This window comes from Vibrio sp. 10N.261.54.A5, assembly GCF_041471145.1.
GTDB lineage: Bacteria > Pseudomonadota > Gammaproteobacteria > Enterobacterales > Vibrionaceae > Vibrio > Vibrio crassostreae_C.
In genome coordinates this window covers 1-57,671 of sequence record NZ_JBFRNU010000032.1, presented here as the reverse complement: position 1 = coordinate 57,671, position 57,671 = coordinate 1, and the positions used below count along the sequence as shown (strand labels likewise).

The window sequence follows — 57,671 nt, the reverse complement described above, 5'->3', positions numbered from 1 at the left end:
CGCCATGTGGTTATCCAACAAGCCTAAGAATTTCACGATCATGAAGTAAGGGATCAGGCTAAGCACTGGCGGAATCGCCATTGAGCCAACCAACATGCCAAACAACACGTTCTTACCGCGAAACTTAAACACAGCAAACGCGTAACCACCCATGCTACAAAACAGCAGCGAGATGGTTGTGCCCAAGAAAGCCACGTAAATCGAGTTAAACATCGCTTTCCAAAACGGCATGATTTCTAGCAGTTTTGCGTAGTTCACCATTAGGCTGTCGCCAATCGCAAAGCTGATGCCCGAGCCGAAGATCTCCGAGCGGTCACGTGTTGAAAGCAGTGCTGACCACACAAACGGGAACACCGTAATGATTGCGGAAACAATCAGTAATATGCCGAGCATGACCATCAAGATCTTAGTCATGATGTACATGGTGCGTTCGCTTGGCATTAGGCCACTTAATGGTGAGGTATTTGTCTTAATTGATGTCGACATCTTAATGTTCCCCTAAGCCTTTCTTACCGAAGAATAAAAATTGAACCAAAGTACAAGACGCGATCAGTGCAAACAGAAGCCATGAAATTGCTGACGCTGTGCCCATTTCTAACCATTCCCAACCCACTTTGTAGAGGTACATAGAGATAGTTAAACCAGATTGACCCGTACCACCTGTACCACGCGTTAGAACGAACGGTTCTTCAAACATTTGCAGGTTACCGATGATGGTCATGGTGATTGCAAAGAAGATGAATGGACGAATCATTGGTAGTGAGATGTTCCAGAAGCGGCGGAAGGCATTCGCACCATCCATACGTGCAGCTTCTAAAATGTCTTTAGGAATCGTCATTAAACCAGTGGTGTAAAGGACGATATTAAAACCGGTGTATTTCCAGAAAACCATGATCGCAATAGACGGCTTCACCATAGTGGCATCGTCTAACCAGCGGATTGGTTGAAAATCGTTAACCCAAGCAAATGCCCAACCAAACAGCGTGCTATCGGCCAATGCCATTAACGTTTGGTTGATAATTCCTGAGTTAGGAGAGTACATGTTGAAGAAAATCAGTGATGCTGCGACCGTTGATGTGATGAACGGTAGGAAGTACGCCGATGTTAGCCAGTGACGCATACGGTCACCCATTGAAACCAACATGTAAGCCACTGGAATAGCGACTAAGTGCTGAGCCACGCCTGAAGTGATCGCTAGCCAAAGCGTGTTCTTCAATGAACGCCATAGCCATGGGTCCGTTAAAGCAATGTGATAGTTCTCAAAACCAACGAACTCCATCGCATCCATGCCTCTTACCGGGTTCCACTCGTGGAACGACAGGTAAACAGAGAACAACAGCGGGAAGATCCCAAATACAGAAAAAATGATCAGAAACGGCAGAAGAAATCCATACGGTGTAAGCGCTTTCAAATTTAGACGAGAAAAAAGGCTTTTGTCCGCAGGTTCTATCGTTGTGCTCGCTGTATGATTCATAGTAACGACCTCTTAAAAAGGAAGCGCGTTATCCACGCTTCCTCACTTACTTAAAGTAAAAACAAATTAAAGATTACGCGTGCGACGCTTGATTAGACGCTCTGCCTCTTTAAGCGCAGTCTTGATGTCTTTACCTTCATCAAGTACTTCCATCAATGCGTTCTCTAAGATAATAGAACGTGCAACGTGGTCGCCTTGTGCTGGAGAGACGGGTTTGATGTTTTGCGCCACTTCAGCAAAAAGAAGACGGGCTTTTTGTCCACCTAGGAACTCCATCTCTTCTTGGAAAAGCTCATCGTCATACGTTGTGATGTTCGCAGGGAAAGCGGCAATCGTTTCGAAGTGCTTAAGCTGTACTTCACGGTCAGTCGTCATGTATTCAATAAGCGCCCAAGCTTCATCTGGATTGTCTGATTGAGTTGGAATTGAAAGGAATGAACCACCCCAGCTGCCGTAGATACCATCAGGTAGGTTTTCTACTGCCCACTTACCTTTAGTTTCAGGAGCAATCCAGTTGTTTAGGTGACCAAGAAGCCAAGCGCCAGAAAGTTGAGTTGCAAATGTGCCGTTGCGGAAGCCTTCGTACCATTCGTTAGACCAAGCCAGAATGCGGCCGTCTAAGCCTTTGTCGCGAATTTCTTTTGCTACTTCAAAAGCGTGAACAAAACGCTCTGATGTAACCACTGGGTTGCCATCTTTATCGAAGTACAGACCTTCACCTTCAGGAACGGTCGTGAAGATAATCGCTTGTGCCACGTCGGCTGCCGAAGCGATAAGTTGTACGTTTTGCTCTTTCAGTTTTTCACCAGCAGCAATGTATGAATCCCAATCTTTGATTGCTTCTTCTACATCAATGCCCGCTTTTTCGAACACGTCGGTACGGTAGTACATAACACCTGGACCTAGGTCGACAGGGATACCATACATATCGCCGTCAGCGCCTTTGCCTTGTGCCCATGCGTAAGGTGCGAATCGTTCTTCGTATTTATCTGCACCGTAGTTTTCAGACAGGTTAACTAGGCCGCCAGAGCCAACAAATGGACCAATTTTCTCAACGTCGACAACAATCACATCACCGGCACCAGAACCCGTTGCAAGGTTCGTTGTGAGTTTCGTGTGGTGGTCACCGTGGTTGTTCATAAGGTAATCAACTTTGATACCCGTTTCCTTTTCGAAATCAGGCAGTAATACCTTCAGGCTGCTATCGAAATCAGGGAAACCGTCGAAACGAATTTCTTTGTCTGCTGCATTTGCAGCTGTTGTACCTAATCCTAAAGCAACCGCGCATGAAAGCGCTAAGGTCTTAAATTTCATGTTCTATCCTTAATATTTTTATAGGGTAACTGGTAAATCCGATACCGAGTTTCTAGTGACCAACGTCGGCAGCAATTTAAAGTTCACGTCATGTTTTATTTTTTTTAGCTTCTGTAGAGTGAGCTGTACTGCTTCAACGCTCATCTCTTCAATAGGGAAATTAATGGTGGTCAAACTAGGGGTCAGATAGCGCGCGAAGATGGTGTTATCGAAGCCCACCAGTGATACATCTTTAGGAACAGACAGTCCCTCTTGATGCAACACCTCGAAGGCGCCAAATGCCATGTGGTCATTCGAAGCAAATACTGCTGTGAAATGACACTTACGATTAATCAGCTTCTTCATAGCACTGATGCCCGTCTCTTCAGTAAAGCCCGCTTCCGAGACTAATGCTTCATCGTATGGCACACCCGCTTCTTCCAAGGCCTTTCGATACCCCTGCAAACGCCCCCTAGCATCTGCTTTATCTAAAGGCCCGGTAATACACGCGATATCTGTATGTCCCTTTTGCAAAAGATATTGAGTAGCGAGTAGCCCCCCGACTTCGTTATCAATATCAATGCAACTCATCGCCATTTCTGGGATGAAGCGGTTAATTAAAACCACAGGGGTCCCCTGTTCTTCCAATTCAATTAAATAATCATCACTGAGCAGTTGAGTATGAAGAATCAAAGCATCAACACGACGCCCCAACAGAAACTCCACAGACTCACGTTGCCCTTGCTCAGTATTCGAACCCGCTGTAACCACAGCGTGGTAACCAAAGCGGCGTAGGTTCTCTTCTATGCAATGCAAAATGCCTGAATAGAAAGAGCCGCCAAGTTCTGGAACAACAACACCCACACTACCAGTACGACTTGAAGCCAAGGCTTGGGCGATAGAATTCGGGCGATAACCCAGCTCCTTGATCGCTTTTTCAACCTTTAATTTCTTGTCATGACTCACTCTACTGGTGCCGTTGATCACTCTAGACACTGTCGCTTGAGACACACCTGCATGTTCTGATACGTGTTTAATTGTCGCCACTCGAACCTCGATACTTCATTAGCTTGTAACCGCTTACAAAACGATTATTAAGAAATTACGTTTTAGTTGAAGTGAGTGTCATCACACTAAAGTTGGAGGTAAAAAGGCCAGTTGTGGAAATCATGAAAGCGCTTACAGATTCACTTCACGCCATGAAACTGTTTCATGAAATTATTGTTCATATTATCAAGATGGCGCTCGGTTACTTGTTCGTCAGATCAAACAAGCCCGCCTAAATCCATTTTTTGAAAACGTCATTTGATGATGAATCCGCAGCTGACGGCAATATACACGGGGAAAGTGACCTTGTTATTTCAATGGCCTTTCGAAATTGTATGAGAACATTTCACGGTAATTTTAGCTCAAAGCCTTTTCATCAGAAAAACCAGATACGAAAACGCCCAGCGGAAGGCTGGGCGTGAAATCATAGAAGAAATTAGCTGGCTCTAATCTTTGTGATTAGATGATTCCGCTAACTTAAACTCTTGAGTTAATGAGAATTGCTGTTGCGACATAGTTTCAAGCTGTTGACCGTGGGAAAAAAGCACTTGAGAACGTTGCGAGTTATCTTCAGCCAAGGTGTGTATCTGACTGATATTTTGAGTGACTTGAGAGGCAACGACTTGATGCTCTGTCGTCGCGGTCGCAATTTGATGGCTTCTTTGCTCTACTTCGTTCAGAAGATCAGACACCGTCGATATCGAGTGATTCACTTCGCCCGTTTGCTCAACACATTGAACCATACCCACCATGCACTGATTGATCTGTTCAACCGCCAGTTTAGAGCTAGTTTGCAACTGCTCGATCTTGTTGTGTATCTCTTGCGTAGAAGCATTGGTTTTGGCCGCTAACACGCGAACTTCATCCGCAACCACAGAGAAACCGCGCCCTTGTTCTCCTGCTCGCGCCGCTTCAATGGCGGCATTCAATGCCAACAAATTGGTTTGTTCAGAGATACCAGATATTACATCCAAAATAGAGCCAATACTGGCGCTTTCGCTTTCAAGCTGACCAATGGTCGCTGTTGATTCTGCTAACTTACGCTCTAAACTGCCCATCAACTCGACGCTTTTGTCCATCGTCTGTTGGCCATGATTGGAACTCGACACCGCTTCGGTCACCAAGGTTAACGTTTGATTAGCGGCTTGAGTTATTTCGGTCACTGAGCACTCGATTTGCTCCATGGCCGTTGCCACCATCACGGTCTGATTGGTTTGGTCTTGCATCGCCTCGCTCAATGAACGGCTAGTGCTTTGGTTCTCTAAAGATGCTTCTTTTAGGCGCGTTGACGATTGGCGCATGTTCTCAATCATTTGAGTCAGGTGACTGATCACTAAGTTGACCTTGTCGCTCACTGAGCCGAACTCATTATTGGCTTGATACTGCACCATCGCGCTCAAGTCTTTATTGGCAACTTGGTCGAGTGCACTTTGTAGCAGCTTGCTTGGTTTACGGATACCTTTGGCAATATTCAACCCGATCAACAGAGCAATAAGCACGGAAGCAAGTGCAATAAAACCCTGCATCACAAGGGCTTGCTGTGAAGAGTCCATCGATTCGTGATACAGGCGTGTCGCGGTGTCTTCAGCGTACATTGAAAGCTCATCAAAGTGACTTAACTGTTGATCGATTAGCTGTTCAATTTCCTGCTTTTGAAGGGAGATAGACTCATCGAGTTTGACGGTTTCTTTATGGGTAGCGACTGAGCCACTGGCTGAAAACGCGTGTGAAGCGAGCAACGATAAAGACTGTTTACTGCGGCGCAGCAAAGATGAATCCAGATTATCTAAACCTGCGACCGCTTGTTCGAATCGCTCTTTGCGACTTTGTAGGCGACGCTCTACCCCACGAACCTCCGAAGATGTTTGCAGTGAAAACGCTTCGTTGGCTTCCGCGGCAATCAAACTCAATTGCACCAACAAAGCTTCGACTGCCTTTTGTGTCTGCTCTGAATCTGCACTCGCGAGTTGATTCACCAAAGTATTATTGAGCTGTCCAACCACAGATTGAAATTGCGCTTGTCCCATCGAACCGAGATCTTTGCTATCCAAATACTCAACATAAAGCTCTAATACCTGCTCTATCTTATCGATAGTCAACAAACCTGTTTGAGTGATGTTGTTAAGCATGGCTTCCATTTGTGAACCAGCTACGCCCTTACCTTCGAACCAGTTCAATTGCTGCTGATATAGCTCGATGTTGTTTAAGACGGTTTGTTTCAGTGGCTCAAGTTCATCAATATAGTTAGCGGATAAGTAGGGTGTGGTGCTGCGATTAATGTCCAGAAATCGGATGGTTAACGTTGAAGATTGAAGTATTAATGGCGTAGCTTGCTGGGTGATGTTTTCGATTCGAGTGGTGATGTCTTTATTGCTACTGATGCTTAACCATGCAGAACCCAGCATGATCACAATCAGTACGAAGAAACCTAAATAAACTCGAGACACGATGGAAGAAAGTCTCATAGTAAATCCCTGATCTAGTGGCGAAAAAAAGGGCACAAAAATGTGCCCAAGAATGGAGTTAATTGAAACGTGCCCTAATCAATCTGCCTTTAGGGCTAAAATGGACAGTATTTACGTACTATTGAAAAGCATGGATATTCGAAAGCATGGCTCTTTGAAAATATGCCGAATTCAAAGAGCCGCTCTTTCTATATCGGTGATTACCACCAAGCTTCAAACATTGCGCCGAACGACAATGTGTCAACATTCGTTGTCTTCACTGTGTTGCCTTTGGTTTCTACATCACCCACGGTTGTGTAGAAACGAAGCATTGGACGGCTCCAAGGTAAGCCACCTAAAGATACGTTTTGAGACAAAGTGACTTTCCACGCGTTCTCTTCACCGTCATCATCGTAATCAACCATGCCGTAGCCAGCTTCTAACCATGTAGAGTGAACATCATCCCATTGGTACTGTGGACGAACGATACCCGCGTATTCAGTATTCTCACGATCTAAGTCTGAGCCAGAGTTGTCTTTGTAAGACACTAAGTAATCAATGATGAACTGTTCAGATGCAGCGTAGCTACCCTCAACACTTGCATAAAAAGTCTGGTAATCACCTTTAAGGTCATATACCGATGAATCGGCACCGTCACCGTACTTAACAACCAACTTGTTAGACTCACCCAAGCCTAATGTTGCACCTACTAGGTAGGCCGTTTCATCACTGACTTTTTGTCCTTGAGTCACGACAGGCTGCATTGAATCTGTCACTGGATCGTATACGTACTCAGTCGTCGTAGACGTATCCGCTTCGCTCGATGCAAAACCGTAGTTCGCGTAAAAATCCAGATTACCAATACCTGCGTCAATACTGTGTAGCTTCGCTGTCACGGCGTATCGGCCATTGTCATTTACGAGGCCGCCTTTCACTTGGCCAACAAAGCCCATATCTAGCTTAGCGCCGCCGAAATCTAGGTTGTTAAAGCCAGCGCCTTGACCATCGTGTGTCATCCAGAAGTAATCGTTCAAACCTTGTTGCGGACGTTGATGGAAGTCGCGACCAGCCCACATATAAAGTTCTGGTTGGCTTTCAAATACGTTAGTTACACCTGCGTACATTTTTTTCATACTCAGGCCGCCGTCGTCAGCCCAAGCGTCTGCTTCCCAGTGGTCAGCCATGAATACGATGTCCCAAATCGCACCATTGTCAGCTTGGAAAAGCTTAGCTAGCTGAACCTCACCACCATTAGCTTCGTTACCCAAACGACCGACAGAACGACCTGTTGTACCGATGTCTACGTAACGCTCATCACCGCTCTTGTAGTGAGCGCCGTAACGAGCATAACCAGAGAAGACGATGCCATCTGGCACCTTAGTTTCTGCTGTTAAAACTGCGGGTTGTTGATCATTAACATAATCAATATCCACAACCTTAGATTCTAACTCTTGAATTCGTTTTTCTAATGCTTCGATATTAGTATCAGCAGCAAAAGAAGAGAGTGAAGCAAGCGATGCCGCCACTGCGACTGTTATTGGCAAAAGCTTAAATTTTTGCATTGTATTTCCCTATTATTTTTTTGAGTTTTCATCGAACAGGGAAATATTAAGCAATGAAAGAGTTGAAAAGTTGGTCGCTGTTCACACTGATAAATCAGCTTAAATGCCATGAAACTTTTAGAAAATCCATGACTAAAACTACTGACTTTAGATCAACAGGTTATAGTGAAAAATGCGTAAAATATCAGCTTGAAATCGCTTTCATTTCATCAGTAATGGTGGCGGCTATCACGGAAAAGGGTGTCGAAAAGCAAAGAGAACGAGGTGTGAACTTGATTGATTTTCATATATATGAAAAGCCTCAAAATCTAAGGCAGATTTTGAGGCTTTTTGGTCTGAGTTAAATACCCAGTTATCTAAAATCAAGTATTCGCTAAAGTGAATCTAGGGACTCAATCCCCATATTGAACAAGGTAAATGCGTAGATATCTGCAGTGAGATCGATCGCTTTACTCAATGGCATTCCAGCACCATGCCCTGCATTTACGTCAATACGAATCATCACGGGCGCACTACCTTCATGCTTATCTTGCAGCTCTGAGATGAACTTATAAGAGTGAGCCGGTACTACGCGGTCATCGTGATCAGCGGTCGTCACCAATGTTGCTGGATAATCCGTGCCACGCACCACATTATGAACCGGAGAATAGCCAAGCAGATATTCGAACATCTCTCTGTTCTGCGCGGATGTGCCATAGTCGTACGCCCACCCTTCGCCAGACGTGAATGTGTGGTAACGCAACATGTCCAACACCCCAACAGCAGGCAGAGCCACTTGGAACAGCTCAGGCTTTTGTGTCATACAAGCTCCTACCAGCAAGCCTCCGTTAGAACCGCCGCGAATCGCCAACTTATCGCTACTGGTGTAGTTTTCTTCAATTAAGAACTCGGCAGCAGCAATGAAGTCGTCAAAGACATTCTGCTTTTTCTGCTGAGTTCCCGCTTTGTGCCACGCCTTACCATACTCACCACCGCCACGCAGGTTCGGCACCGCATATACGCCACCCAGTTCTAGCCAACTGCCAACCGTGCCCGAGAAAGAAGGCGTTAGGCTAACGTTAAAGCCACCATAGGCGTACAACATGGTAGGATTATTGCCATCTAACACTAATCCCTTCTTATAAGAGATAAGCATCGGAACCTTGGTGCCATCCTTCGAGGTATAGAAGACTTGTTTAGACTCAAATTGATCCGACTCAAACGGAGACTCAGAGCGTTGGTAGATTTCAGAATTGCCTGATTCGACATCGAAAGAGAAAATCGTTGGCGGCGTTACATAGTTGGTAAAGGTGTAATAAAGCTGAGTTTGCTCGTTTTTTCCACCTAAGCCACTGGCCGTTCCCAGCCCAGGCAAATGAATTTCACGAACTAGGTTACCTTGGTAATCCAACTGCTCAATCTTAGACACCACATCCACCATGTAGTGAGCAAACAAGTGGCCACCACCCGTGCTGATATCCAATGGCTGTGGCTTTTCAGGGATGATTTCGAGCCATTTCCCATCGCGAGTACCAAAGCTCACCACCTTGCCATTAGGCGCATCAAGATTCGTATATAGAATGAAGGTCTCATCTTGGTTATCGATGAGATAAATGTCGCTATCCACATGATCAATCAGCGTGTTCAGCTGTTGTTCTGGTGAGTTTAAATCGATATAGAACAGTCTATTACCCGATGTCGACTCTCGCCCTAGAATGATCAAGTAACGGTCGTCTTCGGTGGTATAGCCTGATACATAGCGGTGCTGCTCAGCGTTGTTCTCACCAAAGATAACTTTGTCGCTAGCTTGCTCTGTACCCAACTCATGGAAGTACAGCTTGTGTTGCTCAGTACGAGCAGAGAGTTCACTGCCGTCTGGCTTGTCGTAACTAGAGTAATAAAAGCCGCGATTACCCAACCAAGAAATACCAGTAAATTTGGCGTCAGTGATTTCGGCTTCAAGCTGCTGTTTAGTCTCGGTATCAATCACGAAGATCTTGCGCCAGTCGCTACCACCTTCAGAAATGCTGTACGCCACTAAGCTGTAGTCTTTAGAAAACGACACCGAGCCTAGAGATGTGGTGCCGTCTTCCGAGAAGGTATTCGGATCTAGGAATACTTCAATCGACTGACCTTCTTTCTGACGATAAAGAATACTGTGATTCTGCAGTCCATCATTCTTATAGAAATAGGTGTAATCACCTCGCACAAACGGCTGTGAGCTCTTTTTGTAGTCTTGCGCTTTCGCTAATCGCTCTCGCAGTTCTGCGCGATACGGGATTTGAGCGAGGTAATCAAACGTGATTGCGTTTTGACTCGCCACCCACTTCGCGGTCTCGTCACTTCTGTCGTCTTCTAGCCAACGATATGGGTCTTCGATTATCTGACCAAAGTAGTCATCGCTGACGATCTGTTTATTGGTGATTGGATATGGATACTCTTTTAAATAGCTCATCGTGATCCTTATTAAAAATAGTGAGAAATCGTCAAGTAGCGCGTTCTGATATGTTCAATCAATAACTTAATCTTGTTTGGTGGCTGGCGAGTAAAAGGGTACACCGCATAAATTCCCAACTTTTTGCCTACCAAATCAGGGAAGATATCCACCAGCTGACCATTGCGAATGTCGTGATAAACCAGACAACGTGGTACGTACGCCACACCATGCCCACCCAGCGCCGCTTTTCTTAACGCGGTCGCATTGTCAGTCGAAAAAGAGCCCGCAACACGCACGATATATTTGTCATTGTCGGTACAGCCATCTTTACTATGCAGAAACTGCCATTCGCTAGCACCCGTTGTTTGATAGGCGTATTGCAAGCAATTGTGCTGCACTAAATCTTTAGGCAGCATCGGCTTACCGTTCTTAGCAATATAAGACGGCGAAGCGCACACCACCCATTGTGAATCCAATATATGACGAGCAATGAGGCTTGAATCTTCCAAGTAGCCGGTTCGAATCACCAAATCGAGACCATCCTCAACCAAGTCGACAAAGCGATTATTCAGAGACATATCGACCGTTAAACCTGGGTGCATATTACAAAACTCGGCCACAGCGTCTGCGAGAATCAAATCTCCGGAGATAGTAGGCACTGACATTTTGATATGACCACTGACATTTTCACCATAGCCTGAAACTGCGTCCATAGCCTCTTGAGCTGCCTGCTTCACATTTTTGGCCCCGTGTAACATTGCCTTGCCCGCCTCAGTCAAGGTCAATTTACGCGTGGTTCGATATAATAATTGCACGCCAATCTCTTCCTCTAAACGCGCAATTCTTTTACTAACTACCGAATTTGTAAGGTTATTTTGCTCTGCCACCTTACTGAAGCTGCCTAGTTCTACCACCTGTGAAAACAGGATCAAATCGTCTGCTCGCATCTGATTATGCCAATTTTGGAATTAATTATTTTCATTATTTCCCTATATCAATAAAAAATAAAGGGGTAAATTCACGCCAAATTAACAAAACAATTACAAAAACAGTCATTCCAATTACAAGATTCGCCTAAAGAAGGTTCCCGTTTAGAGGCCAAAGCGATTCAAATAATGACAAACCATAACGTGATCTTTACTTCAAACATGAACGTTTGAAAACAGTACGAGGAAGTACCCATGAGTGAAACTCTACTAGCCCTATTGGCATTTTCACCAATAGTTGTTGCAGCGATTCTGCTGGTTGGCCTTAACTGGCCTGCAAAAAAAGCGATGCCTGTGGCATTTGCCTTAACCGTTGCTATCGCCCTACTTGCTTGGGACATGTCTGGCACTCGCGTGCTGGCTTCTGTATTCCAAGGCTTCGGCATTACAGTGTCGGTTCTCTGGATTGTGTTCGGCGCCATCTTCTTATTAAACACTTTGAAACACACCGGAGCTATCACCACCATCCGCAACGGATTCACTGATATATCCGCTGACCGTCGTGTTCAAGCAATCATCATTGCTTGGTGTTTCGGTTCATTCATTGAGGGCGCATCTGGCTTCGGCACACCCGCTGCAATCGCCGCTCCCTTACTCGTTGCAATCGGCTTCCCAGCATTAGCTGCGGTACTGATGGGCATGATGATTCAATCTACGCCGGTATCGTTTGGCGCGGTTGGTACACCTATCATTGTTGGCGTAAACAAAGGTTTGGATACGCACAACATCGGTGAAAGCCTGATTGCCAATGGTTCAACATGGGATGCTTACCTACAACAGATCACATCAAGTGTTGCGATCATCCACGCCTGCGTTGGTGTGATGATTCCTGTATTGATGGCGATGATGCTGACTCGCTTCTTCGGTAAGAACAAAAGCTGGACTGAAGGTCTTGATATCCTGCCATTCGCACTGTTCGCAGGTGCCGCTTTCACCATTCCTTACGCACTAACGGGTGTTTTCCTAGGTGCTGAGTTCCCATCACTGATTGGTGGTTTGGTTGGCCTTGCGATTGTTGTAACAGCAGCAAAACGCGGCTTCCTAGTACCTAAATCAAAATGGGATTTTGAGAGCGAAGACAAGTGGCCTGCAGAATGGCTAGGTTCTCTGAAAATCGACCTTGACGACAACAATCAAGGCCATAAGAAGATGAGCATGGCGATGGCATGGGCACCATACGTGCTGCTAGCGGTGACCTTGGTTGCGAGCCGCGTGAGCCCTGAATTCAAAGGCCTACTGAAGAGCGTTAGCCTATCGTTCAGCAACATCCTTGGTGAAACCGGTGTGAGCACTGCGATTCAGCCTCTGTATCTACCGGGCGGTATCTTGGTCTTCGTCGCGCTGGTTGCTGTTCTCATGCAATCTCGCAGCGCAACGCCACTGGCTAAAGCCTTCGGTGAATCGAGCAAGACTCTGATTGGCGCAGGCTTTGTGTTGGTGTTCACCATCCCAATGGTTCGTATCTTCATTAACTCTGGTGTGAACGGCGCAGATTTAGCAAGTATGCCCGTAACCACGGCAAACTTCGCAGCTGACCTCGTTGGTAGCGCATTCCCAGCATTGAGTGCAACGGTTGGTGCGTTAGGTGCCTTCATTGCAGGTTCGAACACAGTTTCAAACATGATGTTCAGCCAGTTCCAATTCGAAGTAGCGCAGACTCTGACTATCTCTAGTGCGGTGGTTGTTGCTCTACAAGCCGTTGGTGCAGCAGCAGGTAACATGATTGCGATTCACAACGTGGTAGCGGCATCAGCAACTGTTGGCTTGCTAGGACGCGAAGGTGCAACCCTACGTAAGACAATCATTCCAACGTTCTACTACTTGGTGATGACAGGCATCATCGGCCTAGTGGTTATCTACGGATTCAAAATGACCGACGCACTTATGTAAACCATAAGTCGTTCAAAAGCACTTGGCGTTAATACTCAATTCCCCGACAGCGACACCGTCTAATAAGACAGTTGATGAGTTCCGGGATGGATACTAGAGCACATCAACACCCATGGGTATTAACGCCATTTTCCCGAATTAAAGCAGCCCAAACCAAGCTCTCAAAGAAGAGCAACATCCCAAGAATTTAGGACTGAAATTATGATCATATCCGCATCGACTGATTACCGCGCCGCAGCAAAAGCGAAATTACCACCGTTTCTTTTCCACTACATTGATGGTGGCTCTTACGGAGAACATACCCTACGTCGCAACACGGCTGACCTAGCTGAGATTGCGCTAAAACAACGCGTACTCAACGACATGTCGGACCTAAATTTGGAAACCGAACTATTTGGCGAGAAGCTAGCGATGCCAATCGCACTGGCGCCTGTTGGTTTAACGGGTATGTACGCAAGACGCGGTGAAGTACAAGCAGCAAAAGCCGCCGACAACAAAGGCATCCCTTTTACCATGTCGACCGTGTCGGTATGTCCGATTGAAGAAGTTGCACCTAAGATTGAACGCCCAATGTGGTTCCAACTTTACGTGTTAAAAGACCGTGGCTTCATGAAGAACGTTCTTGAACGCGCTAAAGCCGCTGGCGTCACAACACTGGTCTTCACCGTGGATATGCCCGTACCCGGCGCTCGCTACCGTGACATGCACTCAGGAATGAGTGGTCCAAATGCAGCAGTACGCCGCGTATTCCAATCTATGCGTCATCCTAGCTGGGCAGTTGATGTCGGCTTACTGGGTAAACCACACGACCTAGGCAACATCTCTACTTACCGCGGCTCTCCAACCAAACTGGAAGACTACATCGGTTGGTTAGGTGATAACTTCGACCCGTCTATTTCATGGAAAGACCTAGAGTGGATCCGTGACTTCTGGGATGGCCCAATGGTTATCAAAGGCATTCTTGATGAAGAAGATGCAAAAGACGCCGTGAGATTTGGCGCAGACGGTATCGTAGTTTCAAACCACGGCGGTCGTCAGCTAGATGGTGTTCTATCAAGTGCTAAAGCACTGCCTGCGATTGCAGATGCGGTAAAAGGCGACACCAAGATTCTGGTCGACTCTGGTATTCGTACTGGCTTAGATGTAGTTCGCATGATGGCGATGGGCGCAGACTGCACCTTGCTTGGCCGCTCTTTCGTTTACGCGTTAGCAGCGCAAGGACAAGCAGGTGTTGAGAACCTGCTCGATCTTTACGATAAAGAGATGCGCGTTGCCATGACATTAACAGGCGCGAAGACAATCAAAGACTTAACTCGTGAATCTTTGGTGGGGCTAGATTAAGCGGCCACGATTCTGATTTAGGTTCAGACTAATGCTTTGGTCTACTTAGACTGAAGTTCAATCGGTGTCACAGCAATTCCACTGCCGTTGTGACACCGTTTAAGCACTGGAAAATAATATAAAAACAAATCAGTGCCAAATAAGAAGCACAAGGAAGCAATGATGGAGACAAACACATCCCATGAGCGAGTAATAGACGCACAAGCTTATCAGCAGCTTGAAGCGATACTGGCTCAAAAAATAGAAACGGAACGCATTGTCACGCAAGAGGCAAAGCGATTGGCCTACGGCACCGATGCGAGTTTTTATCGCTTGGTGCCGAAAATGGTTCTAAGGCTTAAAAACTTAGACGAAGTGATATTCACCATTCAAAGCTGTCGCGAACTCGGCATTCACTTTACCTTCCGCGCTGCAGGCACCAGCCTGTCAGGACAAGCGGTTTCAGACTCGGTACTCATCACACTGACCGACGACTGGCGTGGCCATGAAATTGTCGACAACGGCAATCAAATCATTCTTCAGCCCGGTGTAATTGGCGCAGATGCCAACAAATACCTCGCCCCTTTCCAACGTAAAATCGGCCCAGACCCAGCCTCTATCAACACCTGTAAAATTGGCGGTATTGCCGCGAACAACGCCAGCGGTATGTGTTGTGGTACTGCGCAAAACTCCTATCGCACCGTCGAGAGCATGAAAATCGTATTGAGTGATGGTTCCCTGCTTGATACGGCAGATAACGCCAGCGTTGAAGCTTTCAAGCAATCACACAAAACGTTGTTTGAAGGCATTATTGATTTACACAGACAGACTAGCTCAAATCAAGAACTGGCAGACAGAATCCGCCACAAGTACCGTCTTAAAAACACCACCGGCTACGCTCTGAATGCATTGGTCGATTACCACGACCCAATTGAGATCATAAAACACCTGATGATTGGCTCAGAAGGCACACTAGGTTTCATTGCTGAGATTACCTATAACACGGTTATCGAACATCCAAACAAAGCCTCGACTCTGTTGGTGTTTGCTGACATAGAACAAGCCAGTAAAGCTGTGACTACGCTATCTAAAACTCCGGTTGCTGCTGTTGAGTTAATGGATGGCAGGGCGCTACGTTCTGTCGCGGATAAACCGGGTATGCCTGCGTTTATGCCAAACCTAGATTTAGAAGCGGCGGCTATTTTGGTGGAATCACACGCCAGCTCTCAGCAGGACTTAGATTTACAATGTAAGTCAATTTTGGATGCATTGGCTGATTACACGATTGTTGAATCGGTCCCTTTTACGTCCGATCCAAAGACTGTTGCAACCCTGTGGGGCATTCGAAAAGGCATGTTCCCTGCGGTTGGGGCCGTTCGTGAAGTTGGCACAACCGTTATCATCGAAGACGTGGCTTTCCCTGTTGAAAACCTGGCTAACGGTATTCGAGAGCTGCAAGAGTTGTTCGATAAATACGACTACAGCGAAGCGATCATTTTCGGCCATGCACTCGAAGGCAACCTTCATTTTGTGTTTACCCAAGGCTTCGACAGCCAAGAAGAGATCGACCGTTACGGCGGTTTCATGGATGACGTTGCCGAGCTAGTTGCAGTGAAGTATCAAGGTTCACTGAAAGCGGAACACGGCACGGGCCGAAACATGGCACCTTATGTGGAATTGGAATGGGGCAAAGATGGCTATGCCTTGATGCAACAGATCAAAGCGCTGTTTGACCCAGAAAGGCTGCTCAACCCCGGCGTTATCATCAACGACAATCCAAACTCCCATATCACAGACTTAAAACCAATGCCCGCTGCCGACGACCTTGTCGATCGCTGTATTGAGTGTGGATTCTGTGAGCCTGTCTGCCCATCTCGCACACTGACCTTATCACCACGCCAACGTATTGTGTTGTACCGAGAGCTGCAACGCCGCCGAGCTGCAGGTGAAGAGATAGAAGCCAGTGAACTAGAGAAAACCTTCGAATACCAAGGCATTGATACCTGCGCGGCAACAGGCCTGTGTGCTGAGCGCTGTCCGGTAGGCATTAATACGGGTGACTTAGTGAAGAAGCTTCGTGTTGCCAAGTATGAGAAGTTCACACCAATCGCTAAGTGGACAGCGGATCATTTCTCGACCACCACTAAGCTGACCAAGGCTGGCCTCAAAACCAACCAAGTGGCGAGTAAGGTTCTGGGCGCCAACACGGTCGGCAAGCTTACCAATGGCCTACGCTCAGTGACCAAAGGCGCGACACCGATTTGGATGCCAGAGATGCCGCAATCCAACAATCACTCCCTCACGGCTTCACCAATGACAGCCGAAACATCGAACAACGCGAAGAAAGTGGTTTACCTCCCTTCGTGTGCCAGTCGAACCATGGGGCAACAAAGTGATGCGGGCGACCAACGTCCTCTTACTGAAGTGACCATGTCTTTGCTCAACAAGGCAGGATTCGAGGTAATTCTACCGAAGAAGCTAGATGACCAATGCTGTGGTATGCCTTACGACAGCAAAGGAATGACCGACTTAGCACAGTCGAAGGCTCAGCAGTTGGAAGAAGTGCTATGGCAAGCCAGTCGTCAGGGTGAATACCCGGTACTGATGGACACCAGTCCGTGCGCCAAACGCAGTATTGAGCAGTTCACCAAGCCATTAGAGGTGCTAGAGCCGACAGGGTTTGTGAATCAATACTTGCTAGAGCACCTGACGCTTGAGCCACTGAAAGAAACCGTAATGCTGCATGTCACTTGTAGCTCTCGCCGAATGGGCTTAGAAAGTGCGATGCTAAACCTCGCTAAAGCCTGTACCGAAGAAGTGATTGTTCCAGAGCATATTCAATGTTGTGGCTGGGCGGGTGACAAAGGCTTCACTACGCCAGAACTAAATGAAGCGGCAGTCCACCCACTTAAAGAACAAGTACCGAGCAACTGTACTCGTGGTTTCAGTAACAGCCGAACCTGTGAGATCGGTTTGTCGCACTACAGTGGCATTCCGTATCAATCAATCTTGTACTTGGTGGACGAAGTGGCGCAGTAGCTTCACTCATACTGCGAGCAATGTGCTCTAGTTTAAAACGAAAAATGGCAGCCCAATCAGGCTGCCATTTCTTTATTCGGCTGAAATATATTATTGAAATAAATGCTATTAAGCGAGAGCTACAGAGCCTTATGTTATTGAGCTAAGCGCATCAACTCTTCTGGCGAGTAGTGTTCTGCCTCTGCACCTTTGGCGATTAGGTCAATCACTTGGAACTCGCTCATATCCCCAAACTCTTTGGTTAAGTAATCACGGAACGCTTTCTCGTTCGGCCATTTGCCTCGCACGATATAGCCATCTTCCTTATCGAAATCTTCCGTCTCAAAGAAAGAAAAGTCGGTCATACCAATATTGTGGCAATACAAAACGAGATACATGTTGAATCCTTTACACTTAACTAGGGCCTGTTTAACTTTCGAGCCGATCAAAAAGCGTCTCTAAAAAGCAGGGCTAAGGTTACAACATAAATGCTAAATCGAATACCCAATCGGATCGTCAATTTAGAAACCTCAGCGACCGGATCTTTACGTTAGTCATCAAACATCAAGTTAATGGCTGCACCCAACAAGATCAGCCCAACAATTGGCCCCATGACTGCTAATGGCGCGCGCTCAATGTATGGAAGGTTCTCTGCGATCATCAAACCCCATTCAGGTGTTGGTGGCTTTGCCCCTAATCCGATGAAGCTCAGCGAGGTCAGACTTAGAGTGATAACCGGTAGCCTCAACATCGCGTGTCTTAACAACGGTGGCAACACATACGGAAGCAAGTAGAAACGGAAGATTCTAAGCTTACTGGTGCCCCATAGTGGCGCGAGGTGTGTATAAGGTTGAGCCTTGGCTTCTACGATCAAGCTTGAGCAGTGTGCAGCTAGCGGCGCCCACGACACCAATACAATCGCGATTAATGCGCTGTTCGGATTCATCCCCGTTAAGCCTGCAACAAGCAAGCCTGCAATGATGTATGGGATACCCTTAGTGATCTCGATAAGGCCTTGGCTAAAGCGGGTGTTGAAACCCATGATGATGCCCGTCACCAAGCTCAAGAACGTTGCCAATATGCCGGCTTGGAAGGTCGCAATCATACCAGAACCAATTCTCGCCAGTAGGTCTCGACCAATGCCATCTGCGCCCAAAGGTGCTTGCCAACTCGGTGATGCCAAGCGTGCGAATTGGCTAGTGTATGGGTCTCGGAATGCAGCCCATACAACGATAGCAATTAGGAAAGAGAAGATCGCAAAAGCAGTGACACGCTTTGCGCGGTTCTGGGTAAAACGAAACGAAGAGTGGCTACTGATGAGCTTGCCGCTTTTCAGGCTGTGGCCAAGAATCAATTGCTGAACAAACAAGCTCATGCTGCTCACGGCAATTGAAAATAGCAGCAACACCAATAAGCCGCCTTGCAGCGTTGGTAAGTCTTGCGCCTTGGCTGCACCAAGAATCATGCGCCCGATACCAGGGATCGAGAAGATAAGCTCAACCGCGACTGCGCCACCAGTTAAGCCAATCACGATCATCGCGATTTGCGGGATCAGACTGCTCAGCGCTCTTTTCAGCGCAAAGCGAATAATTTGATTGGAATGAACGTTGGCACTGAGCCAAGTGATCACCCAAGGTTCATTGAGAACGCGTTGTAAACTGTCTCTGAGTAGGCGACTAAACAAGCCACTTGCAGGCAGTGCGAGCGCTAAACTCGGTAGCCAGACATCTTGCCAACCTTGCCAACCATACGGTGGTAGCCAACCTAACCAGATAGAGAACACCAATATTAATACCGAGGCCACTACGTACTCTGGCAACGATATTAATACCGTACTTAAACTGCTGTAGCTCTGCCCCAGCTTGCCCTTCTTCCAACTGCGTAAGGTGGCAAGCAGGCCTGCACCACACAGTACGAAAGTCATCACCAATGCGCTAGACATCAAAAACAGAGACGTAGATGCTGTTTTTTGAATGCTTAATGCAACCGAGGAACCATCAATCCATGATTCACCTAGATCACCTGAAAAAGCACTTCCTACCCAGTCGAGCAGGCGCTCAATAGCTGAACGGTCAAGCTGAAGATCAGCGCGTACCGCCGCTAAAGCTTCAGGCGTAAGCAGGTGTTGTTGCCCCGCCCTAGCCCGCAGAATAGATTGGCTTGGATCGATGCCTGCAATGTCAGGCATCAAACCAACAAGAGTCACCACCACAATCAGTGAGGCGATTCTTGATAGCCAAGGCGTCAAGATAAATAGAGTTCGACGCAGAGTCTCAGCAGATAACATTTATTTAGTTAGCCTGTGTTGCCGGGTTAACTTGTGTCGTTTGATCAACCAAGCGACGTTCACTTGGGTCACGAACGACATTGCTTACACGCTCACTTTCACCTTGAATCACACGTTCGTGAAGCAGCGGGATAGCCGCGAAATCGTTAAGGATTTTTTGTTCAGCTTCGATGATCGCTTGGTGACGCAGCGCACCTAGCGGTTGTAGGTCAGCGTGATTCAGTGCTTTATCTACCTCTTGAGAACAGAACTGGCCAAGGTTGAATGAACCCTTACAACCAAAGTCGCTCATCATGTAAGCCACTGGGTCACCCGAATCTAGAACCGTTGCACGAGAAAGGATAAACGCGTCAAACTTACCAGATAGCGCATCGTTCTCGATCTGAGCATATTCACGAATATCCAGCTCAACCTTGAAACCAGCCGCTTCAAGTTGTTGCTTCAGTAGCGCTGCCACTTCTGGAAGCTCTGCACGGTCGGTAAAGGTACCAATAACAATGCTTTCGCCGTTCGCTTTTAGCGTTTTGTCAACTGCCTGACCTTCAGGTCGAATTGGTTCAGCCCAAGCAAGTGCAGGACCTAATAGGCCTTGCGCGATATCCGCGTGGTTTTCATAAACAGTATTCACGATCTGCTCACGGTCTACTGCAGCTGCCGCTACCTTACGCAGTTCAATATCGCTAAATACGCCTGACTTGTTGTTCAGGTAAAGCGTATTAGTACGAGGCATTACCACTTCGTAAAGTAGGTTCGGATCAATGGTCGCGATTTGTGAAACGGGTACTGCTTCAACGATGTCTGCTGTACCTGTTCTTAGAGCTGCAGCGCGAGCAAAACCGTTAGGGACGTATTCTGCAATCACAGATTCAACTTGCGCTTTTTCACCCCAGTAGCCATCGAAACGTTTTAGCTTCGCGCTGGTTGTACCGTTAATTTCAGTCAACTCAAACGGGCCCGTACCAGCACCCATTGGGCTAACACGGCCATCTTCTTGGTAAGCACTTGCTGCAAGAATCGCTAATTGAGGGCTTGATAAACGGCTTGGTAAAAGAGGGTCATCAAAGCTGGTCTTGATCTCTACGCGGTAGTTGTCCATCGCTTTCACTTCGAGATCGACACCATCTAGAATGCGTGGCTTAGGTGCAGCCTCAAGCGCTTTCTGCAAAGAGTTCACTACGGATTCTGCTGTTAATGTAGAGCCATCGTGGAATTTAACGCCTTGGCGAATCGTGAACTGCCAAGTCAGAGGATCAAGATGTTTCCAATCAGTCGCTAGCATTGGTTCTGCTTCTGAGGTTGGGCTCAAGTTCACTAACGTTTCAGCCGTGCTCCAACGTGATAGTTTGAACGCGTCATCAGAAAGTGGCGATAGGCCCGTTCTTGGTGGTTGCATCATCGCAACTCGAATTTCAGATTTTACTGCGGCATCGCTAGACCCTGGTTGAGAGTCAAAACAGCCCGTCAAAGGCAGAGCCAACGCAAGCGTGCAAGCCAGTTTGATTGAATTAAAACGCATAATTATTTTTTCTCTGTCGCTGTATTTTTTTAATAAATAAGGTTGTGTTTAACAAGTAGATTTCGAAAGAGGCTGAGACTCGATCAGCATCTGAGTCGCAGGATGAGCAGGTGTGCTCATCACTTGAGGTGTCGGTCCATGCTCCACCATCTCGCCATGGTCAAGAACCAGAATTTCTTCACAAAGCGCCTTTGCCGCACCGAGATCATGCGTCACCAAAACGATTCGCATGTCGCGCTTATTTTTCAGTGAGTTAAGTAAATCCAGCAACCTTTGACGGTTCACAGGATCAAGGCTGGCAGTCGGCTCATCGGCCACCAACACTGCGGGTCTAACGACAAGAGCCCGAGCGATAGCCACACGTTGAGCTTGGCCTGTAGAAAGTTGATTCGGTTTCAGTGATAACAAAGTGGCAGGTAAGCCCACGTCCAATAGCGTCTCTTCAATAATGCTTTCATGATTACCAGAAACGTCTAAGTTGCTTAGCGGTTCGGCTAAGATCTGTCGAACGGTATAGTAAGGGTTGAGACTGGTATGAGGCTCTTGTGGTACCAACTGGATCAAGCGACACACCCTTGCCTGCGTTTTGCTATTGCGAATCGGCAGCGAATGGCCAAATAGGCTGATTCGGCCAACAGTCGGTGATTTTAGGCCAAATAACAGCTCAATCAGTGTCGATTTTCCGGCACCAGAACGGCCAACAATGGCTAAGCTTTTGTCTTCAACATTGAGGTCGATGTTCTGTAGCGCTTTGAACGCCTTACCACCCAGCCAACTTGGCACTGAGTAATAATGAACTCCGACATTCTCGAACTTAATCTCGATCGGTGTTTGTGTTTCTGAATCTATCACTGGCATTAACGGCGAGACTTCTGAATTTAGTGGTAAGGTCGGGCTCATTCGATTAAGTCCCTCAATGAACAACAGAAAGCGTGAGAGCTTGATTCAAGCGCGTGTTTTGGTGCGCCGTAAGCCACCACTCCACCATCATCGATGACCAACAACTTGTCACACGCCAATGCGCTGTGCAGGTCATGAGTAATCAACAAGCCACCGATTTGTCGCTGTTTAACATTGTCTCGAATCAGCTTAAGTATCTCTTGCTCTGTCACCGGATCTAATGCGCTGGTTGGTTCATCGGCGATGATGAGATCGGCGTTACTCAGCAAGCCAATCGCAATACAAATCCGTTGACGTTGCCCTCCCGAAATTTGGCTCGGATATAACGGCAAGATGGTTTCAGGGTTAGGAAAACCAAGTTGATTCAGCAACTCGGTAATTTGAATTTTTTCTTTTGATTTAAGCTTAGTGCGAGTTCCCGTCAAGGCAAGGCAGAGTTGACCTTCTATTGAAACCAGAGGGTTCAAAGCTTGAAGCGCATCTTGGAAGATAACCGCAGGTCGTTGTGCTGCGGTTCTTTGCAACATAGGCAAACCACATACCGCTTCACCAGACAGAGAAATATGACCTTCAACCTCGACCGTTTCTGGCAGAAAACCCGCAATCGCACGTGAAAGCATCGACTTACCAATGCCTGACGGTCCCATGATCGCCAACAGCTCACCTCCATAAACATCGAAGTGGATATCTTGGAAAAGGGTTCTCGAAGAGGTTTTGATCGTTAGGTGGTCAACAGACAAAAGTGGGGTGTTCACGCAGATACTCACATATAGATGTTATAACATAACAACTCTATCATTTAGCCGACATGATGAAAAGAGAACATTGAACTGCATCGCACTTTATTTGCTGTTTGATTGACCAATTTTCATTAGGGCGTGTTGACCCTTCGAGGTGATTTTTACCGATACAAAAAAGCACTCACTAAATTTATCGTGTAAAAATAGTAAAGCGCTTTCATAAAATATTACAGGTGGTGATTAGGTTACTTAGTTAATGGCACCATGAGCGGTATCTTCGACTGGGTAACACTTCTGCTTAACTTGTGCGATGAACGGATACAGGAACGCAATACGCCCAAGATAGAACAGAGTAAACGCCAACCACAAACCATGATTACCCCAAATATCGACGGTGAATGCCTGTACCGCTAAGAATACCAACAAAGTCACGATGCTTGAGTCTCTAACCGGACGCGTGGTTCCCGTTCCGGTAAAGATGCCGTAAACCGTTAAGCCAAAGCCAGCCACTAGCGGGAACACAATCAGCCACGGGGCCATCTCTTGGTACAGCGTGACCAGCGCTGGAATATCGGTAAACAAGAAAACAATCATGTCTTTGAATATCAGGGTTAAAAGCGTCAGCGCAGCAATGAAACCTGCCGTCCATTGGAAGTTAAGCCTTAAAACACGATCAAGCATTGAAGGGTTCTTCTGTCCTACCGCCTTACCTGCAAACACACTCGATGCGTTGGCAATACCATCAAACATATAGCTGACAATGAAGGTCACCTGCATCAAGATCGCGTTAGCCGCTAGAACATCGGTACCCAGTTTAGAGCCAGTACGCGCCATCATGTTGAAGAACACCAAGATACAAATGGTGCGAAGCAATAGATCGGTATTCGAAGAGATGATTGTCGATAGGTCTTTCTTGGTCATCTTCGAGCCTTGCAAGAACTCAGAGATCGAAATATTGCTGGTCTTCATCACCAAGGTCACACCAATCGCAAAGGTGGTAACTTGTGCAATCAAACTTGCGTAAGCCACACCTGCGACACCCAAATCGAAATAAAGTACAAACACCGCATCCAAGACAATGTTCAACACATTACCAAACACTTGTGTATAAAGAACGTCTTTGGCTTTCGCCTGTCCCATTAACCAACCAATAATGGTGTAGTTAAGCAACACGAAAGGCGCGCCATAAATCAAAATACTGAAGTAGATATGCGCGTGCTCGGCTACATTGGCTTCAGGCTCTATCACCCACATTGCGCCTTGCCAGATGAGTGGTTGTATCAAGATAAAGATCAAACCCACTAAACCAGACAGCACAAACGGACGCATCAAGCTACCCGCCAAATCAGTGCGGTTTCCCTTACCCAGTGCCATCGCACTTTGGCCCGTGGTACTGACACGGAAAAAACCAAACAACCAATACATGGTGTTCATAATGATGGTGCCGATCGCTACGCCACCAATCAATTCAGCAATACCAAGTTGGCCAATAACAGCGGTATCCACAGCACCTAACAGAGGTTGTGTCACCGTTGAGATGATGAAAGGGAAAGCGATTTTCAGATAATCTTTGTGGGTAATGGTCATATTCTATCGGGTGATATTAAGAACTATTTGCAATTAGAACGAAATGCTATCGTTTAATCCGTACGTTGTCATCATTTACTTAGAGTAGATTATCAACAAAGCATCTTTATCTTAGGCCAACTGCATAAAATCGTTAGCTGCTATTGGTTGTGCTAATTTGTCTCAACAAAAGATCAAAGTCTGGTTCAACAAAACAGCACAACCATCGATTAGTAAAAGCTCACGGGAAGGTAGAAATCGAGTTCGAACACTTCATCGGTGTTGAGAAAATGATTCTGATGATAATGCACATACGCGGGAGTCGAGCGCTGTTTGAAACCAGATGTGGGTAGCCACTTTTCTAACACCATACTGATCTGTGGTAGCAGCTCACCATAGCGACCATTCAGTCGAAACACGGCATGCAAACCACCGGGAATCACCATCTGGTTCACGACACTGCGATACTTAATCGGCTCATCAATCGCGATACACGCGACATAACGACACTGATCCATTTCAACCCAAGCAGGGTTTGAGTGATGCAAACCAAATTGGCTCGAAAAATCACGCTGTTCGGAATTCGCCCACGCTTTCAATATCAACCACGCATTGCGAATAGAGCGGTTATAACCCGTATGTCGAACATAGGCCGCCATGCGTTCAGGCACTTCAACGATCTTGGGTTCGGGCAATACTCGCTGCGCCACATTCAAATAGCCCGCCGCCACTTCGGGATCTTTCAAATAGGGTTTTTCTGCTACTTGTAAATCGTGTTTACGCCACTCGCCCGGAGACATATTAAAGGTCGCTTTAAATGCTCGACTAAACGAAGACACCGAGCTAAAGCCACATTTATGGGCGATCTCGACCACTGACGAACTGGTATCAAACATCAATTGGTTGGCTGCATACTCCATTCGAGTTCGTCGGATGTATTGATGCAACGATTCCCCGACCACACTTTTGAAGGTGCGATGAAAGTGCTGTTCTGAATAGGCCGCTATCTCAGATAACTCTTTGGCAGACAAAGGCTGACTGATGTCTTGGTGAATATGGAACAGGACATCATTGATTCGCGATATGTGTTGACGTGACATCGTTTAAATAGCATAAATGGACATGTTTAAGAGCATAAACGGACACGCTAGTTTTTACAATTGCCGTGTAATATCAAGCGATAGAATAAAAACGATAAACGACGAGACACAACACATGGAAATCGCACAGTCATTACAACAGATTCAATCTTCATACATTCGGGAGATCCTCGCAGCCGCAAGTGATCCAAATGTCATCTCATTGGCCGGTGGTTTACCGGACGAGAAAACATTCCCTATCGATTTAATGAAGCCAACGCTAGAAAACCTAGCGAACATGCCTGAAGTTTTCCAATACGGTTCTACTGCCGGTTACGGCCCGTTGCTTGATCACCTAACACAAAGCTACCAATTGCCAGAGTCACACACGGCCATGATCTGTACAGGTTCTCAGCAAGGTTTGGATTTGATTGCGCGTGCGTATGTTGACCCGGGTGATGTGGTTGTGATGGAAGCGCCAAGCTACCTAGGTGCGATGCAGGTGTTTGGCCTAGTTCAAGCAAACATCGCTACCGTGTCTCAAACTGAATTTGGCCCGAACCTAGATGAACTGGAAACGTGCTTTGCCGAGCAAGCGCCAAAAATGTTCTATGCCGTGCCTGATTTCCACAACCCAACCGGCGTGTGCTGGGCAACAGAAACTCGTCAAAAAGTGGCTGAGCTGTGTATCAAATACAACGTAGCCTTCATTGAAGATGCTCCATACCGTGAGCTACGTTTCACTGGTACGGAACTGCCATTGGTTTCTTCGTTCTGCCCTGATAACTCTATCGTTCTTCGTTCATTCTCTAAGATTGCATCGCCAGGCCTACGTATTGGCGCGGTAACAGGCAAACGCAGCTACCTTGAGCCACTGATCAAAGTGAAACAAGGCGCTGACTTGCACTCAAGTGTACCCATGCAAGCGCTGCTTGTCGGTCTTCTAAAACATGAAGACTTCAACGTACATATGGAAAACATTCGCACACTGTACAAGTCTCGTTATGAAGTGTTGTTCTCAGAGCTAAAAAAACAACTGCCTGCAGATTGCGTGTTAAAAGCCGTAGATGGCGGGATGTTCATTTGGGTAGAAATCCCAGAGTGCGATACCTTCGAATTAGCTAAGACTTTGCTATCGAATGGTGTGGCGGTTGTACCAAGCCCAGTATTTTATCCAAAGGCCGATGAAGCAAAAGCCGCACTGCGCTTAAACTTCACTAACGCCAACCCAGAAGAATTAACAGAAGCGGTGAAACGCTTAGCGGAAGTACTTAACCAAGCGTAATCGCTGATTAAGTCAGACAGATTCAATACCAAGGCCCTGATGTATTTTTACAGCAGGGCCTTTTTGGTTTGGGAATACGTGTTGTAATTCGAACCAGATAAAACGGTTTCATTGCATTTCTTAGTCCAAAAGCCACACTAATAACAATGCTAAATAGCCCTACTTTTGGTTGGTTTTTGTCCTTCCTTGGCTTGGTTATACTGCGGCGGATTTTAATAAGCCAATATGGGCAAACCTGAGTAAATCAAACTCAGTATGTATCATAAAAGGCAACCGCTCTGGATTTACGTTCCAGCTCGCAGAAAGGAAAAACCATGTCTCAATATGTTGTATGTGCTCTGTATAAATTCGTAGCACTTGATGATTACCAAGAAATTCGCCAGCCACTCACTGACGTGTTAGAAGCCAACCAAATCCGCGGTACTTTGCTACTTGCGAGTGAAGGTATCAACGGCACCGTTGCAGGTAAGCGCGAATCTATCGACGCTCTTCTTCAATGGTTCAAACAAGATTCTCGTTTGGCTGATGTTGTTTACAAAGAGTCGTTCAACGAAGAACAACCATTCAACCGCACCAAGGTTAAGCTTAAGAAAGAGATCGTAACCATGGGCATTGAGGGCATCGACCCACGCCATGTTGTTGGCACTTACGTGAAACCAAACGAGTGGAACGCATTGATCTCTGATCCTGATGTGATTCTGGTTGATACTCGTAACGACTACGAAGTGGACATCGGCACCTTCAAAAATGCCGTAAACCCAAACACAGAAACCTTCCGTGAGTTCCCTCAGTACGTTGAAGACAACCTTGATCCTAAGAAACACAAGAAAGTCGCGATGTTCTGTACTGGCGGTATTCGTTGCGAAAAATCAACAGCCTACATGAAAGAGCAAGGCTTTGATGAGGTTTACCACCTTGAAGGCGGCATTCTTAAGTACCTAGAGGAAGTACCAGAAGAAGAGAGCATGTGGGAAGGCGACTGCTACGTATTTGATGGTCGTGTTGCAGTAAACCACCAGCTAGAAAAGAGCGGTTACGATGTGTGTAACGCGTGTCGCCTGCCAATCACTGACGAAGACAAAGCCTCTAAACACTTCGAGAAAGGCGTAAGCTGCCCTAAGTGTATTGATAAGCACAGCGACGAGCAGAAAGCCCGTTTCCGTGAACGTGAAAAGCAAGTTCAACTGTCGAATGCTCGTGGCGAAACCCACGTAGGCGGCGAAGCTGCTCACCTTATCGAGCAACGCAAAAAAGAGAAGCTTGCACACAAAGAGCAGCAACGCTCTGGTAAGAAAGCAAAGTAAACTTTCTGCTTTAAACTCTTATAGTTCTAAACATATAACTATAAATAGTTAGCTATATACATACAAAAGGGCGCAAGTTCGAGGATAATCCTACGAGTTTACGCCCTTTTTTGATCGCTTTACGGCTTTGTGTTTTGAACCACATTTCTTTCGAAAAATTACTTCTATACTGTTAATAATTCGACTAGAGAGGAAGTGCCAATGCTCAATGAAAACCATGCCTTTATCTTAGATTTCCCAGATCTTAAATTAGACATTGTTCAGCTCAACCACGACGACGAAAAATTCAAAGCAGACATGCAGAAATACCACCAACTCGACTACGACATCCGTCAGCTAGAAATCTCTGGCAGCCCTATCGATGACGACAGCATGCACAACCTCAAAGTAGAACGCATGGAGCTCAAAGACTCGCTACACAAACAGCTCACGCGCCATCACGCGCTTAAGATCGTATAGAAAAATCAATCCAAGACTTTATTCTTAGCCATGCATCACGCATGGCTTTTTGGTTTCATCACTTCGCAAATCTAAGCTAATTCGGCTTCTTCAATTATGTTACTGTTTGCTTATTCAAAGGCGTTTGATAAGGAAGCGGTAAAAGTGGCAATGAAAGAAGAGAACATACAACTCCAACTCGCTTCAAATTCTGAATTCGATGAACTGTTTGCGTGTGTTAAACAAGGTATCTTCATACACGTAGATAGCGTTTTCGGCTGGGATGACGACTTTCAACGTCAACGACTTTTAAACGAATACCATCCATCTTGGTTTCATTGGGTATATCGCGAAAATAAAAGAGTGGGGCTCGCCTGCTTTAAACCTTATGACAACGCATACCATATTCATTTGCTGATCATTTCCCCCCAGTACCAAGGTCGTTCGCTTGGCAAGCAAGTCATGACTCTCATACATAAAAAAGCTATGGCAGAGCAACTTAGTCAAGTCACTCTATCGAGTTTTAAAAGTAATGCTCGTGCTATTAACTTTTATCAATCGCTTGGCTATCACGTTGTTGATGAAGGAGATGATGATTTTGTGGGGATGGAGCTCAATCTATACCACAAACACCATCTCTAATTAAACGCCCTAGCCACTCGCCCATTACTGCTCAGTACATAATGACCAATATAAGCTGGGATAAATACCGATTGCCCTTTGGTGAGTGTTAGGTGTTCACCTTTCTGACTCATTAACGTTAAATCATCATCTATCGCCATTAAAATTTCAGCACCGCTTGTGATGACTTCTTCTTGCTTTGGGCGATGAAAAATATTGAAATCAAAGTCACTAACTGGGATATCATAGCGATCACATTGACCTAACTTTGAAGGTGCTAACAACAAGCGTTCGAACGGAATTGGCGTGAATTTTGTGCAGGCGACTAACTCAGCGACATCAATGTGTTTTGGCGTTAAACCGGCTCGGAGCACGTTGTCTGAATTTGCCATAATCTCAAGCCCGGTTCCCTTAATGTAAGCATGCGGAGTGTTCGCATTCAAATACATAGCTTCACCTGGCTTCAGTGTGATCAAGTTAAGCAGCAGAACACAAAATAGTCCGATATCGTTCGTGTACTGGTGGCTAAGCTCAGTAACCAAAGCAAACTCAGCTTGGTCTTGATGAGATGCTGCGTAAGTCAGAAGTTGCTCTAATGCACGGTGTTTACGTTGGTCATCTAGAGTTAACAGATCACGGAAAAATACTTCTAAGCCTAGAGAATCAAGATTGTTACCAAACTCTTCAACCAAACCAGCCAGTTCGCTCGAATCCAACTTTTTGAACAGACCTAATATTTCCTCGAACTCTCGAAAGCCATTCATCGCTTGGTATTCAGTGATCGCGTAAACCAATTCAGGTTTGTGGTTAGAGTCTTTGTAATTACGGTGCCCTACGTTTAGGGGGATTCTTGCTTGCTCTTCTCTAGCAAAGCTAATTTCAGCTTGGTGCTTGTTTGGGTGAACCTGAACAGACAACGCTTTTTCTGCAGCCAAGATCTTAAACAAGAACGGTAGCTCACCGAACTCCTGCGCAATATCGCTTGATAGATAAGCGGGTTTATTCTTGTTAATCAATTCAGATAGAGGCACCAAATGTTGGTCCAGCTTAACCATTGAGCAACCCTTCGGATGCGCTCCCATCCAAACTTCCGCTTGCGGCTCTTGTGACTCATTCTCAAAGCCAAACAGTTCACGTATCGAAGAAATGCTCCCCCATGCATAATTTTGGATGGTGTTTTCCATTGGGAAAAATGAGTGTTCTGAGAAGTGGCTGAGTGACATGGCGTTTTCCGTAGTGAGCCCTTTGAACACAATTCAGAGAGCTGATTTCTAATAACGTAAATAATTAGAAAGACTACAGAGAGCAGCTAGAACCCACATGAGATGAGGTCTTAGACGCAATAGGAAAAATTCTTAGAAACAGGTGAGATCGATGAAAAGCGTGAAAAGAGTCACATTTGAATGCTACGTATAAAAAACGCTGAAGATAGGATAGCTGCACAATAACCAGAGGACTATTAGCAGCTATCTTATTGACGAAGAAGCCCCTTAAAAGCCAGAGCGAACCTCTGCACTTTTCTGAGGTGATTGAGCTTGTAGGAAAGGCAGTAGCAGTAACCCGATGACCGCAGCACAAGTCGAGATGGTAATGAAGAACCCACTCCAGCCATAAGTTTCTAGAACGAGCGCTAATGGGTAACCAGAGAGAGCTGCACCCATGTAAGCAAACAAGCCCACAAAGCCGGTTGCCGCCCCGGCAGAGTCTTTATGCGAGCACTCGGCCGCCGCCATGCCAATAAGCATTTGAGGACCAAAAACAAAAAAGCCGACACAAAACAGCCCAGCCGCTTGAAACACAAAATTGGTTAAAGGCATCAACCACAATGCAGAAACTGAAAGAAATATGCCGATGGCAAACAAAATATTCATTGGACCGCGGTTGCCACCAAACAGCCTATCCGAGCCCCACCCAGCAACAAGTGAACCAACGAAACCGCCAATCTCAAACAGAGACAAGGCAGCGTTGGCGTTTATCAAACTGTAATTGTGTTCTTCGGTTAAGTATAAGTTACCCCAGTCGTTAACCGCCGTTCTTACGATGTAAACCAGCACATAGCTAAAGGCGAGCAACCAAATGTACTTATTGCTGAACACATAGGTTTTCAATATTTCTCGATAGCTTAACCCTTGTCCATGGTTCTCTTGCGCCAACTCTAGATGGTCACTGCGCCACTTCCCTACCGTCGGGAGTCCCATGGTGGTGGGCTTGTCACGTAAGCGCCAGCAAACGATAAGACCGATAAATACACCAATCACACCTGGCCAGATAAACCCAACTCGCCAACTGAATTGCAGCGTTAGATAACCCACGAGAATAGGAATGAGCGCCCCACCAACGTTGTGTGCTGTATTCCATATAGCCCAGCGAAAGCCTCTTTCGGAGCGAGAATACCAAGTCGTCAATAACTTAGAACACGATGGCCAGCCCCAACCTTGGAACCATGCATTAAGCACCCAAAGCGAGATAAAAGCCGCTAACGAACTCGAAAAGCCAAACGCGATGTTTATCAGACCAGTCGCGATTAGGCCAAGCCCCATGAAGTAACGAGGGTTCGACCGATCCGATATCGTACCTGAGATAAATTTCGATAAGCCATAAGAAAGATAAAAGAGCGTGCCAATTAAGCCGATATCGCCTTTGTCCAAACCTAGATCGGTGATCATTGCAGGCGCGGCGTAATTAAAGGTTTTACGAGTGAAGTAAAAACCCGCATAGCCGACATACATTCCTATCATGATGTGAAGGCGCCAATAGCGATAACTCTGATTGACCTCATCATCAGTTAGAGCATCACTCTCTGACGTTGTTGAGCGCAGAAATCCAAACATATTCGTTCTCACACTTTAGGTAATGTAACGCTGATATTGGTACCCGAAGATGAGCCATTAGCGTTGATTGTCATCTTGCCGCCGAGCGCCTGAACACGCTCTTGCATACCACGAACACCCATTCCTTTGAGAAGATCTTGCGCTGTAAAACCAATGCCATTATCTGTGATCTGAAGGTAAGCCTGGTCACCTAAAATCAGTTCAATTCTGATCTCGCTCGCGTTGGCGTATTTAGAGGCATTATTTAGAGACTCTTGGCACAGCCTGAAGATAGTGACCTTAAGCGTGTCACTCAAACACGAGTAATCTCCTTGCCAATTTAACTGGATATCAACGCCGTGATCCGAGAACTCCATCTCTCGAATAAGCTGTTCCACGGAATCTTTTAAGTCCAGATCGTCCAACATCTTAGGTCTTAGTTTTGTAAGTAGACGTTTGGTGGTGTCATAAACATTCAAAGATAATGATTCAATGATACCCGCACAGCGAACGCTCATCTCAGCCGCGTCGACGCGTTTAATAATGCTTGCCTGAGTACGAATTGCCGTGATGTTTTGGCCGATTTCATCATGCAACTCACGCGCAATATCACGACGAACTGACTCTTCAGCGGTAACTAACTGACGTGAAAGGTTTTGATTTCTGGAAAGCTCACTGCGTAATTTCGAGTTGAGATCTTTCTGCTTTTGAACCGCTAAACCAAGCAATATACCAGTGATGGTTTGAGCAGATAGAGACAAGAGCAAATCGGTAATTTCGAGTTTGGACGTTCCACTATGAGCAGCAATCAGCGCGACACTATTTAGCATTGTTGCAAGCAGAGCGCCTTGCCATCCGTAACGAACGGCCAGCAAGATAATAGGGATCGCCATACAGAATGGGGCAAAGCGCCTTAGCTCATCAGGCAAACTGGTTTGTATCAAAATACTGGCGACCAACAAGACGCTATATAAAGCGATGTGACGGATTTTGAACTCTACAACATTATGGATTAAGTAAGAGCCCAGTGGTGACCACTTGTTTTGGAATAGATAGTTCCAGACTAGATAACACATCGGCACCAGCATCAATCCGCCAGTGATACTCACCAACCACACCATGTAAACAGCCGGAACATGAGAACCCACCACGGCAACGTTAATGAATGCTGTGACCATGATTAAGCTCGCCATCACTAACAAGTGACGATTCTGGTCACCAGAATAATAACGCTTGGCAATTAGCGTAGCAGGAATACTCAATCCACTGGCGATGAGTATCGTCAGCCATTGAGGTTCATCAAGTAGCAGAGCTAAAGCGATCGCAAGCCCCCACTCGGCAATATAGATAGCAGGCCAATAGTGGGTACGAGTGTGCAGCGTCATTCCCAATCGAAGTGAAAACGGGAAAAGCAGAATGGCTAACTCAGGGTCATTAATAAAATAGAAGGCAATAACCCACAAACAGAACCATGCACAACCAGCCATAAAAACCCCACACAGGGAGGTGGCTAGGTAAGAACGCATTAATACTGGTCTTGTGTAAACAATTTAGCTAACTCGACATTATTCTTAACATTGAGTTTGTCCATCGCATTGGCACGGTGTACATGCACCGTTTTATGGCTAACCCCTAGCTCTACGGCAATAGATTTTACATCGAGCCCTGTCGCCAATAACTGACACACTTCGCTTTCTCTGCGGGTGAGCTGATTTAAAGAGGCTTTATTCTTCATGGGCGTCGCAAGCTTTATGGCGATATCGGGCGTGAGATAACAGCCACCATTTGCGCTCGTGTGTACGGCTTGGATTAACTCATCAGGGTTACAGCGCTTGCTGAGATAACCTTTGGCTCCTAACTCTAATGACTTCTCAACCATCGCCGGAGAGTCATGTACGCTCAGCATGATACTGGCAATGCCTGATGGAATCTCTTCCAATAAGCTCAGGCCACTTTCGTCTTGCATTGAGATATCTAAGATCACGACATCAGGGTGACAACTTGGCAATCCTAGGCGCGCTTCTGCCGCAGAGTTGAATTCCCCCACGACCGTAATATCAGCTTCAAGACTGAGTAATTGAGCAAAGCCAGATCGAACAATGACGTGGTCATCAACAAGCGCAACATTAATCATGATATTAACCAAAATTAAGAGTAAGAAAGAAAAATAGCCCCAACAGGAGCTATCTAAAATTAAGTTTATTAATAGAGATGATACTGAATCGAACTAACGATTGGTATGATCTCACGTGCTTTAAACCAATAAAGCACGTGAGACTCGCTACGCGTTTTGAGACGCTAAGTGTATTTTCTTAGCGTGGCGAATCTTCTTCTCTTCCGCAACCGCAACGAATAGCAGTAACACGATACAAATGGCAGCTGACGTATCAAGCGCTGCGAACGTGCCTTTCCAACCCGTTAAGCCAAAAATAGGTGTGCCGTCTGCAATCATACCTAGGCCAAGTTTGGCAAAGCTGTCACCAATTAAGTAAGCAAATGTACCTTTCACGCCATCCGCAACGCTGATTGCTTTCTTAGGCACGAAACCTACTGCAGCAACACCAATCAGCAACTGAGGACCAAATACTAGGAAACCAAGCACAAACAGTGATGCTAGGTACATGAACTCACTGGTTGCATGCTGGTAGAACTCTAGCGAAACGATAATCAGGCCAAGCGATACACAAGCAACCAAAGCACGGCGTCCGTTCGCAAGGTCTGACAGATAACCCCACATTAACGTACCGACCAGTGCACCAACCTCAAACAGAGTGAAGCCTGAAATCGCGGTTTCTTTTGATAGACCTAGCTCTTGATACGCATAAACGGTAGACCATTGATCGATACCGATACGAACAATGTATAAGAAGATATTCGCGAAGCAGAGCAACCAGATCACTTTGTTTTTCAGGATGTATTCAACAAAGATCTCTTTCTTAGTCATTTGATTTTCTTCAGCAGCCGTATCTTCTTCGCTGACTTCTTCATCAAACAACTCTTCAACCGTACCTAGACCATAGGCTTCTGGAGAGTCATTACCAAAGCGCATACCAATAAAGCCAACCACAATCGCAATGATTGATGGGAACACGAACATACCGATCACGTTGCCATCAAAAAGGTAGTTAGCACCGAACAGAGCAACACCAGCGGCACCTGCGCCACCCACGTTGTGCGACATATTCCAAAGGCCTAAATAAGAACCACGCTTGTTACGAGGCGTCCATTTAGTGATGGTCGAGTAGCTTGAAGGACCGCCGGTACTTTGGAAGAAACCACTCAACGCATAGAAGGCAACCATCAAGAATAAGCTAGCGCTGCCGCCGCCCATACTGAAGCTGAAGCCCAACATGGCAATACCAGAAAGGACAAGCATGAATGGCAGGAACTGCTTGGTGTTTTTACCATCGGCATAATAGGAAACGACGGTTTTACCGATACCGTAAGTGATAGAGAAACCCAGACCGATAAGACCTAGATCCGTCATCGATAATCCATAAGTAGAAATCATGTCGTTTTGCGCGACATTGAAGTTCTTACGGATCAAATACATGGTTAGATAACCAATGAACACGACGAGGTAAGATTGTAGGAATGGTTTAAACCACATTTTTCTTCTAGTTTCGACCGGAAGATCCAGCGTCGGTTTTCGAACCTGATCTAGGAACTTTAACATTGTGAACTCTCTTATTTTTTGTGAGGTCTGCACGGCATAATTGCGGCCATACATTGTTTGTTAGTTGACCGTGAAATAATAAGGAGTCTAAAAATCGACCGCATGAGAGAGGGTCTTAGAATAACTAGGAAAAATTCTTAGTTCAGAATTGGGAGTCAAGAAAGCGTGAACAGCATCACTTTGTTTACGGTCTGTTATGGATTGATATTACGATAACAAAAGTCACTCATTTCAGGGCTGACGAACCTTGTAAATAAACAGAAACGAGTGGATTACTTCACTAAAAAAACACCAGTATCGGTTCATCACCATAAAACTCCATGGTCATGGTGTGTCCGATACTGGTTCAGCATTCATTCTGATTAAAATAGATTCAATAGGCTTGTTACGTTTCGCGTGAATCGTACTACAGTCGCTTGCCGCTACCGTCTTCCCACATTACTTCACATTCATCTTTGATGGCAGCTTTTAATAATTCAACCAGTGGGAACGCTCGACTACCGATATTAACAGGCGCTTCAACCACCTCTTCTTCATTGTCGTCATCAGTATTTTCATGCTCTACGGACTTGCTCTGCTCTGCTGCAATAGCAGCACGTAGATTATCCAGAGCTTGAGGAACCTCTGAAGCATCCATAGCACCTGGGATGGAGCCGCTATGCCCAAGCATCTTGATGAACTGGAGGCCGACTTCACCAAACATCGTGACACTAGCATGAGCTTTACAACTAAAGGTAATTAACATAATGAGCCTTTCTTAATTTTGGTCGTTTACAAACTATGTGGAGTAACTCTCTGGAAAGCAAGTAGATAAACATCAAACAACGGTTACAAGTTTGATGCTTAAATCTAATCTTCTAGAGATGACCAGCACCATCGGTGATATACATCACTATTTGGAATTGATTGAACAGCCTTTCATATGAAACCTTGATAGTAGTCACACTAAATAGACATCTAAGCCTCTGCATAGCTTGTTATTTAATCTACTATTAACACCATTATCAAAAACTTTGGCACAGATCACATGAAAAGGCTCGTCGGCAGGCACCTAGAAGAAATGGCGGACATACGATCCACCCGCAAGCAAAAAATTGTCCACTCCTTTTCACTGACTGCCGCTGCGTTATTCATTTTCTACACTTGGGCTTACTTCCAAGGCCAACATTACACACTGTCGGTTTTCGAATTGTGTTTTGCACTGATCGCTATCTCCAATGCATTTTACGTAAGAAAAGTCATTAACCCTGAATATTCCGAATTGATCCTGAGCGGTGTTTTACTGGTTCAAGGGGTCATCCTATTTTTGTACAGTCACGCCATTCCTGACCGAATTCTTTGGCTCTACCCTATTCTGGCGGCGGTGATTTTTATCAATGACTTCAGAATTGGAATCATCTTTAGCACCTCATTTTGTTTGTTTATCAGCACCTTAATTACAGCAATGCCCAACAATTTTTCTTTACCATTTAACAGCACACACAGATTTTTCCTTAGCTTATTTACCATGAGCTTGGTGTGCCACACATCCGCCTATTACTACACAAAAGCCGTCAGTTATATTCAACGCCTGTATAAAGAAGGCATTGAAGATCTCGCTTACAGAGATCAGTTAACCGGCTTGGCAAACCGTTGGAGCTTTGAACGCTGGGCGACAGAAAAACTAGCCACCGTGGATAGTGAGCGATCACTTACGGCATTGGTCTTTTTGGATATAGATGACTTTAAAGGCATTAACGACAGCTACGGGCACGATGTGGGAGACAGTGTCTTACAGCATTTTGCCAATCGCTTGAGCAACAACATTCGAACCAGAGACAGAAAAAGCCATGAATACGATTATTCCATCGCGCGCTTTGCTGGAGACGAGTTTGTTCTGATGCTCTACGATGTGCCAACTCGTAAAGATCTAGACGGCATTCTAGATAGGATCTGCGGGCTGTTCGAAAGCGGCTGCCAAACAAACGAGAGAATCAAGGAATTGACGTTAAGTGTTGGGGTTGCTTTGTATCCGCAAGATGCCCAAGAATTACATGAGCTGACGAGATGTGCTGATAAAGCGATGTATGTTGCCAAGCATTCAGGAAAAAACCGATATGCTTATTATCACGACAACCCAGTATCGACCCTGATAGAAGAACTACCAACGAGCCTTGTTAGCTCAGCACCGGATTCATCTGAACTTGAAGATTGCTTTGAAGCGAAGATCGAAGGGAACAATGTTACGCTATTAAAAACGCGCCAACGCTAGCCATTCCTATAACGGAGCGGCGCTGCTAACCTGCAAGGTACATAAGCCAAAGACTCACTAACCCGATCATAATAATCCATATGACTTGACGTGTTCGGTTTGGGTTATTTCCTTTAGGTCGCCTCACCACGGTTTTAAAAGCGGCTTGCTTAGCTGACTGAATAAACGGCGCTTCTATCTCACGTTTTTTCACGCGGCGTTTAACTGCGCTGTTTGCAACCTCTGTAAAGCGCTGGCTTTGCTCCGTTGTAAAGTCGTTATCAAAACCTATCCGACCATGCCTTTCGCCATGTTTTTGCTGAACTGCCATAGCGGCCTCCTTGGCGATATACTCTCTATTGAGTATAGACATAATTTCATATTGTTACCTGTTCAAGATTTTCGAATAAGTCACTCAACGCTGTGCCATCTTCTTTTTAAATCAAATTACATAAACTACAGCTATTCAAGTTTATGAGGGTTTCAAAATGACGAATGTAAGAGCAGTAGATCATGTGATTACAGCACATGCCACCTCAGATGGTGATGGCGTCAAAATCCAACGACTCGCAGGTTTTAATAACGCACGTTTCTCTCCATTTTTAATGATTGATGAACTGAAGTCGGATGAAAGCAAAGACTATGTTGGCGGCTTTCCTCCACATCCTCACCGTGGGATAGAAACGCTCACTTACATGCTCCAAGGTCACTTCCAACACAAAGACCATATGGGGAATGTTGGAGAGCTACGCAGCGGTGGCGCTCAATGGATGGCCGCAGGCCGTGGTGTCATTCACAGCGAAATGCCAATGATGGAAGAAGGTGCGCTGCATGGTTTTCAGATTTGGATAAACCAACCTGCGACACACAAAATGCAGCCAGCTCAGTATCACGATTTCCAAAGTGAAAGCATCGCGGAGCATCAAAGTGAACAAAGTGGTTTGTTAAGAGTGATTGCCGGAGGGTTTGAACTGCACAACCAAACTGACAAGGATTCAGAGGCTTTACGAGCGCAGGGTCCATTACAGAAAACAGGTGTGCCATTAAGCGTTGCGGATTGGCGCTCTCATTCTGGGCAAAAAGTCACGTTAGGGACTAATGTTAATCACAATGCCATGACTTATGTGTACCGAGGCAGTATTAAGATCGGCGACAAAGTCATCAACCAAAGTCAACTTGCCCTGCTCACCAAAGCTGAATTGTTGTCTTTAGAAAGCCTAGAAGATTCAGGTGTACTGATTTTTTCTGGTCAGCCGATTAATGAACCTGTCGTGCACTATGGTCCGTTTGTCATGAACTCGATGGAAGAGATTGAACAGACAATTCAAGACTACAACAACGGTGTGTTTGAGACTTACTGATGTCTTGGCTTTGAGCTTTGAGCTTTGAGCTTTGAAGATTGAAGATTGAAGATTGAAGAGATTTTGCAACGAACAACGATTTGGTCATCCATTTGATGACTACAAAAACAAGTGACACTATCCACTGCCGGTTACTATCACTTATTTAACCACGCTCCTAGAGCGTGGTTTTTTTCTATTAAATCAGAGACAAACGATGCCTGATTGAACAAATTTAGACCTGATTACAAGTACTCACATAGGTAAGCAGTCGCTTCTTTTACCTGTAGGTCGAATGAAGAGTCACCCGCAACGTCAAAAGACTCACCAGATTGGTATGTCGTCCAGTCATCATCACCAACACGCTTTACAATCAAAGCACCTTTAACAACGGTCATCTTTTCTGGAGCCGCAGTACCGAACGTGTACTCACCAGCCGCCATTACACCAACACTCACATCAGCACCAGACTGGTTAAACGCTAACGACTTAACGCCACCTTCAAAGTATGTGTTTTCTTTAATCATTGTACTTCCTTGTTATCTTCAAATTGCAATTATTGAGCTCACCGAGTAAGCCTATGCGTAAATTTAGGTGATAATTGTTTTAACCAATTCGAGACTTTCCTACAAGAAATAAATATGCATAGCTTAAGCATTTCTGGAGTTCGCTTTCATTGATAGCGTAAATACTGAGGAGCAAGGCTAAAAACCACTAACGCAACCACATTTATTAGAACATTCGATCCTGCTTCTAACTCTTAGAACAATTTTTGCAAACTAAGGTTTTAATTAATAGAATCTAAAACAATATCAGTCGAAAAATGAAGAGATAATGGCAAAAAAGCCGACTAAAAGCAGAGATCTATTTGCCAACTCGTTACTCTACGGCTTCCTATTAGCTGGCTTTATGGTTGCCCTCACCGCCGGCTATTTTGCTTACCAAGCCCACCAGCAATCTGTCAGCCCAAGTAACGTCTATGGCACATGGATAGAGATTGCGGCGCCACCTTACAACACCGACATCCTGACACTTTCAGAAAACGGTGTGATGATGAATCATCGTCTTATCACTACCTCATTCGATTTTGACGGGAAGATCGTCACGATCAACACTGGCTCTGGAACCACCGTTTACACCATCAGTGGTACTTACGATTCGCCTCGCTTAAAGCGATTAGAGCCAAGCGTACCATCTCAGCAATTTATTAAAGAAGGCTACGAAGATACTGCGACTGGTGATACCCATAGTGTCATGCAACAACGACGCGCTTCCTTAGCTGAGCAATTCAAAAGATAACCCTCTTATCCATACTGCCATAAGCATTCGTCTTCAAGTTTACCCGTCGATCGACCCCGCTCGCTCAACATACTTCACTTTGTGATTCAGCTTCAATCCACAGTATTTTCTTATAGTTTGTCGCACCTTTTCATAACTTCATGTCGTGAATTTTCACTTGTGAGATTTTCCTACTGAAGGATGTTTTATTTTATAAAACATGGACTCAGCCTCTCATTCATTAAGCAACAGAATTGTAACAAGATACAATTTTTTAGTTGTCCATCGAAAACGGATTTATTTTCAGTTATGAAATTAAAACTCCCTCGAATACTGACTGGGAAGCTCCTTCAAAACTGATTGGAGCCGTTTATGGGGCCATTGGGTTCTCGTAATCTTCAAGGAATGAGAGAAATAGTATGATTCGTATAAATACCTGTGCTGCAAGCATTGCTCTAGCGCTATCTGGTACAGCATTAGCTGCTCCAACAGCACCTAGCATCGACATGTACGGTTCCAACAACCTGCAATTTTCTAAAATTGAACTCGCGATGGAAACCACCTCTGGCTACAACCAGATGGTGAAATATCACGACCAAGCGAAGGTCGACGTTAAGTTCAACCAATGGAGCGGAACGTCAGGAAACACGTACAACATCTACTTTGATGGCGTTAAAGTGGCCACCGGCCCAATCACTGGCAGCCAAACCACAGCTTCATTCGAATATGGCCAAGGCGGCTTATTTGAGATGGAAATCGAAGCGTGTGATGAAACAGGTTGTAGCAAGAGCGCACCTGCTCAAATCACGATCGCTGATACCGATGGCTCACACTTAGCGCCACTTGCGATGAATGTGGATCCGAACAACAAGTCATACAACACAGATCCAAATACGGTAGTCGGTACTTACTTTGTAGAGTGGGGTATTTACGGCCGTGATTACACCGTTGATAACCTACCCGCTGACAACTTAACCCATATCCTTTATGGCTTCATCCCAATTTGTGGTCCGAACGAATCAGTTAAATCAGTAGGCGGTAACAGCTACAACGCACTCATGACAGCTTGTCAGGGTGTTAACGATTACGAAGTGGTGATTCATGACCCTTGGGCGGCTTTCCAGAAAAGCTTCCCTCAAGCGGGACACGAATACAGCTCACCGATCAAGGGTAACTACGCAATGATGATGGCGCTCAAACAGCGTAATCCTGATTTGAAGATCATCCCATCGATTGGTGGCTGGACGCTGTCTGACCCGTTCTTTGATTTCACAACTAAAGCCAACCGTGACACCTTTGTAGCGTCTGTTAAGAAATTCCTTAACACATGGAAATTCTACGACGGTGTGGATATCGATTGGGAATTCCCTGGTGGTGGCGGTGCTGCTCCAGACCTTGGTGATCCTGTAAATGACGGCCCAGCTTACATTGCACTGATGGCAGAACTTCGCGTGATGCTAGATGAGCTAGAAGCGGAAAACGGTCGTACTTACGAGCTCACTTCTGCGATCGGTGTTGGTCACGATAAGATTGAAGACGTGAACTACGGCGATGCTATCCAATACATGGATTACATCTTCGCAATGACTTACGACTTCTACGGCGGTTGGAACAACGTGTTAGGTCACCAAACAGCACTAAACTGCGGTAACTTCATGCGTCCTGGTCAATGTGATGGCACAGGCCTTGATGAAAATGGCGAACAATACACAGGCCCAGCTTACACCACAGACAACGGCATCCAACTGTTGCTTGAGCAAGGTGTTCCAGCGAACAAGCTTGTGGTTGGTACAGCGATGTACGGTCGTGGTTGGGAAGGCGTATTACCATCATCACTCACCGATCCGAGCGACCCTATGACAGGCGTTGGTAACGGCAAACTGAAAGGCAGCTCTGCGCAAGGCGTATGGGAAGATGGCGTTATTGATTACAAAGGCATTAAAGCAAACATGCTTGGCGCGAATAACCAAGGCATCAACGGCTTCGAATATGGCTATGACGAAATGGCAGAAGCGCCTTACGTTTGGAACCGCACTTCAGGTCAGCTAATCACATTTGATGATGATCGCTCTGTAAAAGCAAAAGGCGCGTACGTTCGTAGCCTTGGCCTTGCGGGTCTATTCTCTTGGGAAATTGATGCAGATAACGGCGACATCCTGAATGCAATGCATGAAGGCCTAGCGGGCGGTACAACTGATCCTGTCAACCGCAAACCAACGGCAGCTGCAGGCGCAGACCAATCAGTTGAAGGCCCAGCCTCTGTTTCTCTAGATGGCAGCGCTTCAAAAGACAGCGACGGTACAATCGCGAGCTATGCTTGGTCACAAGTAAGCGGCACGGCAGTAACGCTGGCGAAAGCGAATGCGGCTGTTGTAAGCTTCGATGTGGTTGAAGTCGCGCAACAAGAAGCACTCACGTTCAGCCTAACGGTAACTGATAACGAAGGCGCTACTGCAACTGACACCGTTGTTGTAACGGTAACTCCTAAAGACACAGGCCCAGTCAATACAGCACCAGTTGCTGTGGTTACGGCTCCGGCTGAAGTGAATGCAGGTGATGTAGTCGTGGTTGATGCTTCGGCTTCAAGCGATTCAGACCAAGACACATTGACCTTCACGTGGGATGTACCTGCTGGTATCGATGCAACGGTTCAAGGTGCTTCAGTGAGCTTTGTCGCGGCGGAATACACGCAAGATACAACGCTGAACTTCTCTGTAACGGTCAGCGATGGCACTGATACATCGGTTGCGGCTACTTCAGTGAAAGTTCTAAAGAAAACCACAGGCGGCGGTACGTGTACTAACGCTTGGGATTCAGGCGCGGTTTACACTGGTGGCGACCAAGTGACTCAAGGCGGTAAGATTTGGGAAGCGAAATGGTGGACAACCGGTGAAGATCCAACAACGACAGGCCAATGGGGCGTGTGGAAAGAGATTGGTCCTGCAAGCTGTTAACTAAAAATAGGGTTGAGCTAAACACCAACTAAGCACCTAAAAGCAAGGCCAACCAGATAATGTCTGGTTGGCCTTTTTAATGTTTGTTTTCTTAGCTTTGAGCTTACGATCTTTTTACTGGCGTCCTACTGACTTGCGCTCGTTGTGCTTAGCCAATTAAGTTATCAAAGCTCTCGAACACTTGTGGGCACTTCATTACTCGCCCGTGGCCCTGTCCTTGAGTCGCAATTAAAGTAACGCGACCCATTTCATTAGCAGCACGCTGAGACACATCAAACTTAGTAAACTTGTCTTGCTCATCATGAACGATGATCGTTTGAGACTCACGAAGCGCTAGCTTTCCATAGGGATCAACAGACTGAATTGGATAGTTAAACTGCTCTTCTACTTCTCCGACTACCGCTTCAAACAGTTTCATTGAGTAACCAGAACGTGCGACGCTGCCAAATAGGTTTTCTAGATAATCCAGTACAGGTGCAATCAGCAATAGTGGCTTGTTTTCCAATTTAACGTGCTTACATTCCAACGCAGAAGCCGTACCCATGCTGTGGCCGACCAAACCAGCTACCTCACCTACCGAATCTAGAATCGCTTCAAGACCGTTCACAAACGCAGGAATATGACCATGTACACCATCACTGCCACCATGAGCAGGGTGATCATAAGCCAGAGCCGTAAAACCTTTAGCGGCGATATGTTCCATCAGAGGGAAAAACTGACTCGCGGTGCCAGACCAACCATGAGTCAGCACCCAAACAGGCCCCGTACCCAAAGAATAGGTTTTTAAAACGCCATCACGACCTTTGATTTCACTCTTGATAAGCCCTTGGGGATCAGCATTTTTCTGCTCAGTACGCATTGGAGTGAGCAGCAACTTACGTGCTGTTTTCTTCGCATGACTCGGCGCTAGGATGTAATGAAGATTGGTTGTTGCGCCAATTAAGCTGCGCTTGAAGCTGAATTTGTTCGATGTATTAAAGTAGATTTTGTCACTCATGAACGGTCCTTGTATCGCCATCATCATTGGCGGATCGAGCTCGGCCCTGAAAATCGAACGACCGTGCTATTTGTTAGTATAAAAAATGACGATAGCGCTGTTTATGATTGCTTGCCGCCACTTCTGTTAAAATCTTTTGCAAACCTTAGTTAAGCAAAGTCACATGATTTGCGAGTTAACCTGCTGTATGTATTAAACCGCTCTCCAACTGGCTACCAAGCGCTCGACACCACTCCAAAAATGGGTGTGGCTCGCTTGTTGGCCTCGTAACGAGTAGAACAAGTTCGCACTCAAATAAAGACCGTATAACTCGAAGGTTGCCTGTTTCGGGTCTAAATCGGCTCTGAACTGTTTGCTCTCAACCGCTTTTGCTACCTGAATCGACAAGTAGTCAATCCACACTGAAATGGTTTTCTGCAGTGCTTTCTGAATCACAGACCTTTCACTGCCCGCATCTTTCCATGCATCAATAAACATGCAACTGCCTTGGAATGAATGGTTCCAGCCCAGCCAATTGTCGAGCAGCTGTTTCAATTTCGCTTCAATATCACCATCTCCCAGCTCTCTTGCGGGAATGATGACTCTTTCGGTGAATATGGCGTTGGAATACTCGAGTACAGAGAGTTGCAGGTTTTCTTTAGAGTTGAAGTGTGCAAACAAGCCACTCTTAGACATGCCACACTGCTTGGCTAACTCGCCAATCGTCAAACTCTCAAGCCCATTCTCACTTGCAAGCGCGAATGCATGGCTCAAAATATACTCTTTGGTTATCTTTCCCTTACTCATTATTCACCAATAATAAATCTGATACATTATTTTTAGCACGTTCGTTCTTTTTTTCAAGATTTTTTACTTAACCCTAGGTATTCATTTTGTCTTATCAAAGAACTGTGGAAAAATGCGACAGTATTCAAAGGAATTTGAGTTAACCGATTATTGAGTTTAATAACTAGGGAAAGAGAATGAACACACTTTGGGAACAGTTTGCGTTTTCGGCGTCAGTAACAGGCCCTATCTGTTTAATGCTGTTTCTTGGTGTGATGCTCAAACGAATCGGCTTAATCAACGACAATTTCATTGATGTCGCATCTAAGGTGGTCTTTCAAGTCACCCTACCCGCGATGCTATTTCTGAGTATTGTTCAATCGAATCACAACTTTTCAGCCAGTAGCGCGTTAGTTGCCTTTGGCGTCATCGCTAACTTTATCTTTTTCTTGTTCACGATTTTCTCGACCAAGTTAGTATTTAAAGGTTCGAAAGATCAAGGTGTGATTGTCCAAGGTGGATTCCGCGCTAATACCGCGATCATCGGCCTCGCCTATGTAGCTAATATTTATGGTAACCAAGGCGTGGCATTGGCGGCTATCTATGTCGCATCCCTAACCGTGCTATATAACATTCAAGCCGTAATTGCACTGACACCCAAAGGCGAAGACACTGGCGCGAAAGCGATTAAAGTGATCGCTAAGTCGATTACTAAAAATCCATTGATCATCGCCATTTTCTTAGCAGTAGTCTTCTATGCGCTTTCGATTCCTATCCCCAAAATGGTGACAGACGCTGGTCAATACTTTGCCAACATGACGTTGCCTTTAGCACTGCTGTGTACCGGTGGGTCGCTCGATATCAGCTCGCTCAAACAAGAAAAGTTGTCGACTTGGTTCGCCTCTAGCTACAAGTTAATTGCCTCACCGTTACTGATTACATTGGCGGCTGGGTACTTAGGATTTGAAGGGCTCGATCTCGGGCTTATCTTCTTGATGAGCGCAGCACCAACAGCAGCGGCAAGCTACGTTATGGCTCGTGCGATGGGAGGAAACTCAACACTGGCGGCTAACATCATCGCGCTTACTACTGTTGTTTCTCTTATCACTTGTACACTCGGCATTTTTGTACTTACTGCAATGGATTTAATATAGCTGCGACAGGCTTCAAAAAACCGACACAAGCCTTGAAACAAAGGTCATAAGCCTTGATTTAGGACTAACTGGTTGGGCATAAAGACTGCTAGATTTCGTAAAAATTTTACTAAGAGATCTGATATGTCTTCCGTTCAACATACGCCTTCACAACACATCGCCAGTATTGAGTTAGGCCGAGTGATTGCTATCTTGGCGATCATTGGTTTACACGGTCAAATGGCACTCACTTATTGGCAAATAGATGAAGTGCCTTGGATCGGTTATATACTCAACCAAACCGCTCGTTTTGCGGTACCTCTGTTTTTCCTAATCTCCGGTTATCTTATTCAGCCCAAGTTGACTGCCTCCCCGTGGCAAACCGTCATTAATTACTCTAAACCACTGCTTAATGTTTGGTTGGTATGGAGCATCATTTGCCTAGTGATGCCATTCAACCTCGCGAAGGTAGAAGAGTTTGGATACCTAGGTGAGCGCCAAGGCTATTGGGGTTTCTTAATGAACACTCCGCTTAACTCTTTCTTAGAGGGTGGATTGGTTCATTTATGGTTTATTCCCGCTCTCGTATGTGCAGTTTTGATCATTGCTTTGATAGTCGAAATGAAACTCGACAAACTGCTATTACCGGCGGCTATTGTACTTTACGTTTATGGTGTTTTGGCAGGCAGCTACGCAACGCTAACCGGGTTAGAAGCACCCTTCTTCACGCGTAATGGCCCGTTCTTTAGCACGTTAATGGTGACCTTAGGTTTCCTTATTCGTCAGAATCAATGGAAGGTGTCATCAACTAAAGCGTTGGGGCTATTAGCGTTAGGCATGTTGATTCACTTTGCTGAGGCGGCATGGCTCACCACGTTCGACGTCGGATTCAACATGAATGATTTCTTGTTTGGCACAGCGCTATGGGGGATGGGCGTGTTTATCTGGCTTTTGGCTAATCCAAACATGGGTAACTACGCTTGGGTTCGAGCCATTTCAAATCGCATGCTGGGTATCTACGTTAGCCATTTACTGATCATTATCGTGTTGTTCAATGTCTGTGGAGTGTTAGGCATTACGGAATTGGCCAAAGACGTTACGGTATTTTTTGGCACCGTATTGTTGAGCTTCGGGTTGGTTGTTGGGATCGAGAAAACACCACTGCGACGCGTGCTACTTCGCTAGTGTTTATACCTAAAACTATCCGCTAAATCAGTTTTAAAGAGCCACAAAAAATAAAGGCAAGATAACGAGTTATCTTGCCTTTATTTCATCATGTCAGTAACGAGAGTCTGTCACTCGTTGGAGTGTTATCGGAACGCCATTGCGCCCTTGCCAACACCTTCATAAGCGACGATTTGTAGTGATTGGTTCTCTGCTAGGCTAGGCTCAACTTGATCCGCAATATAGCCCGCAAGTAATTCCACCGTGGTATCGGTCGGCAAGATTTCCGTCTCACTCTTAGCAATCGCTAGCTCAAATTCGCCTTGTGGCGCGGTGTAGCGGAAACCATAGTGACTTTCATCATTAACACTGTTCGCGTTTTCACTCAGGTTAAGTGATGAAACTGAAACTTGGTCTTCTTTAGAACCTAAATAGATGTCTTCCCAACGCTGAGCAAATGCTTGTTCACGTTGCTCGTCACGCTGACCATCGACCACGATTTCTACTGGAGAACGGTGACCATGGGCGATGCGTTGGCAGTTGCCATCATGCTTTTTCAAACCATGAGTGTAGTGGTAAAACGCGCCATTAATGTTCTCATGACGAAGGGTGATCTCTAAGCCTGTGACGTTACTTGGTAGGTTATCGCGAAGAATATTGTAAACGTGTGCGGTCACACTCTCGACGGTGATCGCTTCTGCATCAATCAGACAATATGCTTCATCTGGGCAATGTAGGTGCAGACTCTTGTCACCACGCAGTACATCAACCTTAGAGTAGCCCGCTTTGCTCGCTTGAAGAACAATTGCAGCGCTTTGCATTGGCAGCAGCAAACGGTGATCAACATGCTCATCGACAAGCTGTTTGATCTGCTTTTTGACCTTGCTAAAATCCAGCACCATGCTCATTTCATTAAGTTCACCAGACATGGTGACATCTAAAATCCAACTATCTCCTACGACCCCTCTGTGTTCACAGATGTATGAAGAATCGATAACGGTAAGGTCTCTTACAAATAGGTTCAAGTTGAACTCCTTAATACTTTAATGAGATACGGGAGGCTGAATAATGTTCAGCAGGCACTTCGTCTCATTGGTGTCTAGATAAAATAGGACGGGCAGGATGTTACAACGAGCTTATAAAGTCCACCTTTTTACACCCTCTTCCGATAAAAGAACAAACTACATACAATTTCCGCTAAAACATAGACCAGCCAGATACGAATAGCCATAAATCGGGTGGGGATTGCCTGCCGTTTCACGACGCATTTTGCTTTAGCCAAAGGCGCGGCGACACTCCGGCAACATGTTGAAAAGCACGTGAGAATCCTGAATAGCTATTGTAACCCACTTCATCAGCGACCCAATTGATCGGCTTATTTTGCAATAACAGAGATTGAGCAACAGAGACTCGCCACTTTTGCACATAATCTCCCGGCGTTTCACCCACTTCCCGTTTGAACGCTTCAATAAACTGAGTACGAGACATCGCGGCCAGTGACGCCATTTCGGCAAATAAACAATGCAAGGCTGCGACAAATGCCTGTGTTCCGTGTGAGCGCTAGACAAGCTCAACTCCCCCGCGCTCAATACATGAAGGTGGCCCTCTTTACCTTGTTGCGCGTTAAATGACGATACTCCACACAGGTTTCCAGAATAGAAAACGCCAGTGCGTATCGAGAAGTGTTCCATTAGTTGTGAAAGCAGATCCATGCATCCTCCGAACGATTCGCTTAGTTTTTAGTTCTTTTGTCCCTCTATAGACCGGACGAGTGGGCTAAATTATTTCAAACAAGATAACCAACACTGACAAGGAACTTGATATGTCACACATGAAATCGACCAGTCAAAAAATCACTCTAATGGCCGCGTTACTAGGCACCAGCTTTTCGTTAATGGCAGCAGACCTTGATATGAGTGTCGACAGCAATAACCTCGCAATTAAAGGCTATGATCCTGTCGCTTACTTTGCCAATGAAGGTCCAGTAAAAGGCACATCTGAGTTCACAGCGACCTATAAGAATGCGAACTATAACTTTGCGAGCAGTGAAAACAGAGATGAATTTCGAGCCAATCCAGAAGCCTATGCACCTCAATATGGCGGTTACTGCGCGTTTGGAGTAGCCATGGGTAAGAAGTTTGAAACCGACCCTCTCGCTTGGAAGGTGGAAGATGGAAAGTTGTATCTGAACTTAGACAAATCGGTTCAGAAACGCTGGCTGGAGAATACACAAGAGTTCATCCAAGACGCCAACAGCAACTGGACAACCATCAAAACCGTAGAAGCCTATAAGCTCTAGCCTACAGCGCTTATCCATTGCCCAAGAATAAAACGGAAGCGACCGAACGCTTCCGTTTTCATTGGGATTTTCCCCAAAGACGCCAACCCAAAGCGATTGGCAACACCTACTAAGTCCATTTCTATTCTATACTCCTAGAAGATAAGCTTTTCTTTTTATGGAAGAATAATGACATTACCTAGGATTTTGGTACTCGGCCTCTGCGCCCTATCGGCACTGACTTATGCCAACCCGTGGCAGTTCGTCAAAAGTGAAGATGGCATCATGATTGATAAAAGGCCACACAGCGAAGGCTTGGTCGAAATACGAGCACAGATGCAAACGCCCACCACTTACTCCGGTTTTTTACTGTTATTGGAAGACAGCGAGAACGTACCAAACTGGATAGATAACGTGTCGCAAAGCCGTGTGTTGATGCAGATATCTGAAGATGAAAACATCGTCTATACCCAATTCAAAGCACCGTGGCCTGCCAGAGATCGAGACATGGTGACCTACTCAAAATACAGCATCGAGGATGGGCAGTTTGTTTTGTCGATAAAGGATGCGTCGAACTATTTGGCGAAAGAGTCGGGGTACATTCGAATCTACGATGTGGACGCACTTTGGACACTGCAACCGCTGACTAATGGCAATACCTACATCACCTACACCGCGTATGCGAACGCAGGGGGCATCTTGCCAAATTGGTTGATGAACAAGTTATCGATAGGCAGTGCACTGAGCACGTTTAAGGGGCTAAAAGAACAGTTACCAAAGTACCAAGGCCAACAGCACCCTAACCTGCCAAATGAGTCTCGCTAACGATACAAGTCGATAAGTAAATGGAGGTATTAAGGTTAAAGATTAAGGTCTTCTAGCGAGGTCGCGAGCTAAGATAAGCGCCAAGCCAAATACTTGAAGAAACAGGGCGATGTTCTTATAGAAAGCCATTTTCTCATCAAGCCTTTGGATTAACTCAACCAAGGTCAGGTTATCCAAATAGTAATCATCGATTCGAGTTCGTTGCGCTTCTTGTGCACTGTTTATCAGCATCATAAGCTTAGGTAAATTAGCCAACGAGATGGCCGGCACCTCGTCACTCACCCAACTCCGAAGTTGTCCGCGAAGCGCTTCATCAAGAACTGTGGCAGGTTGAGCGATTTCTGGGGATAGCTTATCAAGGTGAATCAAAATCGCTTCACGCTTGCGCTCTAGGGTTTCAATCGTATTCCAAGCAAGCTGTATTGAGTACACATTGCCGTATTTGCGATCGTTGTACTCCGCTTTCTCAGCTTCAATTTTATCGAGCACCAAGCTCGACATGACAATCGCCATGATGTTGAGTATCAAGCCTGCGAGGACAATCGCCCAAGCAGGAGGAAGACGCAACGCCATAATGCTCCCTAGAACATTTTATCAAAAGGTAGGTAAGCTAAGTTTAGGACAATCAAAGAGATCATGCAGATAAGCGTTAACACCATACCCACTTTTCGACCTTTGAAGTTCTTCGCTAAGATCCCTTTCGCATGAATCACACGCCCCAGAATAAACGCCACACCAATGACATGAATCAGCCACACACCGGCGCCATTCATCTCTAACAATCCCATCAAAATAACGGTGATTGGGATGTAATCCATAGCATTACTTTGTGCCGAACGTGCTATCTGTAACGACTCGACACCGCCATCAGCATGAGCAACAAGATTGATTCGCCTTTGCTTGATCACCTCTATTGCTAACCAAATCATTACGATCGTCAGCAAGGCTGCGTAAAGTGCTGTAACCATCATATTTCCCTATTATTTTGTGTTTACTCAGTGTTCTTTGTTATCTGTTCGACAACACCCGGCTTTGTTTCCTAATTGGATCTCAGATAGAAACGGCCAGTATGGGTGATTATTAGGCTATTTCTATCGTTTTAGGCATACCTAACCCTGTGAGCTTATTCAACGCTTTAATCATGGCGTAGGTTTCACCAACCTGAGCATTATAGTTTCTTAAACTTAATCGCCCACCAAACAGTGTCTTTACACGGAACATAGCCGTCTCTGAAAGTGACCGTTTATGGTAACCGTACTTCTTTTTCCAATGTTTATTTGAGCCGTATAATTTCTGGCAAGCTACCGCCAGATTACGGGGGTGACCTCGTAACCAAAAAGCAGCACCTTCTCTCGGTGGAATAAGTGGAACAGCTTGTTTAATACGTATTGCTTCGTAGCATTGTCTTGTATCGTAAGCTCCATCACCAGATATCTCATTGATTCTACGACGAGTTTGATTCAGTAAATTAGGAAGAGCTTCACCGTCAGTGACATTCGATAAACTTAACTCAGCCGCAATGATTTCATGAGTGCCAGTGTCTACGGCTAAATGGAGCTTACGCCAAACTCGACGCTTCCCGTCAGTACCATGTTTTTTTACTTTCCATTCACCTTCACCGTAGACCTTTAGCCCTGTTGCATCAATGGCTAAATGCTGTATTGCGCCTCGGGTCTTTGTCTTGAATGACACATTAACCGTTTTGGCTCGTTTACTGATGCATGAATAATGAGGACATGACAACGGGAGTTGAGCGAGTTTGAAAACAGAATCGATGAATCCTTGTAACGCTCTCAACGGCATCGCGAATACTCGTTTAACCATGAGGGCGGTCGTAATGGCTAAGTCACTAAACAATCGAGGTCGACCTCGTTTACCTTGCTTGAGTTGCTTCCACTGTTGAATCGTTTCCTCATCAATCCAGAATGTCAGTGAACCACGATTGATTAGGGCTTGGTTATATTGTTTCCAGTTAGTTGTTCTGTAGCGAGGCTTTGGCATTGCTCTAAGTATGTGAGTGAACTTAGATGATCTGATCGTAGCTTTAAGCATTAGTTCCCTGATTTAGGAAACAAAGCCCCCCGTTCGTGCAAATATAGTGGATACACCGAACGAATATGAGTGGAGCAGTTGGCCTTTTGTTACTGGTTTAAAAGAGTCACCAGACTGGCTAGCGGTTGATCAAACCTTGTTTCAATTTGGCCGCCAGAGAAATAAGGCTGTTGAGAAATACAAGCAATTCGTTTTCGAGGGGGTTGGTAAGCCACTATGGACAGGATTAAAGCAGCAGGTGTACCTAGGCAGTGATGAGTTTGTGAACAGTCATCTTCCTAATTTGAATTTAGCAGAGGGAGATATCAAAGAGGTTCCGGCAAAACAGCGACGTGCTAAACCTCTTTCGCTAAAGGAGTACCAAGACTCAGCGCCTAGTAGAAATGATGCCATTATTGCTGCATTTAATAGCGGTGGCTATACGCAAAAGCAAATAGGGAATCACTTCGACTTACATTATTCACGAGTCAGCCGTATAGTGGCAAAAGGCAAGACCTGCCCCCCCCCCCGTTGTTAGGTATGCCCGTAAGAAATGAAGTGGCTTAATTGCTCGCAGCCCTTGGGGTTACTACGCTCTTAGGGAGGAATTGTTCAACAACGCCACCTGTAAATCTCAAAAATCCTACATATTTTTCTTTAAAATTCCGCTTCCGTTTATTTTGTGACTGAATGGGCGCGTTAGCTAATATTTTTTGTCATCTACTGTGTTTCTGGCTCAGCGATTGGGTTGGCTGGGTTAAAATTTATTGGTAAAAGATCGGATGTCCTATTTCACTTCCATTTTTATTCTTTTTTTTCATTACTTTAAGGGGATTTAGGCTTATGAGGCGATTTTGATAGTATAAAATAATTTACTTAGCGTGCTAACCAAGTATAATAGTTAGCACGCTAGGTAAATGGGAACCATGATGCAAAAAGAATTCGACCATATGAAAGAGCTATCACTGGCAGAACAATTGGGGCGTCTGCATCGCTTATGGCGCACCGCTGTTGACATTGAACTTGCCCCTTTAGAGTTAACTTACCCACGCTGGACAGCCTTATGGAAACTGTGGCGATTAGGCGACAACCTCAGTCAAAAAGTATTAGCCAATGCCTTAGAAATTGAACTGGCCTCTTTAATGCGCACCTTAGCCCAATTAGAACAGCAAGGGCTCATTGAACGCCACTGTTGCCCCCATGATAAACGCGCCAGACTTGTCAATTTGACTCCTGCTGGACTCGATTTAATAACGAAAGTTGAAGTAACAATTATCAATATCCGTAGCCAATTGCTCTTAGGCATAAACGCTGAAGAACTTACTGAGTTTGAAAGAGTAATTAATCTGATTGGTAATAATGCGTTAACCAAATTAGCTAAAATGACAGACAAGTAAGTGAATACAAATATGACACCAGATCAACAATTTTCGCGGCTAACAAAAATTGCCTTAGCAGGCTTTATGCTGGTATTTGGTTACTTTATGTTTGCTGATGCGACTATGCCATTAACGCCGCAGGCTATGGCAACTCGGGTTGTGACTAAGGTTACCCCACAAGTTAATGGCCGCATTAAAACTATTGCTGTCACTAATAACCAAGTTGTTAGCAAGGGTGAATTACTGTTTGAAGTAGATCCTAGACCGTATAAGTTAGCGGTAGATGAAGCGCAGTTGGCTTTAGAGCAAGTCCAGCAAGATAACGCTGAGCTAGATGCCTCTTTGTTAGCGGCGCAAGCTGATGTCAATGCCAGCCAAACCACATCACAACAAAAACGCAGCGAAGCAAAGCGTCTTGATGCACTGTACAAAACTAATGGCGTATCCCAACAGCAACGCGATCAAGCTGACAGCGATGCCGCTGCGGCTGAAGCAAATTTGCTGGCAACCCAAGCCCGTTTAAAGCAATTAGAAGTGAGCCGCGGTGTTTACGGTAACAATAACTTAAAAGTACGTCAGGCCGAAAATCGCTTAGCCCAAGCCAAATTAAACCTGTCTTATACCCAAGTTCATGCGGATCAAGACGGCACAGTTACTAACTTGCAAATCATGGTCGGCGGCTTTGCGGCCATTGGCCAGCCACTGCTGGCTCTTGTTTCTGATGATGTGGATATTATTGCTGATTTTAGAGAAAAGGCATTACGAGATGTCTCAATTTCATCTAAAGCCCTTGTTGCGTTTGACGGTGAACCAGGCCGTTTATATCGCGCCCACGTCAGCAGTATTGATGCTGGGGTTAGCTCCGGACAGTTCGATGCCAATGGCAGTTTAGCGACTCCGCAACAATCTGATCGCTGGGTCCGTGACGCCCAAAGAATGAGATTGCATTTACAATTAGATAATGACGAAGTCATGAGAACATTGCCAACGGGGGCACGGGCGACGGTGCAGATAATGCCAGAAAATAGTTTGCTGAACTTATTAGCTCATGGGCAGATTAAAGCCATCAGTATGCTGCACTATATCTATTAACATCATACATTTGATAGATGCGCTATTTTAAATATATTACAGCGACACAAGGCAACAATCATGTTACTAAGATTTAATCCCATGACAGCCAATGATTTACGTCAATGTCTACGTATTGCCACTGCTGGCACGATTGGCTTTACTGTGTGCAAACTGTTCGGCTTTAGTAACGGGGTGTTTTATACTGTTACCCCTATGGTATTGCTAGGGCTAGCACCTGTGTTCACCGCCCATGTCGCGCGGCAGGTGTTGGCGTCTTCTGTCACAGCTGGATTAGTGGTAGGCGTTATCGGTGGTTTATTTGGTGGCCATCCAGTCTTAATGACCCTGATTATTTTTGGGGTGTTTGTTGGCTTTTTTACCGCCATGACCCGCGGCAGTTTTTTTCTTTATGGTGCCAATAGTTTACTTAATCTGAGCATCATGCTTAATTTTGCCAGTTACCCTGATACTGATCTAAACGGTCTCATCGGCGCTAATCTCGGCGCCACAATACTGGCAATCATTATCGCCTATATCATGGTCTCGTTAATCCCTGATGTTGAACCCAGAAAATTGCAAAAACCACCAGCAAAATCAGTAAATCGAATGCGACATGAAGTATTACTGGGGGCAACTATCGCCACAGCATCTTTTGTCGTGTTCCAGATATTTAATCTGCAAGACTCTATGTCGGCGCAAGCTGCCACAATTTTATTACTTTATCCGATGCATTTTACTGGGGTATTAAATTATGCCCTTAAACGTGCGATAGGTACCTTTCTTGGAGTGACATTCGGTGTGTTAGCCCAGTTGTTTCTTTATGATTGGTCAGGGCTGTTGATCTTAGTCGTGCCGGTTTTATGGTTTGGGTTAATGCTATTTAGCCAAGTACACGTCAAAGAAAACGTCGGCGCTGGGGTTGGCTTTGGAGCGATGACCACGCTAGGGATTTTATTTGGCCAATACCTCACCCCAGGTAGCGATCTGATATATAGTGCACTTTACCGTATTAGCAGTATTTTGGTTGCCATCGTAGCGACTTTATTACTGTGTTACATCATGCACACTTTACTTAACCGATTTGCTGCAACGCGCTTAAGTTATCAGTAATGCTGATAATGATTAATCGAGCATGGAAAAAAACTGCTTGTGACTCAGCATTAGAAACAATAGGGTCATGTCTTGTCTTTTGTCTCTCATAACAATCACCTGATTCCAGTACGGGATCAGGTACTAGTATTTCAATAAAGCAATTGGAGACACCGTTGAAACTTTTTCCTCTTTGCCATACCTGTAGTTATTCATGATTTGCTAATGTTTACTTTTCCGAAACTCATTTCTGCCCAAAGGTATGCTGGCGGTAGCATGTAACGCAAAAATGCCCTCAATGAAATGAGTTCTATTGCTTGAAAGTCGTGCGCCACTGAACCGGCGATACATGAAAAGCAGATTTAAAGTGCTTTCTAAATACACTGTCAGAGCCAAAACCCGCTTGCTCTGCAATTTGAGGTATCGATAGTTTCGTGGTTTCTAATAGACGTTGGCTAAACACCAAACGTCGATTTTGCAGCCATTCACCAAATGTACAACCATAGGTGGATTTAAACTGGCGTGTAAAGGTACGTTTACTCATCGCACAGCGCTCAGCGAGTTCATCTAGTGAATGAGACTGATTGAGACTCTGCTCAACCTGCTCAATCACAAGGTTAATACTTGTCTCTGTGAGGGGTTTTATGTTGACTGGTGCTGGTATGTATTGTTGCTGCCCACCATTACGAGATGGTGCAGTCACCATCTTACGAGCGAGATCATTCGCAAGCTCACTACCACACAAACGGCGCACTATGTGCAGACAGCAATCGAGTGAAGCTGCTACTCCAGCAGAGGTGATGATAGTCTCATGTTCAACAAATAGAGGGTTTGGGTCAAAATTCACCTTAGGAAATTGCTGCTGAAATTGTTCGGTAAATGCCCAGTGGCTTGTGGCTCGTTTGCCATCGAGAACGCCAGCACACGCGAGAACATAAGAACCAAGGCAGAGCCCTACCAGCAACTTCCCTTTATCATGATGATCTATTAACGCCTCTAGAAGTCGCTCACTTGGCTCTGGCAGGTCATTTGGCCAGCTTGGAATAATTATAATATCGGCTTCTTGGGTAGCACTTAGATCGCTATCGACCACCACACCAAATCCAGAGCTTGTTTCAAACCGCAAGCTGTTTTCGCTACAGATCCTCAAGTTAAACCGAACCGGCTGACCGAAAAAGATATCTCGAAACACCAGACAGGGCACAGAGAGATGAAAAGCACTGATGCCTTCAAAGGCTATCATAGTAATTTTAATTAACTCGCTTGATTTGTTCATGAGTGTCTCGATTTGCGCGAACGTTGACTTTCAAGACAGTATCATAAGAAGTCGGAAAGTAGCATACTAAATCGTATAGAGAACATGACTTGTTAGTGAGTTTAGAGAGGCATTATGAAGATCCACCACCTACGTAGCGCAACTTTTCTCATTGAATCTGGCGAAACATTTATCCTTATTGATCCT

Annotated in this window: 51 protein-coding genes and 1 pseudogene (1 of these 52 running past the window's edge); 20 read left to right on the top strand and 32 right to left on the bottom strand. The window is 45.6% G+C overall.

What is annotated here, in order from left to right; all coding sequences use genetic code 11:
* The 6 genes from AB4329_RS10210 to AB4329_RS10185 form a co-directional block, all read right to left on the bottom strand.
* A protein-coding gene (locus AB4329_RS10210) for a carbohydrate ABC transporter permease (protein WP_017061568.1) crosses the window boundary here: on the bottom strand, window positions 1–441 show its 5' portion. The gene continues 408 nt to the left of window position 1, outside the view; the window shows 441 of its 849 coding nt (coding positions 1–441); its start codon is at window positions 439–441; its stop codon lies off the left edge, out of view.
* A 46-nt stretch (window positions 442–487) separates the two neighbouring features.
* A complete protein-coding gene (locus tag AB4329_RS10205; protein ID WP_102398449.1) occupies window positions 488–1,474 on the bottom strand; it encodes a carbohydrate ABC transporter permease in 987 nt (328 codons plus the stop codon).
* A 66-nt stretch (window positions 1,475–1,540) separates the two neighbouring features.
* Window positions 1,541–2,788 (bottom strand): ABC transporter substrate-binding protein, encoded by a 1,248-nt coding sequence (locus AB4329_RS10200; RefSeq protein WP_017083012.1) that lies wholly within the window; start codon window positions 2,786–2,788, stop codon window positions 1,541–1,543.
* Window positions 2,789–2,806: 18 nt separating this feature from the next.
* Entirely contained in the window at window positions 2,807–3,814 is a 1,008-nt protein-coding gene (locus AB4329_RS10195; RefSeq protein WP_009846150.1) for a LacI family DNA-binding transcriptional regulator, read from the bottom strand.
* A gap of 446 nt (window positions 3,815–4,260) precedes the next feature.
* Window positions 4,261–6,279: a methyl-accepting chemotaxis protein gene (locus tag AB4329_RS10190; protein ID WP_102398450.1), complete on the bottom strand. Its 2,019-nt coding sequence runs from the start codon at window positions 6,277–6,279 to the stop codon at window positions 4,261–4,263.
* Between the two features lie 200 nt (window positions 6,280–6,479).
* Complete coding sequence (locus tag AB4329_RS10185; RefSeq protein ID WP_102393058.1) at window positions 6,480–7,820, bottom strand: carbohydrate porin; 1,341 nt, start codon at window positions 7,818–7,820, stop codon at window positions 6,480–6,482.
* Between the two features lie 53 nt (window positions 7,821–7,873).
* Between AB4329_RS10185 and AB4329_RS10180 the strand changes: the two genes are divergently transcribed.
* Complete coding sequence (locus AB4329_RS10180; RefSeq protein WP_102398452.1) at window positions 7,874–8,164, top strand: hypothetical protein; 291 nt, start codon at window positions 7,874–7,876, stop codon at window positions 8,162–8,164.
* Between the two features lie 29 nt (window positions 8,165–8,193).
* On the opposite strand, the gene AB4329_RS10175 is transcribed toward AB4329_RS10180, so the two are convergent.
* Window positions 8,194–10,254: a prolyl oligopeptidase family protein gene (locus tag AB4329_RS10175; RefSeq protein ID WP_372138220.1), complete on the bottom strand. Its 2,061-nt coding sequence runs from the start codon at window positions 10,252–10,254 to the stop codon at window positions 8,194–8,196.
* Window positions 10,255–10,265: 11 nt separating this feature from the next.
* Window positions 10,266–11,183 carry a LysR family transcriptional regulator gene (locus AB4329_RS10170; RefSeq protein WP_372126525.1) on the bottom strand — a complete coding sequence of 306 codons (918 nt, stop codon included), beginning with the start codon at window positions 11,181–11,183 and terminating at the stop codon, window positions 10,266–10,268.
* Between the two features lie 234 nt (window positions 11,184–11,417).
* Between AB4329_RS10170 and AB4329_RS10165 the strand changes: the two genes are divergently transcribed.
* From AB4329_RS10165 to AB4329_RS10155, 3 genes are all read left to right on the top strand, one after another.
* Complete coding sequence (locus tag AB4329_RS10165; RefSeq protein WP_065583580.1) at window positions 11,418–13,112, top strand: L-lactate permease; 1,695 nt, start codon at window positions 11,418–11,420, stop codon at window positions 13,110–13,112.
* Window positions 13,113–13,313: 201 nt separating this feature from the next.
* Window positions 13,314–14,453, top strand: coding sequence for an FMN-dependent L-lactate dehydrogenase LldD (lldD, locus tag AB4329_RS10160; protein WP_048663885.1), 1,140 nt, complete (start codon window positions 13,314–13,316; stop codon window positions 14,451–14,453).
* A gap of 162 nt (window positions 14,454–14,615) precedes the next feature.
* A complete protein-coding gene (locus tag AB4329_RS10155) occupies window positions 14,616–17,471 on the top strand; it encodes an FAD-binding and (Fe-S)-binding domain-containing protein (protein WP_372138232.1) in 2,856 nt (951 codons plus the stop codon).
* Between the two features lie 134 nt (window positions 17,472–17,605).
* On the opposite strand, the gene AB4329_RS10150 is transcribed toward AB4329_RS10155, so the two are convergent.
* The 7 genes from AB4329_RS10150 to AB4329_RS10120 form a co-directional block, all read right to left on the bottom strand.
* Window positions 17,606–17,848 (bottom strand): hypothetical protein, encoded by a 243-nt coding sequence (locus AB4329_RS10150; protein ID WP_102561851.1) that lies wholly within the window; start codon window positions 17,846–17,848, stop codon window positions 17,606–17,608.
* 152 nt (window positions 17,849–18,000) lie between these two features.
* Window positions 18,001–19,737, bottom strand: coding sequence for an ABC transporter permease subunit (locus AB4329_RS10145; protein WP_372138218.1), 1,737 nt, complete (start codon window positions 19,735–19,737; stop codon window positions 18,001–18,003).
* Between the two features lie 4 nt (window positions 19,738–19,741).
* Window positions 19,742–21,253, bottom strand: a complete 1,512-nt coding sequence (locus AB4329_RS10140; protein ID WP_372138217.1) for an ABC transporter substrate-binding protein — start codon at window positions 21,251–21,253, stop codon at window positions 19,742–19,744.
* A 48-nt stretch (window positions 21,254–21,301) separates the two neighbouring features.
* Entirely contained in the window at window positions 21,302–22,153 is an 852-nt protein-coding gene (locus AB4329_RS10135; RefSeq protein WP_372138216.1) for an ABC transporter ATP-binding protein, read from the bottom strand.
* A complete protein-coding gene (locus AB4329_RS10130; RefSeq protein WP_372138214.1) occupies window positions 22,150–22,908 on the bottom strand; it encodes an ATP-binding cassette domain-containing protein in 759 nt (252 codons plus the stop codon). Before AB4329_RS10130 ends, AB4329_RS10135 begins: the two co-directional genes overlap by 4 nt.
* 234 nt (window positions 22,909–23,142) lie before the next feature.
* On the bottom strand, window positions 23,143–24,480 hold the full coding sequence (locus tag AB4329_RS10125) for an MATE family efflux transporter (RefSeq protein WP_372082920.1): 1,338 nt from the start codon (window positions 24,478–24,480) through the stop codon (window positions 23,143–23,145).
* A 209-nt stretch (window positions 24,481–24,689) separates the two neighbouring features.
* On the bottom strand, window positions 24,690–25,559 hold the full coding sequence (locus AB4329_RS10120) for a GyrI-like domain-containing protein (protein ID WP_017061552.1): 870 nt from the start codon (window positions 25,557–25,559) through the stop codon (window positions 24,690–24,692).
* Window positions 25,560–25,674: 115 nt separating this feature from the next.
* Between AB4329_RS10120 and AB4329_RS10115 the strand changes: the two genes are divergently transcribed.
* The 4 genes from AB4329_RS10115 to AB4329_RS10100 all read left to right on the top strand — a co-directional run bounded on the left by AB4329_RS10115 (window position 25,675) and on the right by AB4329_RS10100 (window position 29,207).
* A complete protein-coding gene (locus tag AB4329_RS10115; protein WP_372138212.1) occupies window positions 25,675–26,823 on the top strand; it encodes a PLP-dependent aminotransferase family protein in 1,149 nt (382 codons plus the stop codon).
* A 314-nt stretch (window positions 26,824–27,137) separates the two neighbouring features.
* A complete protein-coding gene (locus AB4329_RS10110) occupies window positions 27,138–28,127 on the top strand; it encodes a rhodanese-related sulfurtransferase (RefSeq protein WP_017067892.1) in 990 nt (329 codons plus the stop codon).
* 201 nt (window positions 28,128–28,328) lie between these two features.
* The gene (locus AB4329_RS10105) at window positions 28,329–28,586 is read left to right on the top strand and encodes a YdcH family protein (RefSeq protein ID WP_009846137.1); all 258 of its coding nucleotides are present in this window, start codon (window positions 28,329–28,331) and stop codon (window positions 28,584–28,586) included.
* Window positions 28,587–28,682: 96 nt separating this feature from the next.
* On the top strand, window positions 28,683–29,207 hold the full coding sequence (locus AB4329_RS10100) for an N-acetyltransferase (RefSeq protein ID WP_102321382.1): 525 nt from the start codon (window positions 28,683–28,685) through the stop codon (window positions 29,205–29,207).
* Here the strand turns inward: AB4329_RS10100 and manA are convergent.
* From manA to AB4329_RS10070, 6 genes are all read right to left on the bottom strand, one after another.
* Window positions 29,204–30,409, bottom strand: coding sequence for a mannose-6-phosphate isomerase, class I (gene manA, locus AB4329_RS10095; protein WP_372138210.1), 1,206 nt, complete (start codon window positions 30,407–30,409; stop codon window positions 29,204–29,206). The genes AB4329_RS10100 and manA overlap by 4 nt on opposite strands.
* A 267-nt stretch (window positions 30,410–30,676) precedes the next feature.
* Window positions 30,677–32,017, bottom strand: coding sequence for an MFS transporter (locus tag AB4329_RS10090; protein ID WP_372138209.1), 1,341 nt, complete (start codon window positions 32,015–32,017; stop codon window positions 30,677–30,679).
* Between the two features lie 8 nt (window positions 32,018–32,025).
* Entirely contained in the window at window positions 32,026–33,522 is a 1,497-nt protein-coding gene (uhpB, locus tag AB4329_RS10085) for a signal transduction histidine-protein kinase/phosphatase UhpB (protein ID WP_372138208.1), read from the bottom strand.
* Complete coding sequence (gene uhpA, locus AB4329_RS10080) at window positions 33,522–34,130, bottom strand: transcriptional regulator UhpA (protein ID WP_372054536.1); 609 nt, start codon at window positions 34,128–34,130, stop codon at window positions 33,522–33,524. The genes uhpB and uhpA overlap by 1 nt, the downstream gene beginning before the upstream one ends.
* 147 nt (window positions 34,131–34,277) lie before the next feature.
* Window positions 34,278–35,672, bottom strand: coding sequence for a hexose-6-phosphate:phosphate antiporter (gene uhpT, locus AB4329_RS10075; protein WP_017061544.1), 1,395 nt, complete (start codon window positions 35,670–35,672; stop codon window positions 34,278–34,280).
* A gap of 406 nt (window positions 35,673–36,078) precedes the next feature.
* Window positions 36,079–36,417, bottom strand: a complete 339-nt coding sequence (locus tag AB4329_RS10070) for a DUF1840 domain-containing protein (RefSeq protein ID WP_017061543.1) — start codon at window positions 36,415–36,417, stop codon at window positions 36,079–36,081.
* 315 nt (window positions 36,418–36,732) lie between these two features.
* Here AB4329_RS10070 and AB4329_RS10065 point away from each other — a divergent pair, with 315 nt between their 5' ends.
* Window positions 36,733–37,923: a GGDEF domain-containing protein gene (locus tag AB4329_RS10065; RefSeq protein ID WP_371725542.1), complete on the top strand. Its 1,191-nt coding sequence runs from the start codon at window positions 36,733–36,735 to the stop codon at window positions 37,921–37,923.
* A gap of 25 nt (window positions 37,924–37,948) precedes the next feature.
* Here AB4329_RS10065 and AB4329_RS10060 read toward each other — a convergent pair whose 3' ends face one another.
* Window positions 37,949–38,233: a hypothetical protein gene (locus AB4329_RS10060; RefSeq protein ID WP_017061541.1), complete on the bottom strand. Its 285-nt coding sequence runs from the start codon at window positions 38,231–38,233 to the stop codon at window positions 37,949–37,951.
* Window positions 38,234–38,390: 157 nt separating this feature from the next.
* Between AB4329_RS10060 and AB4329_RS10055 the strand changes: the two genes are divergently transcribed.
* Window positions 38,391–39,263 carry a pirin family protein gene (locus AB4329_RS10055; protein WP_017069674.1) on the top strand — a complete coding sequence of 291 codons (873 nt, stop codon included), beginning with the start codon at window positions 38,391–38,393 and terminating at the stop codon, window positions 39,261–39,263.
* Between the two features lie 224 nt (window positions 39,264–39,487).
* Here AB4329_RS10055 and AB4329_RS10050 read toward each other — a convergent pair whose 3' ends face one another.
* Window positions 39,488–39,769 carry a pyrimidine/purine nucleoside phosphorylase gene (locus AB4329_RS10050; RefSeq protein WP_017057600.1) on the bottom strand — a complete coding sequence of 94 codons (282 nt, stop codon included), beginning with the start codon at window positions 39,767–39,769 and terminating at the stop codon, window positions 39,488–39,490.
* Window positions 39,770–40,076: 307 nt separating this feature from the next.
* Here AB4329_RS10050 and AB4329_RS10045 point away from each other — a divergent pair, with 307 nt between their 5' ends.
* Complete coding sequence (locus AB4329_RS10045) at window positions 40,077–40,541, top strand: DUF2850 domain-containing protein (protein ID WP_017065063.1); 465 nt, start codon at window positions 40,077–40,079, stop codon at window positions 40,539–40,541.
* 398 nt (window positions 40,542–40,939) lie between these two features.
* Window positions 40,940–43,474, top strand: a complete 2,535-nt coding sequence (locus AB4329_RS10040; protein ID WP_372138206.1) for a glycosyl hydrolase family 18 protein — start codon at window positions 40,940–40,942, stop codon at window positions 43,472–43,474.
* A gap of 148 nt (window positions 43,475–43,622) precedes the next feature.
* On the opposite strand, the gene AB4329_RS10035 is transcribed toward AB4329_RS10040, so the two are convergent.
* Both AB4329_RS10035 and AB4329_RS10030 read right to left on the bottom strand, forming a co-directional pair.
* Window positions 43,623–44,471, bottom strand: coding sequence for an alpha/beta hydrolase (locus AB4329_RS10035; RefSeq protein WP_017065066.1), 849 nt, complete (start codon window positions 44,469–44,471; stop codon window positions 43,623–43,625).
* A gap of 192 nt (window positions 44,472–44,663) precedes the next feature.
* Window positions 44,664–45,257, bottom strand: coding sequence for a TetR/AcrR family transcriptional regulator (locus AB4329_RS10030; protein WP_372138204.1), 594 nt, complete (start codon window positions 45,255–45,257; stop codon window positions 44,664–44,666).
* Window positions 45,258–45,433: 176 nt separating this feature from the next.
* Here AB4329_RS10030 and AB4329_RS10025 point away from each other — a divergent pair, with 176 nt between their 5' ends.
* Complete coding sequence (locus AB4329_RS10025) at window positions 45,434–46,390, top strand: AEC family transporter (protein WP_017072390.1); 957 nt, start codon at window positions 45,434–45,436, stop codon at window positions 46,388–46,390.
* Between the two features lie 123 nt (window positions 46,391–46,513).
* Window positions 46,514–47,554: an acyltransferase gene (locus tag AB4329_RS10020; RefSeq protein ID WP_372138202.1), complete on the top strand. Its 1,041-nt coding sequence runs from the start codon at window positions 46,514–46,516 to the stop codon at window positions 47,552–47,554.
* A 125-nt stretch (window positions 47,555–47,679) separates the two neighbouring features.
* On the opposite strand, the gene AB4329_RS10015 is transcribed toward AB4329_RS10020, so the two are convergent.
* Window positions 47,680–48,558 (bottom strand): 6-pyruvoyl tetrahydropterin synthase family protein, encoded by an 879-nt coding sequence (locus AB4329_RS10015; RefSeq protein ID WP_372138200.1) that lies wholly within the window; start codon window positions 48,556–48,558, stop codon window positions 47,680–47,682.
* Window positions 48,559–48,790: 232 nt separating this feature from the next.
* Window positions 48,791–49,245 (bottom strand): annotated as a pseudogene (locus AB4329_RS10010) (helix-turn-helix domain-containing protein).
* A gap of 110 nt (window positions 49,246–49,355) precedes the next feature.
* On the opposite strand from AB4329_RS10010, the gene AB4329_RS10005 reads away from it, so the two are divergent.
* The gene (locus tag AB4329_RS10005; RefSeq protein ID WP_372138198.1) at window positions 49,356–49,832 is read left to right on the top strand and encodes a YHS domain-containing (seleno)protein; all 477 of its coding nucleotides are present in this window, start codon (window positions 49,356–49,358) and stop codon (window positions 49,830–49,832) included.
* On the opposite strand, the gene AB4329_RS10000 is transcribed toward AB4329_RS10005, so the two are convergent.
* Window positions 49,829–49,951, bottom strand: coding sequence for a hypothetical protein (locus AB4329_RS10000; RefSeq protein ID WP_017061529.1), 123 nt, complete (start codon window positions 49,949–49,951; stop codon window positions 49,829–49,831). The genes AB4329_RS10005 and AB4329_RS10000 overlap by 4 nt on opposite strands.
* Window positions 49,952–50,000: 49 nt before the next feature.
* Between AB4329_RS10000 and AB4329_RS09995 the strand changes: the two genes are divergently transcribed.
* On the top strand, window positions 50,001–50,636 hold the full coding sequence (locus tag AB4329_RS09995) for an START domain-containing protein (protein ID WP_372138196.1): 636 nt from the start codon (window positions 50,001–50,003) through the stop codon (window positions 50,634–50,636).
* Window positions 50,637–50,678: 42 nt separating this feature from the next.
* Here AB4329_RS09995 and AB4329_RS09990 read toward each other — a convergent pair whose 3' ends face one another.
* The 3 genes from AB4329_RS09990 to AB4329_RS09980 form a co-directional block, all read right to left on the bottom strand.
* A complete protein-coding gene (locus AB4329_RS09990; protein WP_372074841.1) occupies window positions 50,679–51,209 on the bottom strand; it encodes a DNA mismatch repair protein in 531 nt (176 codons plus the stop codon).
* A gap of 8 nt (window positions 51,210–51,217) precedes the next feature.
* Window positions 51,218–51,604 (bottom strand): MAPEG family protein, encoded by a 387-nt coding sequence (locus tag AB4329_RS09985; protein WP_017061526.1) that lies wholly within the window; start codon window positions 51,602–51,604, stop codon window positions 51,218–51,220.
* Window positions 51,605–51,716: 112 nt separating this feature from the next.
* Window positions 51,717–52,637 (bottom strand): IS5 family transposase, encoded by a 921-nt coding sequence (locus AB4329_RS09980; RefSeq protein ID WP_086715048.1) that lies wholly within the window; start codon window positions 52,635–52,637, stop codon window positions 51,717–51,719.
* Between the two features lie 97 nt (window positions 52,638–52,734).
* On the opposite strand from AB4329_RS09980, the gene AB4329_RS09975 reads away from it, so the two are divergent.
* The 4 genes from AB4329_RS09975 (at window position 52,735) to AB4329_RS09960 (ending at window position 56,230) form a co-directional block, all read left to right on the top strand.
* The gene (locus AB4329_RS09975) at window positions 52,735–53,205 is read left to right on the top strand and encodes a hypothetical protein (RefSeq protein WP_372138194.1); all 471 of its coding nucleotides are present in this window, start codon (window positions 52,735–52,737) and stop codon (window positions 53,203–53,205) included.
* Between the two features lie 391 nt (window positions 53,206–53,596).
* The gene (gene slyA, locus AB4329_RS09970) at window positions 53,597–54,064 is read left to right on the top strand and encodes a transcriptional regulator SlyA (protein ID WP_017059069.1); all 468 of its coding nucleotides are present in this window, start codon (window positions 53,597–53,599) and stop codon (window positions 54,062–54,064) included.
* Between the two features lie 12 nt (window positions 54,065–54,076).
* A complete protein-coding gene (locus AB4329_RS09965) occupies window positions 54,077–55,138 on the top strand; it encodes an HlyD family secretion protein (RefSeq protein WP_372138192.1) in 1,062 nt (353 codons plus the stop codon).
* 60 nt (window positions 55,139–55,198) lie between these two features.
* Window positions 55,199–56,230: a DUF2955 domain-containing protein gene (locus AB4329_RS09960; protein WP_017059067.1), complete on the top strand. Its 1,032-nt coding sequence runs from the start codon at window positions 55,199–55,201 to the stop codon at window positions 56,228–56,230.
* A 289-nt stretch (window positions 56,231–56,519) separates the two neighbouring features.
* Here the strand turns inward: AB4329_RS09960 and AB4329_RS09955 are convergent, their stop codons facing one another.
* Window positions 56,520–57,485: a GlxA family transcriptional regulator gene (locus AB4329_RS09955; RefSeq protein ID WP_136979886.1), complete on the bottom strand. Its 966-nt coding sequence runs from the start codon at window positions 57,483–57,485 to the stop codon at window positions 56,520–56,522.
* Between the last annotated feature and the right edge of the window lie 186 nt (window positions 57,486–57,671).

Bases quoted from the DNA above. Each gene is read 5' to 3' on its own strand.
- AB4329_RS10030 (WP_372138204.1), bottom strand. From the start codon at position 45,257: ATGAGTAAGGGAAAGATAACCAAAGAGTATATTTTGAGCCATGCATTC.
- AB4329_RS10115 (WP_372138212.1), top strand. From the start codon at position 25,675: ATGGAAATCGCACAGTCATTACAACAGATTCAATCTTCATACATTCGG.
- AB4329_RS10170 (WP_372126525.1), bottom strand. From the start codon at position 11,183: ATGCGAGCAGACGATTTGATCCTGTTTTCACAGGTGGTAGAACTAGGC.
- AB4329_RS10065 (WP_371725542.1), top strand. From the start codon at position 36,733: ATGGCGGACATACGATCCACCCGCAAGCAAAAAATTGTCCACTCCTTT.
- uhpA (WP_372054536.1), bottom strand. From the start codon at position 34,130: ATGATTAATGTTGCGCTTGTTGATGACCACGTCATTGTTCGATCTGGC.
- uhpB (WP_372138208.1), bottom strand. From the start codon at position 33,522: ATGCGTTCTTACCTAGCCACCTCCCTGTGTGGGGTTTTTATGGCTGGT.
- AB4329_RS10205 (WP_102398449.1), bottom strand. From the start codon at position 1,474: ATGAATCATACAGCGAGCACAACGATAGAACCTGCGGACAAAAGCCTT.
- AB4329_RS09990 (WP_372074841.1), bottom strand. From the start codon at position 51,209: ATGGCGTTGCGTCTTCCTCCTGCTTGGGCGATTGTCCTCGCAGGCTTG.
- AB4329_RS10180 (WP_102398452.1), top strand. From the start codon at position 7,874: ATGAAAGAGTTGAAAAGTTGGTCGCTGTTCACACTGATAAATCAGCTT.
- AB4329_RS10185 (WP_102393058.1), bottom strand. From the start codon at position 7,820: ATGCAAAAATTTAAGCTTTTGCCAATAACAGTCGCAGTGGCGGCATCG.
- AB4329_RS10020 (WP_372138202.1), top strand. From the start codon at position 46,514: ATGTCTTCCGTTCAACATACGCCTTCACAACACATCGCCAGTATTGAG.
- AB4329_RS10145 (WP_372138218.1), bottom strand. From the start codon at position 19,737: ATGTTATCTGCTGAGACTCTGCGTCGAACTCTATTTATCTTGACGCCT.
- AB4329_RS10025 (WP_017072390.1), top strand. From the start codon at position 45,434: ATGAACACACTTTGGGAACAGTTTGCGTTTTCGGCGTCAGTAACAGGC.
- AB4329_RS09985 (WP_017061526.1), bottom strand. From the start codon at position 51,604: ATGGTTACAGCACTTTACGCAGCCTTGCTGACGATCGTAATGATTTGG.
- AB4329_RS10165 (WP_065583580.1), top strand. From the start codon at position 11,418: ATGAGTGAAACTCTACTAGCCCTATTGGCATTTTCACCAATAGTTGTT.
- slyA (WP_017059069.1), top strand. From the start codon at position 53,597: ATGCAAAAAGAATTCGACCATATGAAAGAGCTATCACTGGCAGAACAA.
- AB4329_RS10055 (WP_017069674.1), top strand. From the start codon at position 38,391: ATGACGAATGTAAGAGCAGTAGATCATGTGATTACAGCACATGCCACC.
- AB4329_RS10120 (WP_017061552.1), bottom strand. From the start codon at position 25,559: ATGTCACGTCAACACATATCGCGAATCAATGATGTCCTGTTCCATATT.
- AB4329_RS10155 (WP_372138232.1), top strand. From the start codon at position 14,616: ATGGAGACAAACACATCCCATGAGCGAGTAATAGACGCACAAGCTTAT.
- AB4329_RS10005 (WP_372138198.1), top strand. From the start codon at position 49,356: ATGTCACACATGAAATCGACCAGTCAAAAAATCACTCTAATGGCCGCG.
- AB4329_RS10105 (WP_009846137.1), top strand. From the start codon at position 28,329: ATGCTCAATGAAAACCATGCCTTTATCTTAGATTTCCCAGATCTTAAA.
- AB4329_RS10190 (WP_102398450.1), bottom strand. From the start codon at position 6,279: ATGAGACTTTCTTCCATCGTGTCTCGAGTTTATTTAGGTTTCTTCGTA.
- AB4329_RS10200 (WP_017083012.1), bottom strand. From the start codon at position 2,788: ATGAAATTTAAGACCTTAGCGCTTTCATGCGCGGTTGCTTTAGGATTA.
- manA (WP_372138210.1), bottom strand. From the start codon at position 30,409: ATGTCACTCAGCCACTTCTCAGAACACTCATTTTTCCCAATGGAAAAC.
- AB4329_RS09995 (WP_372138196.1), top strand. From the start codon at position 50,001: ATGACATTACCTAGGATTTTGGTACTCGGCCTCTGCGCCCTATCGGCA.
- AB4329_RS10135 (WP_372138216.1), bottom strand. From the start codon at position 22,153: ATGAGCCCGACCTTACCACTAAATTCAGAAGTCTCGCCGTTAATGCCA.
- AB4329_RS09955 (WP_136979886.1), bottom strand. From the start codon at position 57,485: ATGAACAAATCAAGCGAGTTAATTAAAATTACTATGATAGCCTTTGAA.
- AB4329_RS10000 (WP_017061529.1), bottom strand. From the start codon at position 49,951: ATGGACTTAGTAGGTGTTGCCAATCGCTTTGGGTTGGCGTCTTTGGGG.
- AB4329_RS10035 (WP_017065066.1), bottom strand. From the start codon at position 44,471: ATGAGTGACAAAATCTACTTTAATACATCGAACAAATTCAGCTTCAAG.
- AB4329_RS10175 (WP_372138220.1), bottom strand. From the start codon at position 10,254: ATGAGCTATTTAAAAGAGTATCCATATCCAATCACCAATAAACAGATC.
- AB4329_RS09960 (WP_017059067.1), top strand. From the start codon at position 55,199: ATGTTACTAAGATTTAATCCCATGACAGCCAATGATTTACGTCAATGT.
- AB4329_RS09980 (WP_086715048.1), bottom strand. From the start codon at position 52,637: ATGCCAAAGCCTCGCTACAGAACAACTAACTGGAAACAATATAACCAA.
- AB4329_RS10100 (WP_102321382.1), top strand. From the start codon at position 28,683: ATGTTACTGTTTGCTTATTCAAAGGCGTTTGATAAGGAAGCGGTAAAA.
- AB4329_RS10050 (WP_017057600.1), bottom strand. From the start codon at position 39,769: ATGATTAAAGAAAACACATACTTTGAAGGTGGCGTTAAGTCGTTAGCG.
- lldD (WP_048663885.1), top strand. From the start codon at position 13,314: ATGATCATATCCGCATCGACTGATTACCGCGCCGCAGCAAAAGCGAAA.
- AB4329_RS10060 (WP_017061541.1), bottom strand. From the start codon at position 38,233: ATGGCAGTTCAGCAAAAACATGGCGAAAGGCATGGTCGGATAGGTTTT.
- uhpT (WP_017061544.1), bottom strand. From the start codon at position 35,672: ATGTTAAAGTTCCTAGATCAGGTTCGAAAACCGACGCTGGATCTTCCG.
- AB4329_RS10045 (WP_017065063.1), top strand. From the start codon at position 40,077: ATGGCAAAAAAGCCGACTAAAAGCAGAGATCTATTTGCCAACTCGTTA.
- AB4329_RS10070 (WP_017061543.1), bottom strand. From the start codon at position 36,417: ATGTTAATTACCTTTAGTTGTAAAGCTCATGCTAGTGTCACGATGTTT.
- AB4329_RS10125 (WP_372082920.1), bottom strand. From the start codon at position 24,480: ATGACCATTACCCACAAAGATTATCTGAAAATCGCTTTCCCTTTCATC.
- AB4329_RS10040 (WP_372138206.1), top strand. From the start codon at position 40,940: ATGATTCGTATAAATACCTGTGCTGCAAGCATTGCTCTAGCGCTATCT.
- AB4329_RS10150 (WP_102561851.1), bottom strand. From the start codon at position 17,848: ATGTATCTCGTTTTGTATTGCCACAATATTGGTATGACCGACTTTTCT.
- AB4329_RS09965 (WP_372138192.1), top strand. From the start codon at position 54,077: ATGACACCAGATCAACAATTTTCGCGGCTAACAAAAATTGCCTTAGCA.
- AB4329_RS10140 (WP_372138217.1), bottom strand. From the start codon at position 21,253: ATGCGTTTTAATTCAATCAAACTGGCTTGCACGCTTGCGTTGGCTCTG.
- AB4329_RS10110 (WP_017067892.1), top strand. From the start codon at position 27,138: ATGTCTCAATATGTTGTATGTGCTCTGTATAAATTCGTAGCACTTGAT.
- AB4329_RS10090 (WP_372138209.1), bottom strand. From the start codon at position 32,017: ATGTTTGGATTTCTGCGCTCAACAACGTCAGAGAGTGATGCTCTAACT.